This window comes from Microbacterium sp. CBA3102 (assembly GCF_007954505.1).
GTDB lineage: Bacteria > Actinomycetota > Actinomycetes > Actinomycetales > Microbacteriaceae > Microbacterium > Microbacterium aurugineum.
In genome coordinates this window covers 3,291,628-3,348,648 of sequence record NZ_CP042412.1, presented here as the reverse complement: position 1 = coordinate 3,348,648, position 57,021 = coordinate 3,291,628, and the positions used below count along the sequence as shown (strand labels likewise).

Genomic DNA, 57,021 nt, shown 5'->3' with positions numbered 1-57,021 from the left:
CGGGCTCACGGAGCACGCGTGGCGTGCGGTGCGCGGCGCCGGGATCGCCCTCGTCTCCCAGGATGCACTGGTCTCTCTCGATCCTCTGCGACGGATCGGGACCGAGATCGCCGAGCCGCTGCTCCTTCATCGGCTCGTCCGCGGACGCGCGGCGCGGGCGGCTCGGGTGCGGGATCTCCTGCGGAAGGTGTGGATGCCGGATCCCGACCGCCGTGCCCGCCAGCACCCGCACGAACTCTCCGGCGGGTTGCGGCAGCGCGCGCTCATCGCTTCCGCGCTCGCTGCGGTTCCGGCCGTGCTGGTGGCGGACGAGCCGACGACCGCTCTCGACGCGACCGTGCAGGCGCGGATCCTCGGGTTGCTGCGCGAGATCACGGATGCCGGAACAGCTCTCGTGTTCATCAGTCATGACTTCGCGGCCGTCCGCCGGATCGCCGACCGCGTCCTGGTGATGAGGGGCGGCGTCATCGTGGAGTCCGGGCCGGTGGCCGAGGTGCTCGAGAATCCACGGCACGAGTACACGAAGCAGCTCCTCACGGCCACGATCCACGAACCGCGAGCCTCGGTCCCCGCCGACTCGCCGCCGGTGCTGATCGCGGACGGGGTGTCACGGAGCTTCGGCACGGTGCCTGCGGTCATCGACGCCTCGTTCACGCTGAAAGACGGGCGGACGCTCGGCGTCGTCGGCGAATCGGGGTCGGGCAAGACGACGCTGGCCCGCATGATCGTCGGCGTCGACGCACCGGACTCCGGCTCTCTGCAGTGGACCACGGAGCGCAGGGTGCAGCTCGTGCACCAGAATCCGCTCGGGGCTTTCGACCCGCGCTGGACGATCGGCCGTTCGCTGCGTGAGGCGCTGGAAGCGGGGGGAGTGCCTCGCGCTCAGCGGCCGGCGCGCGTAGCCGGGCTCCTCGCCGAGGTCGATCTCGCACCGGAACTCGCCGAGCGGCGTCCGAGCGCGCTCTCCGGCGGGCAGCGGCAACGCGCGGCCATCGCGAGGGCGCTCGCCGCGGATCCGCAGGTGCTCGTGCTCGACGAACCCGTCTCGGCGCTCGATCCGTCGGTGCGGGAGCGGGTGCTGCGGGTGCTCGCACGGTTGCAGCAGGAACGGCAGCTGACGATGATCTTCGTCTCGCACGACCTCGACGTGGTCGGAGCGGTCGCAGACGAGGTGCTGGTGATGCAGGACGGGCGGATCGTCGAGCAGGGCACCACCGCGGAGGTGTTCGCGACGCCTCGGCACCCGTTCACTCGGGAGCTGCTCGATGCCGGCGGCGCTGCCGGTCGTTGATCGGCCGTCAGTCCTTGATCTGGATGCCGATGCCCGCCGCGATCACCGGCGCGAGCTGCTGCACCTGGAACGAGGTGAGGGTGGCCCCGCGGAGGCTGTTGGCATCGAGGAACGCGACGGCGTCGAGGCCGCGCAGATCGAGGTCTTTCGCCCGCATGCCTCGGGAATCGACCTCCTCGGTCGACGTGGCGGTGAATCGCACGCGGGTGAGCTCGGCCTGGGGCATGTCGATCGTGCGGATGGTGCACTCCGAGATCTCGAGGTCGGTGACCTTCGACGCGCCGAGGTTCAGGTAGTCGATGCGCACGTCGCGCAGGTCGAGTTCCGAGATACGCGCCTCGCTCAGGTCGAGTGTGCCGATGCGTCCTCCGCTGATCCGCATCCGCCGCACTCCGGCGTCACGCAGGCGGAGTGAGGCGATCCGCGCGCCCGACATGTCGACGTCGATGACGGTCGCTCCGGTGAGATCGACGGCGTCGGCATCGGCCCTCACGGCGCACTGTTCGAGCGTCGCGTAGGCGAGGTCGACGGTGCCGGTGAGGTCGAGGCTCGACCCCAGGATGTCGGCACTGCGCGCAGCGGCGGCCTGCTCGAGGACGGACGGGAGGTCGGGAGCGGTCACGCGGGGCGGGGCCGGTGATTCCGAGGTGCGGGCCATCCTTCGAGGGTAGGTGCTGCCACGGACAGCGTCGGAGGTCGGATGCCGCGTACACTGGAGGGACGAGCATCGATCCGGCCATCACCGGGGAGCTCTCGGAAGAACGGTGCGGCCCCCGGGCGGCGCTCAGTAGAACCGAGCGGGGCAGGCCCGTCACAGCCGCAGTGAGAGTGGTCGCGTCGTACGGCGTGGCACGCGAGGTGGTACCGCGGTCCGTGAGGGTCGTCCTCGCAGGAGCATCCGCCACGACGAACACTGCGAGACACGATGACCTACCCCCGTTCCTCCTTCGGCCCCGCCGCCGACTCCGTCGCGCCCAGCCCCCGTTTCCCGCAGATCGAGGAAGAGGTGCTCGCGTTCTGGAAGTCCGACGACACCTTCCGCGCCTCGATCGAGCAGCGTGAGGGCGCACCGGAATGGGTGTTCTACGACGGTCCGCCGTTCGCGAACGGCCTGCCGCACTACGGACACCTCCTGACCGGCTACGCCAAGGACGTCTTCCCGCGCTTCCAGACCATGACCGGCCACAAGGTCGATCGGGTCTTCGGATGGGACACCCACGGTCTGCCGGCCGAGCTCGAGGCCATGAAGCAGCTCGGCATCACCGAGAAGTCGGAGATCGAGGACATGGGCATCGACGTCTTCAACGCGAAGGCGAAGGACTCGGTGCTCACGTACACGCGCGAGTGGCAGGACTACGTCACCCGCCAGGCGCGCTGGGTCGACTTCGACCGCGGCTACAAGACGCTCGACCTCGGGTACATGGAGAGCGTGCTCTGGGCGTTCAAGACCCTGTACGACAAGGGCCTCGCGTACGAGGGATACCGCGTCCTGCCGTACTGCTGGCGAGACGAGACGCCGCTCAGCGCCCATGAGCTGCGCATGGACGACGACGTGTACCAGATGCGCCAGGACCCGTCCGTCACGGTGACCTTCCCGCTCACAGGAGCCAAGGCCGAGGCGCTCGGGCTCACGGGCGTCCGTGCCCTCGCCTGGACGACCACGCCCTGGACCCTGCCGACCAACCTCGCGCTCGCCGTCGGTCCCGACATCGAGTACGTGGTGCTCCCCGCGGGGCCGGCAGGAGCCGCCGACGTCCATCAGACGGCGGGGACCGAGGATGCCGCCATCGAGTCCTCCGCACATCGCTACCTCCTCGCCCGTGCCCTCCTCGGCGGCTATGCAAAGGACCTCGGCTACGAGAGCACCGAGGACGCGCTCGCCGCGGTGGACGCGACCGTGCGTGGCGCGCAGTTGCAGGACGTCACGTACGACCGCCTCTTCGACTACTACGCCGACGCCGAGACCTACGGCACCGAGAACGCCTGGCGGATCCTGGTCGACGACTACGTCACCGTGAGCGACGGCACGGGCATCGTCCACCAGGCTCCGGCCTACGGTGAAGACGACCAGCGGGTCGCGGGCGCTGCCGGCATCCCCACGATCCTCTCGCTGGACGACGGTGGCCGGTTCCTCCCGAACGTCACCGATGTCGCGGGTCAGTTGTGGATGGAGGCGAACACGCCGCTGGTGCGCCTGATCCGGGAGCACGGCCGCCTCATCCGGCTCCAGAGCTACGAGCACTCGTACCCGCACTGCTGGCGCTGCCGGAACCCCCTGATCTACAAGGCCGTGTCGAGCTGGTTCATCCGGGTGACCGACATCAAGGACGACCTGCTCGCGAACAACGAGCAGATCACCTGGGTGCCCGAGAACGTCAAGCACGGACAGTTCGGCAAGTGGCTCGAGGGCGCCCGCGACTGGTCGATCAGCCGCAACCGCTACTGGGGCTCTCCGATCCCGATCTGGAAGAGCGATGACCCGGAGTACCCGCGCGTCGACGCTTATGGATCCCTGGAAGATCTCGAACGGGACTTCGGGACGCTGCCGCGCAACCCCGAGGGCGAGATCGACCTGCACCGCCCCTACATCGACGACCTGACGCGTCCGAATCCGGACGACCCGACGGGCAAGAGCACGATGCGCCGTATCGAGGACGTCTTCGACGTGTGGTTCGACTCGGGATCGATGCCGTACGCGCAGGTGCACTATCCGTTCGAGAACCAGGAGTGGTTCGACTCGCACTCACCGGCGGACTTCATCGTGGAGTACATCGGCCAGACCCGCGGCTGGTTCTACGTCATGCACGTGCTCTCGACCGCGCTGTTCGACCGCCCGGCGTTCACGGGTGTCAGCTGCCACGGCATCGTGCTCGGCAGCGACGGCTACAAGATGTCGAAGTCGCTGCGCAACTACCCGGACGTGTCCGAGGTGCTCGACCGCGACGGCTCCGACGCGATGCGCTGGTTCCTGATGTCGAGCTCGGTGCTGCGAGGCGGAAACCTCGCGGTCACCGAGGAGGGCATCCGCTCGGGCGTCCGCGAGTTCCTGTTGCCGCTGTGGAACTCGTGGTACTTCTTCGCGACCTACGCCAACGCCTCCGGCGCCGACGGGTACGAGGCGTCCTGGCGCACGGACTCCTCGGATGTCCTCGACCGCTACATCCTCGCCAGGCTCGGCGATCTGGTCCGCGAGGTGCGTGCGGATCTGGAGGGTCTCGACTCGACCACGGCCTCTGCGCGTCTGCGTGACTTCGCCGAGGTGCTGACGAACTGGTACATCCGTCGCTCCCGTGATCGCTTCTGGACCGGCGTCACGGACGATCCGAAGAGCCGTGAGGCCTTCGACACGCTCTACACCGTGCTCGAGACGCTCACCCGCGTGGCGGCACCCCTCGTGCCGCTCGTCAGCGAGCGCGTGTGGCAGGGGCTCACCGGCGGACGCAGCGTGCACCTGACCGACTGGCCCGACGACGCGCAGTACCCGGCCGCGGACGAGATCCGCGACGCGATGGATGCGGTCCGCGAACTCTCCAGCGTCGGCAACGCCCTGCGCAAGAAGGAGAAGCTCCGCGTGCGTCTGCCGCTCGCGCGTCTCACCGTCGTGTCGCCGCTCGCGGGGGCGCTCGGGCAGTTCGAGGACATCCTCCGCGAGGAGCTCAACGTCAAGTCCGTCGAGGTCGTGCCGCTCACGGACACGACCGCGGTCGAGTACGGCATCGACCACCGACTGAGTGTGAACGCTCGCGCGGCCGGTCCGCGCCTCGGCAAGGACGTGCAGAAGGCGATCCAGGCCGCACGCTCGGGCGACTGGAACGAGGTGGACGGCGTGGTCATCGCCGGCGGCATCGCGCTGGAGCCGGCGGAGTACGAGCTCGTGCTCGAGACGACGGGTCGTCCCGACGGCGAAGCACTCGCGATCGTCCCGAGCGGAGGGTTCGTCCTGCTCGACACGCAGACGACGCCCGACCTCGAGGCCGAAGGACTGGCCCGCGACGTCATCCGCGCCGTGCAGGAGACCCGCAAGAACGCGGACTTCGACGTCAGCGACCGCATCCGACTGGAACTGCGTTTCGCGAGTGCCGAGGACGCGGATGCGGTGGCAGCCGCCTTCGAGGTCGCCGATGTCGCGGGGGAGACCCTCGCGTTGGAGCACGCGCTTCACCGTGACGACGCCGTGCTCCCCGCGGCCGAGTTCACGGCGGACATCCCGAGCGGGACCTACGCCAACCGTGGCGACTTCACGATCGCCGTCACCAGGATCGGAGCAGGCGCATGAGTGACAGGGAACGGGCGGATGCCGTCTACGACGCGCTGCTGAGCAGGGCGGGCGAGCGGTGGGTGCAGCCTCGCAAGGAGCGCACCGCGCGCATCCTCGCCTTCCTCGACGACCCGCAGCGCACCTATCGCGTGGTGCACCTCACCGGCACGAACGGCAAGACGTCGACGGCACGGATGATCGAGAGCCTCCTCCGCGCGCACGGCTTGCGGACGGGTCTGTTCACCAGCCCGCACCTCGAGCGCTTCACGGAGCGGATCATGATCGACGGAGAGCCGATCTCCGACGAGGCGGTGGCGGATGCGTGGGACGAGATCGAGCCGTTCGTCGACATCGTGGACGCCGAGTTCGAGGCCGCGGGAGACGCGCCGCTGACGTTCTTCGAGCTGCTCACGGTGCTGGCCTTCGTCGCGGTGGCGGATGCTCCCGTCGACGTGCTGGTGCTCGAGGTGGGCATGGGCGGTGAGTGGGATTCCACGAACACGGCAGACGGCGACGTCGCGGTGTTCGCGCCGATCGACATCGACCACGCGGACCGCCTGGGCGGGACGATCGCGGAGATCGCGCAGACCAAGGCCGGCATCATCAAGGAAGGTGCCGCGGTCGTATCCGCGCAGCAGCCCCCGGAGGCCGCCGAGGTCCTGCGCCGAGTGGCGGCCGAGCGCAACGCGACCATCGCGTTCGAGGGTGAGGAGTTCGGCCTCACCGAGCAGAAGCTCGCGGTCGGGGGACAGCTGCTCAGCGTCCGGGGACTGGCCGGGGAATACGCCGAGGAGTACCTCCCGCTGTACGGCGCTCACCAGGGTCACAACGCCGCACTCGCCGTCGCCGCCGTGGAATCGCTGATCGGCGGTGCGTCTCAGGCGATCGCCCCGGACATCATCTCTGACGGCCTGCAGGGCACGACGTCGCCCGGCCGGTTGCAGCTGCTCGGCATCGCGCCGACCGTGATCGTCGATGCCGCCCACAACCCGCACGGTGCCAAGGCGCTCGCGCAGGCTCTGGACGACAGCTTCGACTTCGATGAGTGGGGTCTGGTGCTCGGCGTACTCGCCGACAAGGACGCCGCGGGCATCGTCGCGGAGCTGGCACCACGGGCCGCGCACGTGTTCGCCACGGCTCCGGAGTCCGAACGCGCGAGCGACGCGGATGCGATCGCCGACCTCGTCGAGCAGACCGGACAGCGCGCGACCGTGCATGACTCGCTCGCCGATGCCGCCGACGCCGCCCGGGAGTGGGCCGCATCCTCCGATCGTCGTGCCGTGATCATCGCCGGTTCCGTCGTACTCGCCGGCGAGGCGATCGCCCTGGCCGAGGAAGAGGACTGGAAGTCGGGGTGGCGCGCATGACCGCCAATGCGCCTGCCGCGCGCTCGCCTCGGCCGCCGCGCACCCTCGTGCAGAAGCTCGCGCCCGTCGTGCTGGGGTTCGAGGCGATCGTGGTGTTCCTGGTCGGGCTCACGATCTTCGGGCTGCGACAGCTTCCCGAGGGCATCGAGCAGTGGTGGGGGATCGTCGGCGGGGCAGTCCTCGCGCTCGTGTGCATCCTCATCGCCGGCATGATCACGAAGCCGTGGGCACTCACCGCCGGATGGGTCGTCCAGGCCCTCGTCGCCCTGTCGGCGTTCTTCGTGCCGGCGATCCTGCTGGTCGTCCTGATTTTCGGCGGCATGTGGGCGTATGCGACCATCGGAGGGGCTCGATTGGACGCACGACGTTCCGCGGCTCCCACGACCGAGACTCAGACAGAGAGTGAATGACATGGCCACCGAAGAAACCCTCGTCCTCGTCAAGCCCGATGGCGTCGCCCGCGGCCTCACCGGCGCGATCCTCGCCCGCATCGAGGCGAAGGGGTACGCCCTCGTCGACATCCGCCTGGTGGAGCCCGACCGCGACCTTCTCGCCGAGCACTACGCCGAGCACGAGGGCAAGCCGTTCTACGAGCCGCTGCTCGAGTTCATGCTCTCCGGCCCGTCCGTCGCGATCCGCCTCGCGGGCAACCGGGTGATCGAAGGATTCCGCTCGCTCGCGGGAACCACCGACCCGACGACCGCCGCGCCCGGCACGATCCGCGGAGACTTCGGCCGCGACTGGGGACTCCCCGTGCAGCAGAACCTCGTGCACGGTTCGGACAGCCCCGAGTCGGCTGCACGCGAGCTCGGCATCTGGTTCGACTGAGTCCGTCCGCCCGCACGCCGACGAAAAGCCCGCCCGCCGAATCTCGGCGGGCGGGCTTCTCGTCTGCGGAGACCGCGGATCAGAAGAGGATCCTGCTCATCTCGCCCAGGAAGTCGAGCCCCTGGAGCTGTGCGAGGAGGATGATCAGCGCATAGGCGACGATCGTGGCGAGCGGCACCCACGGCATGAGCGTGTCGGCGCGGGCCATGACCTTCTCGTTCCGGGTGAACGTGCCGTTGCGGGTCAGATGGACCATCGTCGCGAAGAAGGTGGGGATCGTGACCGCCCACGTGACCATGCACCAAGGGCAGAGGACGAAAAGGTCGTAGAGGCTCTGGCCGATGAGCCAGCACACGAGGCCGAAGGCGAACGTGATGCCGAGTCCGAACGCCGCCCAGAACCAGCGGGGGAACCGTGCGCCGGCGAGGATCGCGACGCCCACCACCAGGGGCGCCATCCATCCGGTGAGGCCCATGATCGGGTTGGGGAAGCCGAAGACCGATCCCTGCCACGACTCCAGGTTCGTGCTGCACTGGATGAAGGGGCTCAGGTCGCAGGCGAGGGCTTCCTTCGGGTTCTCCAGAAGTGCGAACTTCTCGACGGTCAGCTCGAAAGCGGCGAACCACCCGATGACGCTCGCGATGATCAACCACACGGCATAGAAGACGGGGCGGGTGCGCTGCTCGCTCATACGGGCGATTATCTCAGCGGCGGCTATGGATAGGACGACAACAGGCCGGAGAAAACGCGCTGGTCACGACCTGATGCCATGAACGGGGCCACTTGGTGCGATAATGGCCTGTGACGCGATGAACGGCCCCGCCGCGACACGCGTCGACGCAGACTTCGGGGTCCTATGCCCCACGCGATCAGAGCCATGAGCCGGTCGCACACCGAGTGAGTTCGCGGAACCCGCGGGTACCGCATGAGATTTCATGGAGCACCGAGTGCTCCGTGCAGGGAGTAAGCCAGAGATGGCCGATGAGAACAATGACAACAACGTACCTGCCCTCGATCTCCCGGCTGACGCCGCGGATGCGCTGACGGAGCCCGCTGCTCCGGAGGCCGACGAGCTCACCGGGTCTTCGAGCGACGACGCCGCGGCAACGGAGGCCGCCGCAGACGCCGCCGATGCCGCCGCGGACGCTGCTGCGGACGATGTCGCCGCAGGGTACGCCGCCGCCGAGGACGCCGCAGCCGCCGCCGATGACGCGGCGGACGCGGTCGCACGCGACGCCGCCGATCACGACGAGGCACGTGACAGCGCTGACCCCGAGAGCACCGACTCCGAGAGCTCCTCCGACGCTGGTGAGAGTGCCGTGGCCGAGGCCGCTGCGGACGAGCAGGTTGCGAAGACGGAGCCGGCGGAGGAGAAGCCCTCGACGGACGAGCCCTCTGTCGAGGAAGCGCCCGCTGCTGCCACCGAGACTGCTGCTGCCGAGACTGCTGCTGCCGAGGCTGCTGCTCCCGAGGCACCGGCGCCGGTGACCGCTGTGTCGCTGGGCCTGCTTCCCGAGGTCTTCGTCTCGCAGGTCTCCACCCAGCTGCATTTCTACGCTCCCGAGATCGTGCCGCTGCCGGCGCGTCCCGGTCGCGAGCGCGTCTTCGACCGCATCGCTGACCGCGATCAGCCGCAAGACGAGTCCGCGCCGCGCGGTCGCGGACGTCGCCGTCGTGGCGGCTCGGACGGGGATGACCAGCGCGACGAGCCACGCCAGCGTCAGCGTGTCGTCGAGTACATCACGGAGCCGAAGGCCATCAAGGGTTCGACCCGTCTCGAGGCGAAGAAGCAGCGCCGCCGCGATGGGCGCGACGCCGGCCGTCGTCGTCCGGTCGTGACCGAGGCCGAATTCCTCGCGCGCCGCGAGTCCGTCGACCGCAAGATGGTCGTGCGCTCCAAGAACGGTCGCACGCAGATCGGTGTGCTGGAAGACGGCGTCCTCGTCGAGCACTACGTCGCCCGCAACCAGGATGCGTCGCTGATCGGCAATGTGTACCTGGGTCGTGTCCAGAACGTGCTCCCGAGCATGGAGGCCGCATTCGTCGACATCGGTCGTGGTCGCAACGCCGTGCTCTACTCGGGTGAGGTCGACTGGGACGGCGTCGAGACGGGCAATCAGCCGCGGCGCATCGAGCTCGCACTGAAGCCGGGCGACCGTGTGCTCGTGCAGGTCACGAAGGATCCGGTCGGGCACAAGGGCGCGCGCCTGACGAGCCAGATCTCCCTCCCCGGCCGCTACCTCGTGTACGTCCCCGGCGGGTCGATGAACGGCATCAGCCGGAAGCTCCCCGACAACGAGAGGGCGCGCCTCAAGCGCATCCTCAAGGAGGTCCTCCCCGAGTCCTCCGGCGTGATCGTCCGCACCGCGGCCGAGGGAGCGACCGAAGACCAGCTCACGCGCGACGTGCAGCGTCTCACCTCGCAGTGGGAGCACATCCAGAAGCAGGTCGAGAGCCAGCAGGCGCCTGCGCTCCTGCACGCCGAGCCGGACCTGCTCGTCAAAATCGTGCGTGACGTCTTCAACGAGGACTTCACGAAGATGCTGATCCAGGGGGAGGACGCGCAGCAGACGATCCGCGCCTACCTGGAGAGCGTCGCTCCCGACCTGCTCGAGCGGGTCGAGGCGTACGAAGACGAGACGGACCCGTTCGATGCCTTCCGCATCACGGAGCAGATCGAGAAGGCGCTCGACCGCAAGGTCTGGCTGCCCTCGGGTGGGTCGCTCGTGATCGACCGGACAGAGGCCATGACGGTCGTCGACGTCAACACCGGCAAGTTCGTCGGCTCGGGGGGAAACCTCGAGGAGACGGTCACCAAGAACAACCTCGAGGCGGCCGAGGAGATCGTCCGCCAGCTGCGGCTGCGCGACATCGGCGGCATCATCGTGGTCGACTTCATCGACATGGTGCTGGAATCCAACCGTGACCTCGTGCTCCGTCGTCTGATCGAGTGCCTGAGCCGTGACCGGACGAAGCACCAGGTCGCCGAGGTGACCTCGCTCGGTCTGGTGCAGATGACCCGCAAGAAGCTCGGTCTGGGCCTGCTCGAGACCTTCAGCGAGGCGTGCGAGGTCTGCGCCGGCCGCGGCGTCATCGTGCATCATGATCCGGTCGTGAAGCACCGCTCGGGCAACAGCAACGGCGGCAGCAACGGAAACGGTCAGGGCGGTCGTCGCCAGCGCGGCGGCAACGGCGGGAACGGTCAGAGCCAGAGTGCTCCCGCGGCCCCGCACGTCACCCACAGCATCACCGAGGGCGCGAAGTCCGCGCTGGCTCAGATCGCGGCGTCGACCATCGCTCCCGCCGCGGATGGGACGGCGGAGACGCCGGCGCCGGTCGCAGCGGACGAGGCACCCGTGGCGGCGGAGCGCCCCAAGAAGGCACGCAAGAAGCGCGGCGGGGATCGCAAGGGGCCCAAGAGCCCTGCGGAAGAGCTTCTCGATTCGGTGCTCGACGCGCTTCCCGAGCCGAAGGCTCCGGGGCAGGGTCGAGGACGCCGTCGGGTGAGCACGGCGGCGCTGACCGGCACCCCGGTGTCGGTGAACTCCGAGCCGTCAGCGCCGGTCGCGGGCGCGGACTCGGAGTCCTGACGCGATCAGCCGGCGCACCAGCTCCTTGCCCTGCACCTGCTGGGCGCCGGCGGCGACGAGTCGGGGGATCATCTCCTGCGGCACGTCGTAGTGATCGAGGTCGAAGGCGCGCGCGGGGACGTCGTGCGCCCTCGCGAAGTCGTGCAGCTCATCGAGGCTCTCATCGCTCACCAGATGCGCCCACAGGCGTCCGTGAGCGGGCCAGAGGGGGGCGTCGACGAGCACGGTCACCTGGTCAGCCTACGACCGTGCCGTCGGGTCGGGACGCTGAACGCGAGCGAGAACCGCCGGAGTCGGCGTGGCTTTGCGACACCGACCCGCATCCGGTAAAGTAGTCCCTTGGTGCGTATGCCGCGTCTTCCTCGTCGGTTGAGGCGGAGAGCCTTGCGTTCGCGCCCGTCGTCCTGCGACGCATGCAAGCAACAGTCTTCCCGTGACATTCTCGGAGCCGACGTGCTCCCCAACGAAACAAGGTATGAAGTGGTTTACGCAGTAGTGCGCGCCGGTGGGCGGCAGGAGAAGGTCGAGGTCGGCACGATCGTTCAGCTCGACCGTGTCAAGGCTGCCCAGGGCGAGAAGATCGAGCTGGCCGCTGTGCTGCTCGTCGACGGCGCCACGGTGACCACCGACGCTGACTCGCTGGCGAAGGTCAAGGTCACGGCTGAGGTCATCGGCAACCTCCGCGGCCCGAAGATCATCATCCAGAAGTACAAGAACAAGACCGGCTACAAGAAGCGTCAGGGCCACCGCCAGGAGCTCACGCGCGTCAAGATCACCGGCATCAAGTAAGCCCGAGGGGACTAGGACATGGCACATAAAAAGGGCGCAAGCTCAACCCGTAACGGTCGTGACTCCAACGCTCAGCGCCTCGGCGTGAAGCGCTTCGGCGGTCAGCAGGTTCTCGCCGGCGAGATCATCGTCCGTCAGCGCGGCACGCACTTCCACCCCGGCGTCAACGTCGGCCGTGGTGGCGACGACACGCTGTTCGCTCTGGCCGCAGGCGCGGTCGAGTTCGGCGCGAAGGGCGGCCGCAAGGTCGTCAACATCGTCGCTGCAGCTGAGTGATCTCAGCGCGACACTAGTCATCCGGTTCGGGGCGGGCTTCGGCTCGCCCCGTCCGTGTATCTGCACACCGAAACAACACAGGAACTCAGGGGAACCAGGACATGGTCACGTTCGTCGATACCGTCACACTGCACCTTCGTGCGGGTAAGGGCGGCAACGGCTGCGTCTCCGTGCACCGCGAGAAGTTCAAGCCGCTGGGCGGCCCGGATGGCGGCAACGGCGGTGACGGCGGCGACGTCGTCCTCGTGGCCGACCCGCAGACCGGCACGCTGCTCTCCTACCACCACTCGCCGCACCGCTCCTCCGGCAACGGCGGCCCCGGTATGGGCGATCACCGATCCGGATTCCTGGGCGAGACGCTCGAGCTCCCCGTCCCGGTCGGCACCGTGGTGAAGAACACCGCGGGTGACGTCCTGATCGACATGATCATCCCCGGCGAGCGTTTCGTGGTCGCCAAGGGGGGAATGGGCGGACTCGGCAACGCTGCGCTGGCCACCCCGAAGCGCAAGGCTCCCGGTTTCGCCCTGCTCGGCACTCCCGGCTATGAGGGCGACGTCGTCCTCGAGCTGAAGACGGTCGCCGACATCGCTCTCGTCGGGTACCCGTCCGCGGGCAAGTCGAGCCTGATCGGTGCCATCTCCGCGGCCCGCCCGAAGATCGCCGAATACCCGTTTACGACGCTCCACCCGAACCTCGGAGTCGTCCAGGTCGGCGACTTCCGCTACACGGTCGCCGACGTGCCCGGTCTCATCGAGGGCGCGAGCGAGGGGCGCGGACTCGGTCTCGAGTTCCTCCGTCACGTCGAGCGGTGCTCCGCACTGCTGCACGTGCTCGACTGCGCCACGCTGGAGCCTGGACGCGACCCGATCTCGGATCTCGACGTCATCCTCGCCGAGCTCGGCGCCTACGAGGTTCCCGAAGGGCAGACCCCTCTGCTCGAGCGGCCGCAGTTCGTCGCGCTGAACAAGGTCGACGTCCCCGAAGCCCGCGATCTCGCTGAGCTGGTGCGTCCCGACCTCGAGGCCCGCGGGTTCCGGGTGTTCGAGATCTCCACGGTCTCGCACGAGGGACTGCGCCCGCTCACCTTCGCACTGGGTGAGCTCGTCGAGAAGCACCGCGCGGAAGCGGCGATCGAGACGCCGCCGGAGCGCGTGGTCATCCGCCCGCGCGGCTCCAAGAAGGACTTCTCCATCCGTGTCGAGGGCGGCACGTACGGCAACGTGTACCGCATCCTGGGGGAGAAGCCGGTGCGGTGGGTGCAGCAGACCGACTTCCAGAACGAGGAGGCCGTGGGATACCTCGCCGACCGTCTGGAGAAGCTCGGTGTCGAGGATGAGCTCTTCCGCCTCGGCGCGGTCCAGGGCTCGACCGTGGTGATCGGCGAGGGCGACAGCATCGTCTTCGACTGGGAGCCCACCATGTCCTCTGCCGCGGAACTGATGAGTGCTCCCCGTGGAACAGACCCTCGCCTCGCCCCCAACGCTCGTCGCACGACGTCGGAGCGCCGCGAGCAGTACTACGAGCGCATGGACGCCAAGGCGGAAGCGCGTGCCGAGGTGGAAGCGCAGCGTCTCGCCGCATACCGCGAGGACGGCGAGTGACCGCACGAACCCGCGCGGATCTCGCGACCGCGTCCCGCATCGTCGTCAAAGTCGGCTCATCGTCGATCAGCGGTGACTCGTCGTGGCGGATCCCCGTCATCGTCGAGGCCTTGGCCGCTGCCCATGCGCGCGGTGCTGAGGTCGTGCTGGTGTCGTCCGGGGCGATCGCGTCCGGGATCCCGTTCCTCCGGCTGGATGCGCGTCCGACCGACCTTGCGACGCAGCAGGCTGCGGCGGCCGTGGGGCAGAACATCCTCCTGTATCGGTATCAGGAATCGCTGCGCCCGTTCGACATCATCGCGGGACAAGTGCTCCTGACGACCGGTGACCTCGAGAACCCCACCTCGCGCTCCAATGCGCGACGTGCGATGGAGCGCCTGCTCGGACTGCGCACCCTCCCGATCGTGAACGAGAACGACACGGTCGCCACGCAGGAGATCCGGTTCGGAGACAACGACCGCCTCGGCGCCCTGGTCGCCCAGTTGATCGAGGCGGACGCGCTCATCCTGCTCAGCGACATCGAGTCGCTGTACACGAAGCCTCCGACGGACCCCGACGCCGAGCCGATCGACATCGTCGCGCCTGACGCCGACCTCACTGGACTGGAGTTCGGATCGACCGTGGTCAACAGCGTCGGCACCGGCGGCGCGGCCACCAAGGTCTCGGCAGCGCGCCTCGCCGCGGCCTCGGGTATCGGCGTCCTCGTCACCAGCGCCGACCTGGTGGATCAGGCACTCTCCGGTGCGGAAATAGGAACCTGGTTCGAACCCGCCACCTCCTAAACTGGGCGGATGACCGACCAGACCCCGCAGGTGCGCCTCGAGCGCGCCAAAGAGGCCTCCCGAGCCACCGCAGCCCTCACGAGCGACGACAAGGCCCGGGTGCTCGAAGCGATCGCCGTCGCGCTCCAGGAAGCTGCGCCGCGCATCATCGAAGCGAACGGTCGCGATATCGAACGTGGCCGTGCGGACGGTATCGGGGAGTCGTTGATCGATCGTCTGCGCCTCGACGAGAAGCGCGTCGCCGCGCTGGCCGCGGCCGTGCGCGAGGTCGCCGCGCTGCCCGACCCGGTCGGCCGTGTGGTGGGCGGACACCGGATGCCCAACGGGGTGGCACTCGAACAGGTGCGGGTGCCGTTCGGGGTGGTCGGCGCGATCTACGAGGCGCGTCCCAACGTGACCGTCGACATCGCCGCGCTCGCACTCCGCTCCGGAAACGCCGTGGTGCTGCGAGGTGGCAGTGCCGCGCGCGAGTCCAACACGGTGCTCGTCGAGGTCATGCGCGGAGCGATCGAGCGGGGAGGACTTACGGCGGAGGCGATCCAGACCGTCGACGACTTCGGGCGCGACGGAGCGAAGGCCCTCATGCACGGTCGTGGGTTCATCGACGTCCTGATCCCACGGGGGAGCGCCGGCCTGATTGAGGCGGTCGTGACGGAGTCCACCGTGCCGGTCATCGAGACGGGAGCGGGGAACGTGCACATCGTGCTCGACGAGACCGCCCCCGACGAGTGGGCGCGCGACATCGTCGTGAACGCCAAGGTGCAGCGGCCGAGCGTGTGCAACGCGGTGGAGACGGTGCTCGTGCATCGACAGGCGGCACCGCGGCTCGTGCCGCTGGTGGCCAGCGCCCTGCAGAGTGAGGGGGTCGCGATCCACGGTGACGACGTGGTGGCGGGTCTCATGTCGAACGTGATCCCCGCCACGGAGGAGGACTGGGCCACCGAGTACCTGAGCCTCGATATCGCGATGAAGGTGGTGGACTCGCTCGACGAGGCACTCGACCACATCCGTCGGTACAGCACGGGTCACACCGAGTCCATCATCACGACGGACTCACGCAACGCGGAGCGCTTCCTCGCGGAGGTGGACTCGGCTGTCGTGATGGTGAATGCCTCCACCCGTTTCACCGATGGCGGCGAGTTCGGCTTCGGCGCGGAAGTCGGCATCTCGACCCAGAAGCTGCATGCGCGGGGACCGATGGGCCTCGCCGAACTGACCAGCACGAAATGGCTTGCGCGTGGATCGGGGCAGACCCGCGGCTGAGCGCTAGACTGGGAGACGCTGTACCTCACAGGATCCCGAACAGCACGCCACGAAACGGAGTCAGGATGAACCTCGTCGCACAGATCGCGATGGCCGCTGCCGAAACCGAGCACCACGGCAACGTCGCGCTCGAAACGGTGATCTTCGGAGTCATCGCCGCGATCGTGTTCGCCTTCCTCGCGCTGGTGACCCTGTCTTACAAGAACGTCGCCAACCGGCACTCGGCGAAGGCGGAGGCCTGGGCGGCGAAGCACGGCAAGGACGGCCACGAGGCGGGACACGGCCACTAGGCCCCCATGAGCGACGCTGCGACCCCGCGCACCCCGCGCATCGGCGTGATGGGCGGTACGTTCGACCCCATCCATCACGGTCACCTGGTCGCAGCGAGCGAGGTTGCGAACTCCTTCGGCCTCGATGAGGTCGTCTTCGTCCCCACCGGGCACCCGTGGCAGAAGTCGGGCGTCTCGCCGAGCGAACACCGCTACCTGATGACCGTGATCGCCACCGCTTCGAACCCGCAGTTCACCGTGAGCAGGGTCGATGTCGACCGCGAGGGTCCGACCTACACGATCGACACGCTGCGTGACCTGAAGAAGGATCGGCCGGATGCGGAGCTCTTCTTCATCACCGGCGCGGATGCCGTGGCGCAAATTCTCAGTTGGAGGGACCATGATGAGTTGTGGGAGTTGGCCCACTTCGTCGCGGTCTCTCGGCCAGGACATGTCCTGAGCACAGACGGCCTCCCGAGCGACAACGTCAGCCAACTGGAAGTGCCGGCGCTGTCGATCTCGTCGACGGACTGCCGTGAACGCGTTCGCGACGATCAGCCGGTCTGGTATCTGGTCCCTGATGGGGTCGTACAGTACATCGCGAAGCATCATCTGTATCGGAGCAAGGCATGAGTACATCGGATCAGCAGGGGCAGGGTCCGCTGACGCGCAAGCAGTTGCGAGAGATCCGGTTGACGGGTTCCACCCCGGTGATCTCCTCGGAGGAAGCCGCTGCGGCGGCCGAAGCGGCACCGCCCGCGCCGCCGCTGCCGCCTGTCGTCGCACCCGCAGAGGTCGAAGAGTCCGCCGCGGCGGAACCGGACGCGGCACCGCGGTCGGCCTCCGACGCCGACGAAGGCGGCAGCGTCGAGCCGAAGCGCGGTGAAGCCCCGCTGACCCGGCGCCAAGCGCGTGAGCTCGAGAAGGTCCGGACCGCGTCGGTACCCGTCGTCGAGGCGGAGGTCACCGAAGAGGCCGACGTCGAAGAGCCGTCTGAGACGGCGGCCGGCGCGGACGAGCCGGCGGAGATCGTCTCGGGCATCCCGACCTTCATCTCCGTGAACGAAGAGCCCGGCGACGCCGACGACGATGATGTGGACGACGAGGTCGCCGTGGCGCCGGTCAGTGCGTCCGTCGCGGCGGATGCCGTGGGCGAGGTCCCCCTCGAAGCCGAAACCGAAGCCGAAGCCACGGAAGAACCGGCCGAACAGCCCGTGACCGACGACGTCGAAGCCGTTCTCGGTCTCACGACCGACGGCGACGACCAGGCGGCCGATGAGGATGTCTTGGCCGATGTGGGTGCTGACGACGAACCCATCGAGGAGCGTCCCACGGTCAACTCCGCGTTCGGCGAGGGAATCCTTGCGGATGCCTCCGATGCACATGCGCCGTTCCGTCCGTCGTTCGACGAACTGCTCGCCGTCGGCGACTCCACCGGTTCGCAGCACTCCGCTCCGAACGCTCTGATCTTCACCCCGTCGCCGGGGGAGGGGTCGCTCTCGGGGCCCGTCGCGTCCACGGGCGAGATCCTGGTCACCGGGTCTTATGAGCTCCCGCAGGGCATGGGCTCGCAAGGACATGCACTCGGAACGACCGATGGCAAGGACATCGACGCGGTCCTCATCGACGGGGAGCTCCCGCCGGCGTCCTCGCCCACACCGATCGCCGCGAGTTCGGCGATCAGCACCATCAAGCCCGCGGGTGAGGTCATCCGACCTCCTGCCCCCGAGAAGGGGAACCGACTGATGGTGACCCTCGCCATCATCGCCGGCGGCCTCGCCCTCGCGATCGGCGTCGTTCTCGTCATCGCCTTCACCACGAAATTGATTTGATGCAATCACCTGAAACTGCCGAAGAGATGCTGCGCCTCGCCGCACAAGCCGCCGTCGACAAGGGCGGTGAGGACCTCGTCGCGCTCAACGTCTCCGAGCCCCTCCCGCTCGTCGACATCTTCCTTCTCGTCACCGGGAACAGTGAGCGGAACGTCGCCGCTATCGCCGATGAGATCGAAGACCGACTGATCGAGTCGGGGCACAAGCGTGTCCGTCGCGAGGGTCGTGCGGAGGCCCGGTGGGTCCTGCTGGACTTCGGAGACCTGATCGTGCACGTCTTCCACCAGGAAGAGCGCGTGTATTACGGCCTCGAGCGTCTCTGGAAGGATTGCCCCGTCGTTCCGATCGACGTGGTCGAGCCCGCCGCAGACGCCAGCTGACATGCCCACGCACCTCATCACCGGTGCAGGGTCCGGCATCGGAGCGGTCCTCGCCCGTCGTCTTCGAGATCGCGGGGATGACGTGGTCGCCGTCGTGCGCGACGCCGGGCGTGCCCGGGAGGTCGCGGAGGCGCTACCGGGTGTTCGTGTGCTCGTCGGCGACCTCGCGCAACCGGGCCGTCTGTCGTGGGCGCTCTCGAAGCAGCAGCTCCCGGATCGCATCGACTCACTGATCCATGTCGCCGGAGTCGTCGATCTCGGCGCGGTGGCCGACCTGCCGCCCGCGCTCTGGGAGCAGCAGCTCGCGGTGAACCTCGTCGCGCCCGCCGAGCTCACACGTCTCCTGCTTCCGGTCCTCCGTGTGTCGCAGGGGCAGATCGTGTTCGTGAACTCCGGTGCGGGCCTCCGCGCCCACGCCGGCTGGTCCGCCTATGCGGCGTCGAAGCATGGGCTCCGCGCTCTCGCTGATGCGCTGCGGGCCGAAGAGGCGCAGCACGGCGTTCGCGTCACGTCGATCTACCCGGGGCGCACGGCCACCCCGATGCAGGAGCGCGTGCATCAGCAGGAGGGGCAGGACTACGATGCCGAGCGTTTCATCACGCCGGAGTCCGTCGCCACGACGATCCTGACCGCACTCGACCTCCCGCGCGACGCGGAGATCACCGACCTCACGGTGCGACCGAGCCGCTGACCCGGCGCTGGGTCGGGGTCAGGCCGTCAGTCGTGTGCGGCGGGCGAGCATGCCGCGATCGGCGCGCGTCTGCGGGGGGATCGCCGAAAGGAGCGACCGCGTGTACGGGTGCTCGGGACGACGGTAGACCTCTTCTGTGTCTCCGATCTCGACCAGGTTGCCCAGGTACATCACCGCGACGCGATCGGCGATGTGACGCACGAGCGAGAGGTCGTGTGCGATGAAGACGATCGACATGCCCAGCCGTTCACGCAGGTCGCACAGCAGGTCGATGATCTGCGCGCGGATCGAGACATCCAGTGCAGACACCGGTTCGTCGCACACCAGGACGTCGGGGTCGAGGGCGAGCGCCCTCGCGATACCGATCCGCTGACGTTGACCGCCCGAGAACTGGTGGGGGAATCGCGAGCCCATCTCCGGAGTCAGGCCCACGAGTTCGAGCAGCTCTGCGACTCGCGCACGTCGGGTCGCCGGTGTTCCGGCATGAGTGGCGGCGAGTGGTTCTGCGATGATCTGCTGCACGGTCATCCGCGGATTCAGCGACAGGTACGGGTCTTGGAACACCATCTGCACTCCGCGTCGCAGGATCTTCCGGTCGCGCAGTCGTCCCTTGGTCACGTCCTGATCGCGGTAGCGCAGGGTGCCCGCGTCCGGGGAATCCAGCCCCACGAGCATGCGCGCCAGTGTGGACTTGCCACTGCCTGATTCGCCGACGACCGCCAGGATCTCGCCCTGTCGGAGCTCGAGATCGACACCGGCGACCGCGGCGACGCGATGCGCGCGGCGACCACTGCCCGAGCGGAACGTGCGCTCCAGGCCACGTCCTTCGAGGATGGGGGCGCCACCGTCGTCATCTGCGGCGGCGCTCACATCCCGCGGCATCGAGTTCAGCAACTGCGCCGTGTACGGGTGCTGAGGTTTCGTCAGCACCTCATCGGCGGACCCTGACTCCACGATGCGTCCCGTGCGCATGACCGCGACCTGATCGGCGACCTCCATCACCACACCGAGATCGTGCGTGATGAGCAGGATGCCCATCCCCAGCCGCTCGCGCAAGGAGAGCAGCAGGTCGAGGATCTGCGCCTGCACCGTCACATCGAGCGCGGTCGTCGGTTCATCCGCGATGATGAGATCAGGATCCAGTGCGATCGCCATGGCGATCAGGATGCGCTGGCGCTGACCGCCGGAGAACTGGTGCGGATAGTCGTGCACGCGCTTGTCGGGGGTGGGGATACCGACGAGGGTCAGCAGCTCGACCGCGCGTGCTTCGGCAGCGCGGCGGCCGATGCTGCGATGAGCGCGGATGAGGTCGATGATCTGGTCGCCGATGCTGAGGACCGGGTTCAAAGCGGAAAGGGCATCCTGCATGACCAGGCTGACGCGCACGCCACGCAGGCGTCGATGCTGCTCGGCGGAGAGGGAGAGGAGGTCGGTTCCGCTCAGCGACATGGTCGATGCCTCGACGTCTCCGTCGTCGAGGAGTCCCATGATCGCGCGTGCGGTCATCGACTTGCCCGAGCCCGACTCGCCGAGCAGCGCGAACACCTCGCCGCGTCGCACGACGAGATCGATGTCGTCGACCACGCGGTGGCGGCGTCCCTCGCCGGTGAGGGTGACGGTGAGTCCCTTCACGTCCAGGACCACGGCGTTCTGGGGGGCGGATGTGTTCTCCATGGATGCCATCATGCCAGCATCCTGGCTCTGAAATGTTTCGAACAGGAAACATTTCAGCCGAAGATAATCACCAGGGTTGACTTCTATGCCGAATTCCTCCAGATTCGAGGAATCTCCCGCTCGTCGATCGGGAGTGGCACCCGCATCATCGAACCGAAGGAGCGCATTCGTGCTCGAACAAGCTGGCCGGTATACCGGCTACACCGCGTACGACTATCTCGAAGCCGGCAAGGACTACCGCGAGTTCCGCTACGCCCCGCAGATCGGCCGCGTGCCGGCGTATGACCTCGGGCTGAGCGACGCCCAGCAGGAACGCACCGAGCGTCTGCTCCGCGAGGAGACCGTGATCTCCCTGCACGAGCATGTGCAGGTGTTCCCCGAGGACATGGGCGAGCTGCGCGACCACATCCGCCAGGGCCGCGAACCCACCGCCTACCAGGGCCTGGCCCGCTCGGGTCTCACGGCCGTGTTCGACAACGGCATGGACGGCACCTGCTGCATCTCCAGTGACGCCGGATGGAAGTACCAGGACGTGCTGTTCGACCTCGGTGTGCGCATGGCCGACCTCGCGCACCAGGACTTCGTGATCAAGGCCGAGTCGATCAAGGACATCCGCCACGCCGCTGAGACCGGCCGTGTCGCACACATCTTCGCTCTCGAGGCCTCGACGATGATCGAGAACGAGGTCGACCGCCTCGACGTCCTCTACGGCTTCGGCGTGCGTCAGATGGGCATCGCCTATTCCGAGGCGAACATGCTCGGCGGTGGGCTCAAGGAGCGCGGCGACGGCGGTCTGACGTACTTCGGCGAGCGCGCCGTCGAGCGGATGAACAAGCTCGGCATCGCGATCGACATCTCCCACTCCGGAGACCAGACGTGCCTCGACGTGATCGCCCACTCCACCAAGCCGGTGTTCATCACACATGCCGGTGCGCGCGGGCTGTGGCCGACGAACCGCATGAAGACCGATGAGACGATCATCGAGTGCGCGAAGCGCGGCGGCGTGATCGGTATCGAGGCGGCCCCGCACACGACGATCTCGCCCCAGCACCCGCGGCACTCGCTGGAGTCGGTCATGGATCACTTCCAGTACTGCGTCGACCTGGTGGGCCTCGAGCACGTCAGCTTCGGTCCCGACACGCTGTTCGGCGATCACGTGGGCCTGCACGACGCGTTCTCGTCGAACCTGTCGCTCGGACAGGCGCACGCCAACGTCGACTACGAGAAGCAGCCGTACGTCGACGGCATCGAGAACCCGGCCGAGGCCTTCTACAACATCATCGGCTGGCTCGTGAAGCACGACTACTCCGACGACGAGATTCGCGCCGTCGTCGGAGGGAACACCCTGCGCGTACTCGAGGAGGTCTGGGTCTGATGAAGTACAGCAAGTTCCTCGCCCTCGGTGCGGCCGCGGCTCTCGCCGTCGGTCTCGCCGCGTGCGCCCCGTCTGCGCCGGAACCGGGGGAGTCGTCCGGCTCCTCCGGCCCCAGCGAGGAGACGATCAGCATCGGCACGACGACGGACGTCGTGAACTTCAATCCGGTCCTCGGCAACAGCCGCACGGACTCGTGGATCACGAACCTGATGTATCCGCATCTGCTGAGCATCAGTGACGACGGCACCAAGGAAGCGCATGTCGCCACCGACTGGGGCTACGTGGATGACACCACCGGCTTCTACGAGATCCGCGACGACCTGACCTGGAGCGACGGCGAGCCCCTGACCGCCGAGGATGTCGCGTGGACGCTCAACGCCGTCAAGCGCGACCAGGCACCCGGCACGTTCTACGGACAGCTGGGCAACCTCGACACCGCGACCGCCGTATCGGACACGAGGGTCGAGCTCTCGCTCACCCAGCCGGACTCGTCGATCATCGAGGAGATCGGGTTCTGGGGTGTCGTCGTTCCGCAGCACGTGTTCGAGCCGCAGGGGTCGATCGCGGAGTTCGCGAACGACGGCAGCGACGGCGGCTGGGTCGGCATGGGGCCCTTCATCATGAGCGACTTCCAGGTCGGCCAGCACTACACCCTGGAGCGCGTGGAGGACTATCCGCTCGTCGAGGGCGGAGTGCCCGGACCCGCAGAGGTCGTGTACCGCGTGTATCCCGACGTGAACACCGAGATCCTGGCGCTGCAGAGCGGCGAGATCGACGTGATCGCGAACGCGTTGCCGCCGGCGCAGGTCGAACAGCTCAGCAGCACCGACGGCCTGCAGGTCATCGAGGCGCCGGGACTCGGGTACGCCCACCTGGTCTACAACATGGACAAGCCCGATCTCGCGAAGACCGAGGTGCGCCAGGCGCTCGCCCACGCGGTCGACTACGACGCGATCCGCACCGTGGTGCTCCAGGGGCAGGCCGTCTCGACGGGTTCGAGTGCGCTGATGCCGGTGCTCGCGAAGTACTACGACGACTCGGTGAAGGAGTACGAGTTCGATCCCGAGAAGTCACGCTCCCTCATGGAGAAGGCCGGCTACACGGCGGACGCGAGCGGCAAGTTCCCCCTCTCGTTCCGGCTGATCTACTCGCTGCAGGACAGCGTGACCAGCCAGTGGGCGCAGATGGTGAAGGACAGCGCGGCGGAAGCCGGCATCACGATCGAGCTGCAGGGCACGGAGCGCAACACCTACCTCTCGATGACCAATGAGGGGGACTACGACATCTATGCGGGCAACTTCGCCATCATGGACGACCCGGTGACGAACTTCGCGCTCTCGTATCTCCCCGGCGGAGCGATCAACTACACCCACGTGGACGACCCCGACCTCAACGCGCTGATCGAGGAGGGCATGGTCACCTTCGATGAAGACGAGAAGATCTCGATCATGCGCGAGGCGAACAAGATCGTGCACGAGCAGGTCTACGACAACATCATGTACACGCAGAATCTGTTCTTCGCGGCCAGCGATGAATGGGCCGGCTTCATCTCGAAGCCGAGCGAACTGCTCTCGATCGTGAACCCGCTCTCGCTCGCGAGCGCGTACCCGGTCGAGTAACCACCACTGCACTCTCGAGGAAGGTCGCCCGGGTGTCCCGAGCATCGTTCATTCTCCGTCGCGCAGGTCGAGGTCTGCTCACGATCTGGTTCGCCGTGACCGTGACGTTCCTGCTCCTGCGTCTGCTCCCCGGCGACCCGGCGCTGGCGCTGGCGAGCCCGAACATGACGGACGACATCCGGGCGACCATCCTCGAGCAGTACGGGCTGGACCAGCCCCTGATCGTGCAGTACGGGCTCTACATGTGGCAGCTGTTGCAGGGCAACCTCGGAATCTCGTTCACGCAGTCGATCCCGGTGACCGACGTGCTCCTGCAACGGCTGCCGTGGACGCTGCTCCTGACCGTCACAGCCTTGGTGCTCACCATCGTCATCGGCGTGCCGCTCGGTGTCGCCGCCGCCTCCCACAAGGGACGGTTCATCGACAGGGCCGTGCAGGTCGTCGGGGTCACGGGACAGTCGCTGTTCGTCCCCAGTGTCGCGATCCTCCTGCTGTTCGTGTTCGGGCTGAACCTCGGCTGGTTCCCGATCGGCGGTGCCTACACCAACAACACCTACGGGTTCGATTGGTACCTCAGCGTCGCGCAGCACCTCGTCCTCCCCGCTGTGTCACTCATGCTCATCCAAGTCGGCTCCTACGTGCTCACCATGCGGTCGACGCTCATCGAGACCCTCGGGGAGGACTACATCCTCCTGGCCAAGGCGAACGGCATCCGCGGCAGCCGCATTCTCTGGAAGCACGCGCTGCGCAATGCGCTGCTTCCCACGACCACGCTGATCGGCCTGCAGCTCGGATTCCTGGTCGGGGGCGCGGTGCTCACCGAGACCGTCTTCGCCTACCCCGGTATCGGCCGTGGCATCTACGAGGCGGTCACCCAGCTCGACTTCCCCGTGCTGCAAGGGGCCTTCCTCATGCTCGCCATCACCGTCGTGGTCGCGAACACGATCACCGACATCATCTACGGCTACCTGGACCCGAGAGTGAAGACCTCATGACCGCTCCGATGCCCTCCTCCGAGACCCTCGCACCGAGTGAACCGACCGCCACGGGCAGCGAACGGGCGAGCGCGCACACCTGGCGCGCGTTCCGCCGTGACCCGCTCGGGATGATCTCGCTCGGCCTTCTGATCCTGCTCGTCATCGTCGCGCTCGCTGCTCCGCTGATCGCGCCCTATCCGGCCAGCTACGGCCCCGACGTGCTGCGGCCGCCGAGCGGCGACCATTGGTTCGGCACCGACGCCCTCGGGCGCGACGTGTTCTCCGAAGTGATCTGGGGCACGCAGCAGAGCGTGCTCGTCGCGGTCGCCGCCTCACTGATCGCCATCGTCTTCGGCACGATCATCGCGGTGCTCGGCGCCTACTTCCGCAAGCTCGACAGTGTCATCAGCGTGATCGTCGACATGACGCTCTCGCTGCCCGTGCTGCCGCTCATGATCCTCATCGCCGCGCTCGTGGGGCCGAGCACGTCGACGATCATCTTCGTCGTCGCGGCGTTCTCGTGGCCGGAAGTGACCCGACTCGTGCGTTCACAGGCGCTGACCGTCGTCGGGCTGCCCTACGTCGATGCCTCGCGCCTGATGACCACCTCGCCGGTCTGGATCATCACGAAGCACATCCTCCCCGCCGTGACACCGGTGGTGGTGGTCTCGGTGGTCGTGACGGCGTCGCGGGCGGTGCTCTCGGCGGCGGGACTCGCCTTCCTGGGCCTCGGGGATCCGACCACCTGGTCCTGGGGGCGCATCCTCTACGAAGCACAGCAGGCCGGTGCCATGGTGAGCGCCTGGTGGCTGACGCTCTTCCCCTCGATCGCGATCCTGATCCTGGTGCTCTCGGCCACGCTGCTCTCGATCGCCTACAACGACGCGCGCAACCCGCGCCACCTCGCCCGATAGGAGCCTGTGATGACCGAGTTCGACCAGCGACTCGCACCCGAGTTCTTCGACCGTGTGCAGACACGCGTGCGCGAGCGCATGGCCGAGGAAGGCTTCGACGCGTTCCTCACCGACAGCCCGGAGGACATCGCGTACCTCACCGGCTTCTTCCACCACCCGTCCGAGCGCCCCGTGGCGGTCTGGCTCGAAGCGACGGGCAGGGTCGTCATGCTGCTGCCGGAGCTCGAGCGCGAGTACGCCCAGTCCCAGTCCTCCCGGGCGGAGCTGGTCTCGTTCTTCGAGTTCCCCGGAGTCGTCGCACCGTTCGAGGTGCTGGCCCGTGCGGTCACACCGCGGGGCATGGTGGGATTCACCTCCACCATGCCGTATTCACGACTCGTGGCTGCACGGGAAGCGATGCCCGGTGCAGACCTCGTCGGGTCGGACCTGGTCACCCGCACCCGCTTCGTGAAGTTCCCCGAAGAAGTCGTGCTGCACCGCGAGGCCGCTCGCATCACCGATCGGATGCTCGACGCCGGTGTGGCGCTGGTGACGGAGGCCATCGGCGCCGGGGGAGACCTGCCGACCGAGGCTGAGCTCGAACGTCACGTCACCGCGGCAGGCACGGGCATCATGTACGCCGAGCATCACAACGTGGTGGTGGCCTCGCTGCTCGCCGGTGGGCTCGTCTATTCGGGCGCGAACTCCGCGTTCCCCCACGGTCTTCCGTCGGTCAACCGCCTCAAAGCCGGCGACACCTTCATGCTGTCGCTGGGATGCGCAGTCGGTGGTCGCTTCATCGAAGGCGAGCGCACCTTCGTGCTGGGCGAGCCCACAGCGGAGCAACGCCGCTATCACGACACGATCCATGCGGCCCAGTTGCGTGGACGCGAGACCATCCGCGCCGGGCTCGAATGCAGTGAGGCGAACCGGCTGTGCCTCGACGTGATCCGCGATGCGGGTCTGGGCGAGTTCATCCGCCACCGCCAGGGACACGGAATCGGCCTCGGCATGCACGAGGCTCCGTGGTTGGAGGACGGCGATCCCACGCTGTTGGAAGCGGGCATGGTCGTCTCGAATGAGCCCGGCATCTACGTTCCGGGGCATGCCGGGTACCGCATCAGCGACAGCATGCTCGTGACCGACACCGGTGCCGAGCCGTTGACTTCCTTCCCCCGCAGCCTCGACGACTGCACCATCGCGCTCTGACGCCCGGATTTCGAAAAGAGAGACAGAGAACCATGACGACCACCCCGCCGGTGTCCCCGGAGTTCGCCGCAGCCACCAGTGACCACGAATGGGTCGAGATCAACGGAAACCACCTGGCCGTCGAGGTACTCGGCCCAGAGGGTGCGCCGGTCATCATCACCCATCACGGCGCACCGGGGCTCGGATCGCGCGCCGAACCGCGCGCCAGCTTCGGCCGCCTCGCCGACGAGTACCGCGTCGTGGTGTTCGATGCACGCGGCAGCGGGGTGAGCGAGGGCGAGGGGATCTACAGCCATGAACAGTGGGCTGCGGACATCGACGGGCTGCGGGAGTGGATCGGTGCCGAGAAGATCGTGATGGCGGGTGGCTCCTACGGTGGGTTCATGGCGATGGAATACGCCCTGCGGTATCCGGAGCGCGTGGCCGCGATCGTGCTGCGCGACACGTCGCCCGACAACTCCAACGCGCACCTCGCGCGCGAGAACGCCTTGGCCTCTGACCGCGTCACGATCGACATGGAGAAGTTCGACCGCATCGACGTCGGGCAGGTGTACGACGACGAGGACCTGAAGGACTGCTGGCGCGAGATCCTCCCGTTGTACGACTTCGTCTACGACCCGGAGGCCACCGAACGCAAAGTGCGGGCTACGCCGTATCGCTATCGCGCGCACAACTACGCCTTCTCGGTGAACCTCCCGAACTACGATATCAAGCCGCGGCTGCCGGAGATCGGTGTGCCGACACTCATCACGGTGGGGCGGACGGACTGGATCACGCCAGTATCGTGTAGCCAGACGATCGCCGATCTCATCCCGGACTCCGAGATGGTGGTGTTCGAGAAATCGGGGCACTCCCCGCAGATCGAGGAGGCAGAGGCGTGGACGAAGACCGTGCGCTCGTTCCTGCACCGGGTGTACCCGCCGACCCGATGAGCAGCGTTCACCTGACGAGAGAAGTGAGCGATCTCGATCGACGGATCGTCGTCGCTCTGCAGCAGGACGGCCGGGCGAGTTGGACGTCGATCGCGGAGTTCGCGGGTGCCCCCGTCTCCACCGTGACCCGTCGCGGACAGCAACTGCTCGCCGAAGGGCTGGTCCGGGTGGGCATCGTGCCGACGCTGGGCAGCGAAGGGCACGTCGAGACCTTCTTCGTGCGCATCAATTGCACGCCCGGATCGCAGCTGACCGTCGCGCAGGCGCTGATCGGCTCGCCGTACGTGCGGTTCGTGACCCTGGTCACCGGAAAGTTCGACGTCTTCGCGGAGGTCGTCATCCCCGGCGACTCGGCGACCTATGCACACGTGCTCACGGATCTGCAGGCCATTCCGGGAGTCGAACGCTGGCGCAGCGACCTGGTCGTGCACACCTACAAGGTGAGCTTCGACTGGGGGCGACAGCTCTACGACGCCCATGCCGAAGCCGCGAGCGACCCGCAGTCGTACATGCCGGCGCCGAACACGTGTGATCCCACGCACTTCGACGATGCCGATCGTGCCATCGTGGAGGAGCTTCGCCACAACGGACGCGCGTCGTTCCAGTCGATCGGCGACACGCTCGACATGAACGAGAGCAGTGTGCGCCGTCGCTATGAGCGCATGCGCAACGCCGGGTGCCTGACCACGGTGACCATGGTGCCGGCGTCGGCGTTGGGCATGAGCGCGGAGACCCTGCTGATCCTGCGGGTCGAGCCGTCGCGGATCGCTTCCGTGGCGCAGACTCTGGCGCAGCACGTGTCCGTGCGATTCCTCGCGGCCGCGCTCGAGGAGAACTCGCTCTACTGCGAGATCATCCTGCCGAGCACCGAGACGCTGCACGACTTCCTCACCGGGACCATCGCGCACCTCAAGGGCGTCAGAGGCTGGAACGCGGCGATGGAGCTGGTCTTCATGAAGCGCGGTTTCATCGAGACGCCGTGGTGGCGGGCTCAGGTCGCCTCGGCGGGGTCTGCCGAGCCCGGGTCGTAGGCCGACGGCACCCTCGGCGTGTGGTGTCAAGGGGCTTCCGCGCCACGCAAGCGTGGCGCACTCTCTTCAGAGAGGAAGTCCTGGAGGGCCTACATGTCTGAACTGCCGGATCCGCGTTTCATGCTCAACCGCATCACGGCGTCGGAGTGGGTGATCAACGACCTTCGCTACTCGCCGAACGATCCGCGTCACGTGGTGGCGTGCGTGTACGAACTCGCCGAGACCGAAGTCGAGGTCACGTGGTTGCGCGATCTGCCGCTCGCGACACGCTACGGGACGGTGTTCGAGGTGCTCGAGGACGTCGAACGGTTGGGCGACTCGAATCGAGCGACACGGCCGATCTCCATCCCCCGTCAGCCGCCGCTGTTGGCGACCTAAAGACCCTGCCGGCGACGTTCCGGGTCAGAGCAGCTGCAGGTCGGTGATGCAGGTGGGGTCATCCGGCGACGTGGTGGAGATCGGTACCGCTCCGGTGAAGCCCGCGCTCTCGACGCTCAGCGTCGCCTCGATGCCCCGAGGCACCCAGAGACCCGTGAAGCCGTTGTCCTGAGTGCGCCGTGTCTCGTCGACGAGCACTGTTCCGTCAGCAGCGGTCAAGGTTATCCGCACCTCGGTGTCGGAGAGTTCGCCGATGCACGTCGTGAGGCTGTGGAAGTGGCACTCATGGGTCTGATCACGGAACGGCGCGACGGAGATATACACCGCGTCGCGGGGCAACGGCAGTCGGCCTTCACGGCCGTTCGCATCGCGAAGGACGAGTGCGTCCGGTTCGACGGACGCAAGGAGATCGGCCGGCCGGTCCGCGACGGGCATCGCATCCAGTCGCTCGACGACGTCGCCGACCTCGAGCCCGGTGAGGCCGTGCGCGGCGAGTATCTCCTGCGCCGCTGAGTCGACATCGGTGGGGGAAGGGGAAGCCGCGCATCCGGCAAGCGCGATCGCAGCGACGGCCAGCGCGGCGAATGCCGTGGATGGCTTCCATCTCCGTCGGCGCGAGGCGGAGAGAACAGGCGTGGTCGTGCGGAGAGGCTGATTCACGATGAAGTCCTTCGTACGAGGTGGGGCCGGTGTCAGCGGAGCACGCCGACACCGGCCCCTGAGCGGGATCAGAGAGCGGCCAGGAGGTCGTTCATCTCCTGGATCTCGTCGGTCTGGGCCTCGATGATCGCCTCGGCGAGTGCGATCGCCTCCGGGTCGTCTCCGTCCTCGACCTGCACCTGCGCCATCTCGACGGCGCCCTCATGGTGCACGATCATCTGTTCGAGGAAGAGGCGGGATGCTTCGAGGCCGTCGGCGGCGCGCAGCTGAGCGAGGTCGTCCTCGCTCATCATCCCGTCCCCGTGGTCCATCCCGCTCATGTCGCGATCGTCCGAGCGGATACCCCACTCGCCCAACCACCCTTGGAGTTGGTCGATCTCCGGCCCCTGAGCGGCCTTGATTCGCACGGCGAGGTCGGTCACCGCGGGGTCTACGCCCTCCGCATCGAGCACGAGGTCGCTCATCTCGATCGCCTGCTCGTGGTGGACGACCATCATCGATGCGAACATGACGTCGGCATCGTTGACGCCGGTCGAGGGCGACGCGGATCCGTGATCCATGCCGGGCATGGAAACGTCGTCGGTGCCGGTTCCGCAACCGGACAGAAGCAGGGCAGCGGACACGGTGAGCGCGGCTGTTGCCGCAGCACGAATCTTCATGGGATATCTCCAATATGCATGGTCGTTGCGCGCGCGCCGGACGGCGCCGCGCGAGGTGAGAAGCCGGGAGCCGGCGGAGGAGTGCGGGCTCGACAACTGCTCAGGTGCGACTGATGCAGAGAACGTGAAGAGAGGGAGCGCGGGGCAAGGCCTGTGCGCGGAAGGAAGGAAGGAATCGTGACTGGAGGAGTGGCTGGAGCCAGCCTCGGATCAGGCTCGGCACGAGGAGGAGCACGAGGGCGAGGAGGAGCCCGAGGACGCACATCATCGCCATGCTGACGTGATCGTCGGTTCCGCACGCCGGGCACGACATCTGGGTCGTGTCGGTGGGGCTCCCGGCCGGGGGTGCTTGCATGATGCCGTGTTGCACCGACGCGGGGTGTTCCCCCGAGATCGACGCGGGGTGGCCCCCCGAGATCGCCGCCGCTGCGGGGGCGTCCGCCGCCGCGGTTCCGTGCAGATTCAGGGTGTGCATGCCGATGAGCCCGACGATGATCGCAGCGACGAGCAGCACGCCCGACAGCACGCCTCGGAAGACGCTCGATGAGCTCCTTCCGGACCACGTCGCCGCCACCGGTGCCATGAATGTAAGTCTACGGGCCCAGGTGTAAGTGATCGCCCGGGAGGGAGGCGGTCGCGGGGTCAGACCTCGGTGTCGTCGGCGTCGTCGTCGGCTCCGGCGGCGACGCGGTCGGCCTCGGCGCTGTCGATGAGCGCGTCGTCCACGTCCGGGTCGAGGATGCGCTCACCGTCGACTTCCTGGGTGGGTGCTCCCTCGCGGTCCTCGTCGTCGGGGATCGGCGGAATCGGGGGAATGATCGGGTTCGACATGATCGCATCCTTTCGTCGAGATGTGTCGACGATACGACGGACCGTGCGCGGGCTGAACCGGGTTGACGGTCGTGAGGACGCGCGCTAGGACGGCTCCGCGAACGGAAGAAGCCCCCGGAGAACCGGGGGCTTTTCGGTGGACCTGAGGGGACTCGAACCCCTGACCCCCTGCATGCCATGCAGGTGCGCTACCAGCTGCGCCACAGGCCCAGACGCTGTTCCGAACCAGCCGGAGCAACTTGAAAAGAGTACTACACGAATCGACGCGAGCACCAATCCGGGTGAGCATCCCGGGCGCGTCCTCGTGCGCGGCAGGAGTATGCCGGAACAAGCGCACCGACCGAGACGTTGAAGTCGGCGTGAGCATCCTCGACAGTCTGGTGATCGGCGCAGGGCAGGCCGGTCTCTCGGCATCGTTCCACCTCTCGCGCCTCGGGATCTCGCACGTGGTCCTCGACGCCGACGAGCGGCCCGGCGGCGCGTGGCAGCACCGATGGGACGCGCTGACGATGCGTGACGTCCACGGTGTCGCGGAGCTTCCGGGCGACACTCCGCCGCCGCGTGACGGTGCACGCGCCAACGAGGCCGTGCCCGCCTCCTTCGCCCGATACGAGAAGACCCATGCGCTTCCCGTGCTCCGCCCGGTGCACGTCGAGCGCGTGGAAGACCAGGATGGAGTGCTCGTCGTGCGAGCCCGGGAGGGGGAGTGGACGAGCCGCACGCTCGTGAATGCGACCGGTACCTGGTCGCACCCGTTCCTGCCGCACTTCCCCGGCATGGAGACGTTCGTCGGAGAGCAGCTGCACACCGTGGGCTATCCGGGGCCGGAGCACTTCATCGGCAGACGCGTGCTCGTGGTGGGGGGAGGAGCGTCCGCTGTGCAGTTCCTCGGAGCGCTCGCGCCGATCACCGAGACCCTGTGGGTCACCCGCCGGGAGCCGGTCTGGCGGGACGACGACTTCACCCCTGAGGCGGGGGCCGCAGCGGTCGCCCTCGTCGAGCAGCGCGTCGCGGCCGGGCTTCCTCCGCAGAGTGTGGTCAGCGTCACCGGGCTCATGCTGCGCCCGCAGGAGCGCGAGGCCGAGCGTCTCGGAGCGTATGCCGACCGACGCCCCCTGTTTGAGCGGATCGAGCCCGACGGTGTGCGCTGGGCGGACGGGAGTTTCGAGCGGGTCGATGTCATCCTGTGGGCCACGGGGTTCCGCCCCGCGATCACTCATCTGGCTCCTCTCCACCCGCGCAGCGCGGCCGGAGGTATCCAGCTCGACCGGAACGGGCGAGGCACGACCGCTGTCGTCGATCCCCGCGTGCAGCTGGTCGGTTACGGCCCCTCGGCGAGCACGATCGGTGCGAACCGTGCCGGTCGCTCGGCCGCGAAGGGTGTCCAGCGAGCACTGCGATCGTCGGACGACCGCGTCACCACCGGTTGAGCACCTCCTCGGCGAAGCCTTCGATGCCGTCGACGCGCACCCGCGTTCCCCTATCGTCCAGCGCCCACCCCGTCCAGACTCCGAACAACTGGTCTGTTCTGCTGGCGATGACGACCGCGTTGGTGCGGGAACGCTTGTCGTAGAACGGGGAGAACGTCAGATCGGCGGTTTCGCCGTGTACTCGCCACGGACGCAGGAAGTTCTCGGAGTCGTAGTCCCACACCAGCTCTTCGCTGATCTTCGACAGGTGGCTATCGACCACGAGGGCGTTCTCCGTCGCCCCCGAGCCGTCCGTCCATTTCGAGCCGAGCTGCAACCCGACGACCCGCCCGTCGACGATGCCACTTCCGGCCGCCCAGTTCCAGTGCACGCGATACGGCCAGCGACCACGACCGTGGTCCAGCACCGCCCAACTACCGGTGGGCACCTCGTGTGCGATGTCATCGACCGTGACAGTTCCCGTCGTGGGCCGACCCACGTCTTTCACCGTGTACTGAAACCGCGCGGTGCGCTCTGACCGTCGCCACGGCACGACGACGCCGAGCGATTCGTGACCCACCGGACGCGCCGCGAACAGGTCGAACGACAGCCTCGGGGCGCTGCCCCGCAGACGCGTCCCGTCGACGGCGTCATCGATCTCGAGGGTGAGCCGACGGGTGCGCGCACTGGCAGGCCCCTCTCCGAGCGAGGAAGGCAGCGTCGCGCTGCGTCCGCCGGCGGAGATCACGGTGGATCCGACATCCTGGCCCGTCGCTCGATCCAGGACCCAGATTTCATGCAACGCCAAGTAGTCGACGCACGAGACCGTGAACGCGATGATGTGCGAGGGCGACATCACGTTCCAGTACTCCCAGCGCTTGTTGCGCCCCCAGTGTCGGCGGCCGGGGATGCCGGATGTGTCGTGCAACGGTGTGCGCGACCAACCGAGGGCTTCCGGATTCAGTGCTCCGTGTGGATTGGTGAGGGAGACGCGTCGCGTGATCTCACGCTCGATCAGCGGTGTGGGCATCGTCGTCCTGGTGTCCGGGAAGATGCCATTCGGGTCGGCACCTTTGCCCCGAGTGTAGAGGAACGGAAACTCGCGGACGGCGATTCCGGTCCGAGCCGACGTCAGCTCAGGCGCGTAGGGTGAGGGCATGTCACGCATCCTCGTGTTCGGCGGCCACGGCCGTATCGCCCTCCTGCTCGCTCCCTTGCTCGTCGAGCGAGGCGATGAGGTGACGGGGGTGATCCGCAACCCGGCCCATGCCGCCGACGTCGAAGCCGTCGGGGCGAAAGCGCTGGTCGCCGATGTCGAGAGTATGGACGTCGAGGCACTCGCCGAGATCATCCGCGGTCACGACGCGGTCGTCTGGTCCGCCGGTGCCGGGGGCGGATCCCCGGAGCGCACCTACGCGGTCGATCGCGATGCCGCGAAGCGCTCCATGAACGCGGCGGAGCGGGCCGGCGTGCGGCGCTATGTGATGGTCTCGTGGCTCGGGTCAACGGCGGACCACGGCGTTCCCGAGGACGACTCCTTCTTCCCCTACGCCGATGCCAAGTGGGCTGCGGACGAACACCTGCGCGCGAGCGGGCTCGAGGGCACGATCCTCGCACCGGGCGCGCTCACCTTCGACGAACCGACCTCACGGATCCAGATCGACCCCACGGGGCGGGGTGCGGTGTCTCGAGCCGATGTGGCCGCCGTCATCGCCGCGTCGCTGCACGGGCCGTGCACGATCGGGCGCACGATCCGCTTCGGCAATGGCGACCCGGCGTCGGCGGTGCCCATCGCCGACGCGCTCGGCTGCTGACACGGCGGCGCCGCGGAGAAGTCACCATGTCCCGACCCCGCCGATGGGCCGCAGGTGCCCTCGTCATCGTCGCGACCACGGTTCTCTGCGTCTCACCGGCGGCTGCGGCGTCGAGCGCTGTGCCGACGACGACTCCGACCGTCGCCGCAACCGCTGCCGAGCCCGGTGACTCGACCGCCCACGCGACCGCGCTCGTGCGAGGGATGTCGGTGGCGGAGCAGGCATCCACCGTGGTCATGGGGCATGTGGCAGGGACTGATCCGGCGATGCTCCGTTCGTACATGGAGTCCGGCCTCGGCGGGTTCATCCTCATGGGTGCCAACATTCCGGCGACCGAGGGCGAACTGCAGAGTCTGACCACCGCCCTGACGGTGGATCCCGAGCTGCCTCCGCTGATCGCGGTCGACCAGGAAGGTGGCATCGTGTCGCGCCTGCACGGTGATGACTACCCGGCGTCCTCGTCGTTGAAGCACCTCCCGGTCGCCGAGACGACCTCGGCGTTCACCGCCCGCGGTTCGCTGGTCGGGCGCGCGGGGATCACGGTGAACTTCGGAACTGTCGCCGACGTCACCGCAGATCCCGGGACCTTCATCTACGGACGTGCCCTCGGCACCGACCCGGCGAGCGCCGCCGACCGGGTATCCGCCGCGACCACCGCCCAGGAGCAGTTCGTCGCCTCCACCCTCAAACACTTCCCCGGACACGGTGCAGCGCCCGGCGACTCGCATCATGTGATCCCGAGCACGACGATGGGACTCGACCAGTGGCGCGAGACCGAGGCGGTGCCCTTCGCGGCGGGGATCGACGCCGGGGCATCCCTCCTGATGTACGGCCACCTCGCCTACACGGCCGTCGACGCATCGCCGGCGTCTCTTTCCGCAAAGTGGCATGAGATCGCCAGGGAGGAGCTCGGCTTCGACGGGGTCGCGGTGACGGATGATCTCGGAATGCTGTTGTCATCCGGCGATCCCGCCTATGCGGATCCGGTGGCGAACGGAGTGTCCGCGATCGCGGCGGGAAACGACCTCGTGCTGATGATCGCCGGTTCCGATGCGAGTACGGCGGGCGCGATGGCGGCGGGCATCGCCACGGCGGTGGAGAAGGGCACCCTGCCGGCGGAGCGGCTCGAAGAGGCAGCGACGCGCGTCGTCGCACTCCGACTGGAGCTCGCTGCGGCCGCGGCGCGGTGGGCGGTCTGCGACGATTGCACGCCGGTGGGCTGACCGGTGCTCAGGCGGCCTCGCGCGCTCCGTCGCCGAGCCAGGCGTTCAGCAGCGCGGTGCGGAGGGCGGCGCCACGCTCGGCGAAGACTCGCTGCCTGCGCACATACTCTGCTTTTCCCTCGGGTGTCTCGATGGGCACGGGAACCACATCCCACGCGGAGAGATCGTACGGTGCCGCTTGCATGTCGAGGAGTCGGATGTCGCGCGCGAGTTCGAACGAATCCAGGAGCAGTTCGCCGGGGATCAGGGGACCGAGCTTCGTCGCCCACTTGTACAGGTCCATGCCCGCGTGCAGACAGCCGGGCTGCTCGAACAGAGGCTGCTCGTCGCGGCTCAACGAGATTCGATTTCGGGGGATCGCTTCGGGAGTGAAGAAGCGGAAGGCGTCGAAATGGGTGCAGCGGAGGTCGTGATTCTCGACCACGGCATCCGTCCCGGCCTGCCCCAGCCGCAGCGGAACCGCGTGGCGGTGCTCCTCGGCGCGATACACCATCGCCCACTCGTGCAGACCGAAGCAGCCGAACTGCCCGGGACGCGATGCCGTGCGGCGGAGCATCTTCTCGACGAGAGCCGCCAGCTCCGCTTTCTCCTTGCCGAAAGTGGCGGCATCGGGCACGGCGCTCCCCGCAGACCGTCCGGGGGAGTACCAGCGCCAGTTGAGGCGTTCGACGGCGTCGGCCAGCTCGACACCCGCTCCGGGATGCCAGCGACGCAGCTGTGCGGGCTTGTAGGAGTAGTACGTGAACAGGAAGTCCCAGACCGGGTGCTTCTCGGCCCTGGTCGCACGATCCCGGTGGGCAGCGGTGAGGGCATCCGCGCGGTCGCGATGCGCCTCTTCACGGAGCAGCCAGTCCTGACGGGCGAGAGACATGTCAGTGCAGGATGCCGGCCTCGCCGAGCAGATCGCGCAGCCCGGCGCCGTCTTCGGCGCTCACCCAGGGGGCGACGTCTTCGGAGTGGGGCTCGCGGCCGGCGCGGCCGCCGGCCAGGACCGCCTCGGCGGGAAGAAGGCGACGGATGGCCACCCCGGCGACGGAATCGGGATGCTCGTCCATGAACTGCGAGTAGATGGCCTCGTCGTGCTGTCCGTCGTCTCCGATCAGGAGCCATTTGACATCGGGGAACTCCGTGGCGAGACGTCGCAGGTTGGTGAGCTTGTGCTCGCGCCCGCTGCGGAACCATCGCTCGTGCGTCGGTCCCCAGTCGGTGAGGAGCATGGAACCCGCGGGGAAGAGATGGCGTCCGAGGAAGCGCCACAGCGTCGGGGCGACGTTCCACGCGCCGGTCGAGAGGTACACCATCGGGGCACCCGGATGCTGTCGCAGCAGCTGGTCGAGCAGCACGGCCATCCCCGGCACGGGGAGGCGCGCGTGTTCGTCGAGCACGAAGGAGTTCCAGAAAGCGATGAAGGGACGAGGCAGGGCCGTCACCATCACGGTGTCGTCGACATCGGACACGACGCCGAACCTGGTGCCCTCGGCGACGACGAAAGCTCGTGCCTCCACGGGCTCCTGTCCCTCCACGGAGAACGTGAACGTCTGCCAACCCGGTTCCAGGTCGACGTGGATCGTCGAGTCGACCACCCCGCCACGATCGGCGACGACCTGGTGCGTGGAGTCGCCGATCTGCACGGTCACCGCGGCGAAACCCACCGGGATGCCGACGAAGCTGCGCCAGCCGCGGACACTCGCAGGCTCCCCGTCGCGTGTGCGGCGCTGCGGGGGGACGATCAGCACACGGCCCACGACACGCACCCAGCCGGGACCCCCGTATCCGGGGAACGGGAGGATCGTCGCGACGCGGCCACGACGGCGCGCGCGACCTTCACGCCAGACATGCAGGCGGTGTTCGAGTCGGGCGAACCAGTGGATCCGGGGCGCCGGGGGAGCGGATGCCATTGCCTCAGTCTTTCACGTCGGCGTCGGCCTCTGTCTCCGGAGCCTTCAGGTGACGGGCCTCAGCCCGCTGCAGCAGCTTCTTGCCGAGGTAGATCAGCAGCAGGAACACGGCGATCACACCGACGAAGATGTACCCCGCGAAGTGCACGCGGTCGACGAGTTCCCGGAAGCTGCCCGCCGCGAGGGAGGTGACGCTCACGTAGGCGGTCGCCCAGAGGACGCACGCGGGGGCCGTCCAGGCGAGGAACTTGCGGTACGGGTATTCGCTCATGCCGACGGTCAGGGGCACCAGGGAATGCAGAACGGGCAGGAAGCGCGAGAGGAAGATCGCGATGCCGCCGCGGCGTTCGAGGTAGTTCTCGGCGCGGACCCAGTTGTGCTCGCCGATCCGTCGTCCCAGCCAGGACACACGGATGTGGGGTCCCAGCCAGCGCCCGAGCCAGAATCCGATGCTCTCGCCGATCAAGGCGCCGATCACGACCGCGACGCCCATCGCGATGCCCTCCAGGGGAGTCGCCACCCCCATCGAGGCGATGATCACGATCGTGTCACCGGGAACGATGAGCCCGATCAGGATGCTCGTCTCGAGCATGACAGCGAGTCCGGCGATCAGGGTGCGAGCGACCGGATCGACCGACTGCACGGTGTCGAGGAGCCAGATCAGGAGGTCGTCCACCCCATGAGGATACGGGAGCAGCCCGGTCCTAGGCTGGAAAGGTGCCCGAACCGCTGAGTGCTCATCCGCTTCCCACCTGGGTGGAGCCGTCTTCGGTGTTTCGGATGATCGAGGCGCGGGGCCTCGACGTCTTCTGGCTGGATGCGGGCGCGCGGGCGACGGAAGGCTGGAGCTTCATCGGGACGGGGAAGCGTTCGAGCCTCCCGCGTGACGTGCCTCTCGACGCCCCCTCGACCGACCCGTCGCGGCCGCCGTTCACCGGGGGGTGGGTGGGCTGGCTCGACTACGAGAGCGGAGCATCGGCGTCCGGCGCACCGGTCGCACAGTCGGAGGAGACGCCAGGAGGGTCCTGGTTGCTCGTCACGCATGTCGTCGCCTTCGATCATGCACGCCGTCGCACTTGGGTGCTCTCCTCCACAGATGACCTCGAGGTCTGGACGGACGAGGTCCACGCAGCGACGGAAGCCGCTGAGCGTCCCGGCCGTGAGGAATCCTTTGCGGGCGCGGCGGCCGCCCCACGTGTTGCGGAGCCCAGGCACACCCCACACGAATACCTCGCACTCATCGAACGCTGCCGGGACCTCATCCGCGCAGGCATCGCCTACCAGTTGTGCCTGACCACACGCTTCACCGTTCCCGGCATCCATGACCCGGTCGCCGTGTACGACCGCCTCCGAGGAGCGACTCCCGCCCACCACGGCGGTTTCGTCCGCATCGGAAACCACACGCTGCTGAGCGCCAGTCCGGAACAGTTCCTCCACGCCGAAGGGGGAGTGATCCGGACGCGCCCCATCAAGGGAACGAGGCCCCGGAGCGCCGATCCCCTCGAAGACGCCGCGCTCGCCGCAGAACTCGCCGGCGACCGCAAGGAGCGTGCGGAGAACGTCATGATCGTCGACCTCATGCGCAACGACCTGTCGCGGGTGTGCGTGCCGGGGACGATCCGCGTGGAAGGGCTCTGGGTGGTCGAGAGCTATCCCGCCGTGCACCAGCTGGTGAGCACCGTGAGCGGAAAGGCAGAGCCGGGGGCCACGGTCGGCGCCCTTCTCGACGCGACCTTCCCCGCCGGCAGTATGACGGGAGCGCCCAAGCTCTCGGCGATGACCAGGCTGCACGAACTCGAAGGCGGCGCGCGGGGAGTGTACGCGGGGTGCTTCGGCTACATCGGCGCGGACGGGATGCTCGACCTCGCCATGGTCATCCGCAGCATCCTCCTCGACGGGGAGAAGGCGGTGGTCGGTGCGGGCGGCGGAATCACCTGGGGTTCGGTCGCCGCCGCCGAGGTCGCCGAGGTGGCGATCAAGGCGCGGGCGCCGCTCGCCGCCCTCGGTGCGGAAACGCCTGCGTCCTGGCGTTCCGATATCCTGAACTGATCCCGCTTTTCCCTTCAGATTGGTCGTGCGTTCGTTGTCTGAGAACCTGTCCACCGCCCCTGCCGACGACGAGGCCCCGTCGGCGCACGCCATCCAGAACAAGTGGCAGAAGTACTGGGCGGAGAACGGCACGTTCCTCACGGGCGGCGACGACGACACCCGGCCGCGCCGGTACGTGCTCGCGATGTTCCCGTACCCGTCCGGCGACCTGCACATGGGCCACGCGGAGAACTACCTCTACTCCGACATCGTGGCGCGCTTCTGGCGCCACCGCGGGCACAACGTCCTGAATCCGATCGGCTGGGACTCGTTCGGGCTGCCCGCGGAGAACGCCGCGATCCGTCAGGGAGCCGACCCTCGGGACTGGACCTATCAGAACATCGCGCAGCAGAAGGTGGGCTTCGAGGCGTACGGCGTCTCGTTCGACTGGAGCCGCGTGCTGCACACCTCCGACCCCGAGTACTACCGCTGGAACCAGTGGCTGTTCTTGAAGCTGTACGAGCGCGGGCTGGCGTATCGCAAGAAGAGTCCGGTCAACTGGTGCCCGAACGACCAGACGGTGCTGGCGAACGAGCAGGTCGTCGACGGACGCTGTGATCGCTGTGGCGCCGAGGTGGTCAAGAAGAAGCTCACGCAGTGGTACTTCCGGATCACCGACTACGCCGACCGTCTGCTCGACGACCTGAACCAGCTCGAGGGATTCTGGCCGCACAAGGTGCTGCAGATGCAGCGCAACTGGATCGGTCGCTCGGTGGGTGCCGACGTCGACTTCCTGATCGAGGGTCGCGAGGAGCCGGTCACGGTGTTCTCGACGCGCCCCGACACGCTGCACGGCGCGACGTTCTTCGTGGTCGCACCCGACTCCGACCTGGCATCCGAACTCGCCGCCGGTGCCTCCGAGGATGTGCGTGAGCGCTTCCAGACGTACCTGGAGCAGGTGCAGAAGGAGACCGACATCGATCGGCAGTCCACGGACCGCCCGAAGACCGGTGTGTTCCTCGAGCGCTACGCGATCAACCCGGTCAACGGCGAGAAGCTGCCGGTGTGGGCAGCGGACTACGTGCTGGCCGACTACGGACACGGGGCGGTCATGGCTGTCCCGGCGCACGATCAGCGCGACCTGGACTTCGCCCGCGCGTTCGACCTGCCCGTCAAGGTCGTCGTCGACACGACCGCTCCCGTCACGGGGGCGATGCCCGTGATCGAGGTCGACGAAGACGGCGTGCCGATCGACACCGGTGCCGCGCTCGAGGAGCAGAGCCCCGCGGCCACCGGCATCGCTCTCACGGGCGAGGGCCGCATGATCAACTCGGGCGCTCTGAACGGTCTGTCCAAGCGCAACGCCATCGCGCGCGCGATCGAGCAGCTGGAGGCATCGGGCACCGGCCGTGCCGCCAGGAACTACCGTCTGCGTGACTGGCTGATCTCGCGTCAGCGGTTCTGGGGCACACCGATCCCGATGCTGCATGCCGAGGACGGGAGCATCATCCCGGTTTCCGAGGACAAGCTCCCTGTGAAGCTGCCGAGCGTCGAGGGGCTCGACCTCAAGCCCAAGGGGACGTCGCCGCTGGGCGGTGCCGAGAGCTGGGTCCGTACGACGGACCCGCAGACGGGCGACCCGGTGCTGCGCGACCCCGACACGATGGACACGTTCGTGGACAGCTCGTGGTACTTCCTGCGCTTCCTCTCGCCGAACAGCGACACCGTGGCGTTCGATCCCGCGCAGGCGGCCCGCTGGGCGCCGGTCGACTCCTACATCGGCGGCGTCGAGCACGCGATCCTGCACCTGCTGTACGCGCGCTTCATCACGAAGGTGCTCTTCGACATGGGGCTGATCGACTTCACCGAGCCCTTCTCGAACCTGATCAACCAGGGCATGGTGCTGCTCGACGGGCAGAAGATGTCCAAGAGCAAGGGCAACCTGGTGCTCTTCCAGGAGGAGCTCGACGCCCACGGCGCCGACGCCCTGCGTGTCGGGCTGGCGTTCGCCGGGCCCGTGGAAGACGACAAGGACTGGGCCGACGTCTCGACGACCGGCGCTCAGAAGTTCCTGGCACGCGCGATGCGCGTCGCCGGCGAGGTGTCGAGCCCCGTCGACGTGGTCTTCGACGGCGGTGACGCCGCTCTCCGCCGCGCGACGCACAAGTTGCTCTCGGAGGCACCGGCACTCGTCGAGCAGACGAAGTTCAACGTCCTGGTCGCGCGCCTCATGGAGCTCGTGAACATCACCCGCAAGACGATCGATGGCGCCGCCGGTGCAGGGGACCCCGCCGTGCGCGAGGCGGCGGAGACGATCGCCGTGATGCTCGACCTCATCGCGCCGCACACTGCGGAGGAGATGTGGGAGATGCTCGGTCACGAGCCTTCCGTCGGCCTCGTGACGTGGCGCTCCGCCGACCCGGCGCTTCTGGTCGAGGACACGGTCACGGCCGTCGTGCAGGTCGGGGGCAAGGTGCGTGCGCAGCTCGAGGTTCCGGCGCGGATCGGCGAGTCCGAGCTCGAGGCGCTGGCCCGTGCGGACGAGCGTGTGATCCGTTCCATCGGAGACCGCGAGATCGTGAAGGTCGTCGTGAGGGCGCCCAAGATCGTCAGCTTCGTCGTCAAGGGCTGATCGCCTCTTCTCCACGGTGGACGCCCGGGACGGGTTGTCCACCGTGGATGTTTCGGGACGCTCGGGGGATCCGCGCCCTCGCCTAGCTTGGCCGGATGGCATCCCCGCAGGCACCGTCTCCGCCGCCGCTCCGGCATCGGCTGCGGCTGAGCATCGGCGCGGCCGTGGTGCTGGGACTCGTGGTCCTGTCGGCGGCCGTCGGATTGGGTATCCTCCGCGGGCAGACGCCGCCCACCGAGTCCGTGTCGCTCACGGACGATGAGGCGAGGGCGGGGTCCACCGGAGAGCTCTACGTCCACGTGCTCGGCGCGGTGGCGGCTCCCGGTCTCTACGTGCTCGATCCGGACGCGCGACTCGTCGACGCCCTGGCGGCCGCGGGCGGGACCACGGACGTCGCCGACCTCGCGGCGGTCAATCTTGCGCGGCTGCTCGAAGACGGCGAGCAGATCATCGTGCCGACGGTCGGCGCCGCTGCTGAGGAGTCGGGAGCCGCCCAGCCCGGGGACGACCGTATCGATCTCAACACCGCCGACCAGGCGGCGCTGGAGACTCTCCCGCGCATCGGTCCGGCACTCGCGGCGCGGATCATCGCTTGGCGGGAAGAGAACGGTCGCTTCCGTTCCGTGGACGACCTGCTCGCCGTCCCCGGCATCGGGGAGAAGCTTCTCGCCGGCATTCGCGATGGCGCACGGGTGTGAGGCGTCGTGACCTGCGGCTGCTGCCTCTCGCCGTCGCGGTCTGGGCGGTGGCGCTGCTGTGCGTGCTGCTCCCTGCGGCGGCGTGGGGGTGCGCGGCCGTGTGCGGAGCCGGAGCGGTGGCTGTCGTGGCGCATCTTCTCCACCGCCGCGGCTCGCTCGCGCGGCCGTCCGCGTGCGGTGGGGTTCTCGTCGTCGTGCTCTCCGCGGCCGCAGGCGCCGCTCTGGCAGTGGGTTTCGCGCAACCTGTGCGCGAGCGGGTGTCGGAAGAGGGAGGCCGTGTCGTCGAGGTCATCGCCGACGTCACGTCCTCCGCATCGATCGGACAGGACGGACGTCTGTGGTTCGATGCAGCCACCGCTGCCGTCGGACCCCCGGGCCAGACGGAGGCTGCGGCTGCACCGGTACGCATCGGCATCGAACCGCGCGACGGGTTCGAACTCGGTGCACGGATCCGCGTCGTGGGGGAGGCGTCCACGACGGACGCGGGGGAGCGCGCCGCCCTGGTCGTCTTCGCGAGCGAGGCGGAGGTGGTCGAGCCAGCGGGTGGCGTGTTCGCTGCTGCGGCGACCCTCAAGCACGCCTTCGTCGAGCGGTCGTTGCGTCTGCCCGAACCCGGTGCCGGTCTGCTGCCGGGGCTCGCGGTGGGCGACACCAGGGCGGTCACCCCGGAGCTGAACGACGACATGCGCACGAGTGGACTCAGCCACTTGACGGCGGTGAGCGGGGACACTGTACACAAAAGGGGTGGGTCATTCATGCGTTCAGACCGACTGAATGCTCGCCTCACGACGGTGCCGAGCGGGGAGCGAAACGTTCGTAGAAGAGGTCGAGAGCTCCTTCGAGGATCCTGGACACCAGGGCCGCCGTGAGGGCGAGATCATCAACGTTCGCTCGTGTGACACGAGAGTGAGCAATCGGGGGATCATCAATCATGCGATGCTCGGTGGCAGCGATAGTTCCATGAACGAGTTCACTGAGTTGATTCCACAGACGTGTGATGCCACCGTCAACCCCGTCATGAAGAGGGTGACGTTCAGCCGCCGCGATGAAATCGCTGGCTCTCAGCACCTGTGGTGAGGGTAGGCGGTGCAGAACGTCCGCGAAGTACTGATCCAGATCCTTCAGGTACGACTTGGCGTTCAACGCCGCGGCTCTCATCTCGTCCGCGCTGGGGCGCGCGTAGTCCTCTCTGAGTGATGCGGTGATACGGCGTTTCGTTCGCGATGGTGCGTCTCTGGCGAGCAACCACGCTCGTACAAGACGGTCATCGCTAACGCTTGGCTCCAGAAGCCAGATCACTCGGATGGCGTTGTCTAGCATCGATCGAAGAAGGACATAGTCGGAGGGTACGTGGAATAGTTGCTCATGCCAGAGACGGTGGAGCACATCAGCCGAGTCGAAGGCATAGTTGAGCATCGCGGCCGCTTGTGGAAGTGTGCTGACGCGGTTATGAGCGCGACTCAAGTCCTCGTCGAGATCGGCTCCCGCAGGAGGAAGCCCTGCCTCGATCACCGCCCGAAAGCTGTCGCGGGCACGGATCCAGTAGTCAGCCGCTTCGACCAACTTGCTAGCAGCGTCGCTCATGCTTGAATCCTGGCAGTGGTCAGCGCATGACGCTACATTCGACAGATCGTGGTGCACCACAGAGCACTTGGCTGCGTCTTCACCAGCTGACTGGCGCAACTGTGACGACACGCACCGCCGGCCCGAACGCCTGAGAGACATGGCTGCGCGGGCCGCGGCCCCTACAGGCGAGAGCAACACAGAACACGTTGCTGGCGTCGAACGGCGCCAAGAAGCGGTCGGCGTAGTCGGTGTTCCGACTGGCCTCCGATTCCGTCAGTTGAGATTCATCCCATGCCGGCGGCTGTCGAGCGCAAGTTTCCAGAACGACTCCCGCTGCAGGATCGTCTCAGCCTTTGTCTTCGGGTCAAAGATCTCCAGGATCGAGTATTGGAAGTTCTCGACGATGTGAGTGTCGCCGAGCTCGTCGCGCATTCGGTTGAGCTCCTTGTTGCCACCGGTCAGGTTTTTCAGATGGGCGTAGCCCGACCAGCGTTGCCACAGACCGTTCGCTTCCCCAGAGGCCGAGCCGACGTATTGGCGACCATCGCTGAGGTCGGTGATGACGTAGACGCCCTTGACACTGGAGAGAGCGTCTTTCCAGCTCGGCTCATCGTTCGAGATGATCCGCTGCATCTCCGCATGCCTGAGTCGGACGTTCTGGTATCCAGGGAAGGTACCCAGTTTTGTGTCGGGGGCGAGCTCGTAAACCTCCGGATTCAGCTTGCTGTCCTGTATGCGGTCGTAGCGGCGGAGGTAGAGGTCTCTCCCCACCGGCTGCTCCAGCCTGATGATGAGGCGCTTGATGTACTCGGAGAACTCATCGAGCAGCTCCAGGTCATAGCCTTTGCCGCCAATGACCTCCGGCACGCTCGGCGTCACACGGAAGAAGCCGCCAAAGATGAAGTACTGAGGTCCATAAGGGTAGTACTGGGCGAAAGCGAGTACGTACTCGGCATCGCCCATGTTGTTGTTCTGGTGCGCCTCTCGATGGCGGGTCATATCGAGCCACTCTTCGGGGTCCTCCGCGAGCAGAAGGTCCCAGGCGGCGGCACCGCCGACGCCCGCACGGATGTTGAGCTTGATCTTGGTAAGACTCGGCTCCGGTACTCGCATGAAGTCCGTGAATCGGATCATTTCCACCCCTCAAATGGTTGGGTCGTAGCTGTCAACGGGGAGGGCCCCTCGTCGACGACCTTCTGCAGGACGGTGAGCGGTCGAACCGAAGGGCGTGCGGGAACTACACTACGGTTACTCGCTATCGATGGTTCGCATCCGCTCGAGTATGTCAACGGGAGCTTTCGGAAGCTCAATTGCAACTCGATGCGTGGCGTAGGGTGACTCCTTGTCGTTCACTATAGGTTTGGCTCATGCCCAGCCTGGTTCCTCTCGCTCAGATCTTCGCTGTTCGTTCAGCAACCCGCACCGAGGCCGATGTGCAGCAGAATCTCGGCGCGTTCCTCACGCTCGCTCCGCTTGGCTTGGCCGACAACCAAGTGTCGAAGGTGGAGGTCCCGACGGGCGATGGCACGCGGCGGCGTATCGACGTCGAGTACGGCCGACTCATCGTCGAAGTAAAGAAAGACCTCACGGTCGCAAATGCGGTGGCCAAGGCTGAACCACAACTCCAGGGCTATCTGAAGGTCAAGCGCGACGCGACCGGCGATGAGTACGCCGGCATCGTCACAGACGGCGTTGAGTGGTTGCTCTACACGCTCGCCGGCGACGAGCTTAAACAGGTTCAGGCGTTCAAGATGAAGCGCGCGGATGCTGACAGCGTCGAGCGACTGACCAACTGGCTGGACGGAATCCTGCTCACGGGGCCGAAGCTTAGGCCGACGCCTGACCGCATTGAGGAGCGGCTTGGGGCGAACTCGCCGCGGTTCCGTCTTGACCGAGCACGCCTTGAGGCGCTGTACAACGACCGCGGCAACGATGCTGAGACGACGCTGAAGCGTGAACTCTGGGCCCGGTTGCTCCGCACGGCGCTCGGCACGAACTTCGAGGATGACGCTGCACTATTCCTCGACCACACGCTCCTAGTCATCGAAGCCGAGATCATCGCGCATCTCGTCGTCGGTATCGACCCCTCGACGCTCGAATCTGATGCAGTGCTCGCGGGAGCAGCTTTCAAATCTGCCGGCATCATCGGCGTTGTCGAAGCCGACTTCTTCGACTGGCCCGCGAAGGTCGATGGCGGGCCCGCAATTATCGCCGACCTGGTGCGTGAGCTCGGACAGTTCACATGGAAGGACGTCGAGCACGACGTACTCAAGCACCTGTACGAGGCGATCATCTCACCCGAGACGCGCAAGGGGCTCGGCGAGTACTACACGGCCGACTGGCTCGCTAAGGCGATTGTCGACGAGCGAGTCACGGACCCGCTGAATCAACGGGTGATGGACCCGGCGTGCGGTTCGGGAACATTCGTTTTCCACGCCGTGCGACGATTTCTGGACGCGGCGGATGCGGCTGGGTTCGCGAACCGTGATGCGCTGACATTGTTGCAGGAGACGGTGTTCGGCATGGATATCCACCCGGTATCGGTGGTGCTAGCCCGGGTGACGTATCTGCTCGCCATCGGACCGGAACGTTTGCAAGACCGAGGCACGCTCAGTATTCCAGTGTTCCTTGGAGACTCGGTGCAGTGGGGTCGCGGGGCCGGTGCGCTCAGCAGCGACGTCTTCACGATGGAAGTAGACGCAGAAGACCTCGCTGGAAGTGAGGCGGAGGACGAACAGCTGGGCGGGTTCGCTGAGTCGCTGACCTTCCCGCTCGGCTCCGACCCCACCGAGCTCGATATGCTCATCGCCGATCTCGCCGATCTCGCATCGCAGTACACGGATTCGACGAAGCCGATCCCCGCCATCGCGCACGTATTGAAGGCACGCGGGGTGAAAGACTCGCAGGCCGACGTGGTCAAGGCTTCATTCACGACACTCTGTGAACTTAACGCCGCCGGTCGCAACCACATTTGGGGTTACGTCGTCCGCAATCAGATCCGGCCGCTGTGGCTCGCGCGGAACCCGGTGGACGTGCTTGTCGGAAACCCGCCATGGGTGGCCTACCGCTATATGACGCGCACGATGCAGTCGCAGTTCAAGGCGATGCTCGAGTCGCGAAAGCTGTGGACCGGTGGGGCGGTGGCAACCAACCAAGACCTCGCGGCACTGTTCATCGCCCGTTCGGTCGAGGTCTTCCTCAAGCCCGGCGGCAGCTTCGGGTTTGTGACGCCCTACGCGGTGCTGTCGCGCTTGCAGTATGAGCTGTTCCGCAAGGGCGACTGGCTAGACGCCGATCCGCTACACATCAACGTTGCGTTCGAGACGCCATGGGATTTGGCGGACGTGCGTCCAGGCCTCTTTCCGGTGCCATCGGCGGTCATCTTCGGCACTCGATCGGACGAAGCTGTCGCGCTGCCGGGGGAGGTCATCGCCTTCCGTGGTCGCATTGGCCACCTTGTGCGTGAAGACGACACGGTTATCCAGCTGTCCGCCGAAGACGCCTATCTGTCGCCATACGCATCGAGGCCGGTCCAAGGCGCGACGGTCGTGCCTCGCGTGCTGACCTTTGTCAATGAGGTACCCGCCGGCATGCTCGGACGTCCCGCAGGAACCACTACGGTGACATCGGCGCGCAGCACGCAGGAGAAGACGCCATGGAAACTGCTCGATTCGGTCGAGACACCTGTGGAGGAGTCCTTCGTTCGAGAGGTGCTGCTCGGATCGAGCATGGTGCCATATCGGGTCGTTTGGCCGCACAAGGCGGTGCTCCCTATCACTGATAGTGGCGTACTTCAGCCTGCCCAGATGTTGCGCTACCCGCTGCTCAGCGCCCGCTGGGCGATGGTCGATGGCCTGTTCAACGCGAACAAGTCGGCCAAGACGAAGATGAATCTCACGGACCGTCTCAACTTCCAGAGTGGTCTCGCGCGTCAGTTACCTGCACCACCTCATCGGGTTCTCTACACGGCTTCCGGCAATCGCATAGCCGCGGCATACACCGCGAACACCGACTACGTCATCGAACACAAGCTCTACTGGTTGAACGTTGACTCGGAGGCCGAGGGGCAGTATCTCGCGGCCATCCTAAACTCGGATGCGGTCGCAGTCGCGGTCGCGAAACGGCAGTCGCGGGGCCTGTTCGGCACGCGAGACATCGATACGCTCCCGTGGCGACTCCCGATTCCGGCCTTCGATGCGGACAACGAAGCGCACCTGGCTCTGTCTGACCTGGGCATCGCCGCGACCGAGACTGCGATGACCATCGACTTCGCGGATGTGTCGGACTTCAAGGACGCACGTCGCCTCGTGCGGGACGCCCTGGCAGCGGATGGCACGACCGCAGCCGTCGACGAAATCGTCATCGATATGCTCGGCGTCAACCCGTCGGGCTCGGCGATTCTGCTCGGGGACGCCGAAGTCGCAGATTTTTTTGACGACGAGGATGCGTAGCTCGCGCCGCATGACGAAGCCGCCGGAGGCGATCAGTGGTTCCTCAGGAACTCCTGCGAAGGCTTCGACATCTGCCGCAGATGAGCCATCGTCAATCAGGGGGACCCCGCCTGCCTTGCTTGCAGACGAACGGCGTCCAGGCCCTGGTCCTCCGTCATCTGCTGCGGCCTGCTGCCGGAGATCAGTTGAACTGCACGTGCCCTTGATGCAACCGCTGAACCATTTGTTCGCGTAGCGCCTCCGCGAACCATTTCGGAACGGGCGATTGGTCGTTCTCGGTGCGAATCCAGTACCTCCCCGACGGATTTCCGTAGTCGTTGAAGTCCAGCTGCGCAGACCACGTGGTCAGGCCGCTGTTGGAGCGCACGGTGATCTCGACCACCAGGCCACTCACCGTTGCGCGGATGACGCGGGGGTTCCGTGATGACACGTAGTCGACCATGGCTGAGAAGTCTTCCTGCGTCAGCCAAGCGATGAACCGTGGGGGTGAGTCTCTGCGGCGTTGCTCCTCTTTGGCCGCGGTAGCGAGCTCGCGGCTGCCTTTGACTGCGAGTGTCCCGACCACCGCCACCGCGCCACCGATGAGCAGCTTTTCAAGGAATCCCATCGTCACCCTCTCGGCGAAACTCGCACGGGCGTCTGCGGCGTCGATTGCTGATCGCACGGACTGCGCTCCGCCGTCGACAACGCCGCCGAAGCTGAAACACCTCTCGCGATTGCGCGACTGATTGTCCCCATGTTCTCTCCCGGCCTCAACGCTCGACGCGGAACCTCGGTCGACTCGAGATCACTCTAGCGAGAGGAGCCTTTTCCGGCGAAGCATAGTTACTAGCTGGGCGAGAGAGCGTTTGAGAACTCAGCGAGGAGCGAAACAACGAGTGAATTCGCCCGGTTTGCGTTCGACATGACCTATGGTCCCGCGCGGAGGTTCGTCATAGAAGGAAAAAGCTTCTCGCATGGTTCCGCAGTCGCTGAGCTAGTGGTGCTCGCGTTACGCAATCGACTGTCTCCTGATCGACAGAGCGATGTTTCGGCGCCGGATGGCCTCCACGCAATGAGGGAGAGTTCCAAGGTTGAAAGCCTTTCATCTATGAGTCCGACGAAAGCCCTTCTCGGTGCCGGAGGGTCTCCGCGCTCCGCCTTACTGGCGCTGAGGTGGGGCCCGGCCGGAAGGGCGCAACGAAAGCCGTTCGCAGGACCCGTGCCTTCTGACTTTTACTCTGCGCAGCGTTGGAGGCGTTCCACCAACCGGTTGCTAAGGTCCAATGGCTCTTTCGCTGAGTTGTCGACCTGTCCTGATCGCCGAGCGGCCTCGCCGCCACTTCTGGGGCCCCTCGCCTTGAGAGTTCCGCCGCGCACGCGCCCCCGGGAGAGTCTGGAGCGCTGCTCACCTCGAAAGGACTAACCCTGGGATAGTCCGGATAACTGAAGTTATCGGGGCCTATGGGGCAAGACCTTGAAGTGAGACGAGGGCCGAGCCATCGAGGGCATAGAAGCCGTCTCTTGGAGTGATGACGCGGGGCGGCGCCGTCGCGGCGCAGGGCCTTTTCAGGGCGGAGGACGCCGCTCTATAGACCGATTACTCGTGCCTTCATCGCCGTCGCCTGTTCCGCCGTGATTGCGCCTGAACGTTCTAGGGCCACAATGCGCTCAATCTGACTGGTGAGGTCGGCATCGTCGCTCAGCGATGGCGTCACCGGGGGCGACGAAGAGATCTGCGACGAGCGAGCGTCTCGCTCCATCCCGTCCGCGATCGCATTGATCCGCTGTGCGATCGATCGAGCAGATCCAACGCTCTGGACCGGGATGTTCATTGAGAAAGTCCAATCGCGCGAGCCGACGTGGAACTCGGCTTGTCGAGTGTCCGTCTTCTCCTTCTTCCCGAACGCCAACGCGGGAAGGAGGGCGGTGCCCGGGAGCACCGACCCGATGAGACCTGCTGTCATCGATGGGCGCGACGTGACTTGGACCTGCCCGTCGAGGAACACCTGCGCCTGCGTGAACGCGTCGATCGGGCGCGCCTCCGCACCCCGATGAACGCGGTCATCGAACACCGTCAGATTCGGGGAGAAGTTCGCGGAGACGACGATCCCGACCACTGTGGGGACGTGTGCTCCCAGCGATCGGCGCAGTTTGTCGAGCTGACTAGTCGCCAACTCGACGCCACCCTTGATCTTCTGGGCCTTGGACCACACCAATAGCGCATGCGACATCGCGACTTCTGCGGAGTGATCGCCGCTCTCAATGACTGTTCCGATCGCTTCTACCTTGCGAGACAGTGCCCTTCGGAATATGTCCTCTACGGCTGCCGTCTTTTCGGCGCGCGTCACCTTGCCTGTCGAGAGGGTCCGGCCTGTGGCTGTCTCGAACGCCCGCGCGAGGCGTTCTACAACGAGGGGGGATTGGGCAGTCAACTTGGAGGGCACACCGATTAGCATCGCTTTGCGACCCTCGCGGATGCGGATTCCGGTGGTCATGACTTCGAGCGTCGAGATGTCATCCCACGGCACAACCCGCGGCTTATCGCCGACGAGCCCGCGGCCAAGCCATGTGGTCCCCTCGAGGTGTATACCCTCGGGTCGAATATCGATGATTACGCCGGATGCAGCGAACGGGAAGAGTTCGGCCTCTGGTTGAGGTTGCGGTTCTACGAGCGCCTCCATCGACTGCGTAGTTGCCGTTGCCGTCGCCATTATCGTCGTCGTCGGCTGGTGGATGGGACCTGTGTCGATCCTGTCTGGAGATGCGACCTGTCGGTGCTGATCAAGCCACTGCGTGCCGTCCCAGTACGTTTCCCACGCCGGCCCGTTCGCATACCAGCCCGCTGCAGCTCCACCCACGATGCTCCCCTTCGAGACCGCCCCAGTGACGGCATCCCACAGCGAGAACTTACTACTTCAGCGGTCCCCTGCGCTCAAGATGGCCACCCGGATTGTCGTGTTAAAGAGGGTCGTCGACCGATCTGGAACAGCAGACAGATAGAGACCCAGTGGCGCGAGGTAGCGGATGGACGGCAGATGGGCACTGTCCAACCGAGGCGGAACCTTCGTAGCACGGACAGACGATGACGGGAGGCGTGATGTGATGCGATAGAACTGAACGATGCAGACTGCGTCCGACTGGAAGCGACACTTCGCTCGACGGTTTAAGAGCCGTGACGGCCATCTCATGCTCGGGAGCGGCGTCGGTTCGATGCCGGGCACCATCCACTCGCTAGTCGGTTTTCTCGCCGAGGTCTGTCCGCGAGGATCGCTCGAGCGAATTGAGATGGTCTTGGAAGGGACCTCCATGAGCGTGATGGATACCCGCGCGACCCCCGGAAGGTCGTCGGCAGGGTCACGCGAGATTCCTACGGACCCCGTAGCGGTGCACGCCACCGTTCAACGAGCGAACGAGTGGCTCAGTCGTGTTCGAGAAGGAAAGCCCGCGGGAGAGGGCACTCGCATTGTGCCATCCGAGGACACGGGATCGATGATGAGGGCCGGCAACCTCGTTGCGGGTGGACTCATTTGGATGGCACCCGCAGCGGCCATCGAGGGGCTGCAGCTCGCGCTCCGACCAGTGCCGTTTCAGACGCTGTTTCGATCGGAGAGAGTCAATCAGCTCAGTTTCGCAATGCAGCTCGCCACGAACGATGCGAGGGCATTGGAACCGCTATTCCGGTACGTCTGACTCGACCGGCGGCATACCTGGGATGCTGATGGCATGGAACTCAGTCAGCTCGAAACCCTCGATCACTCTGATCAATGGACTGTGGTGAGAGGTCGCATTGCCGAGGGGTCGATTGAACTTGATGCAGCCCTGAGGGGCCTTCACGCGCAGCTTCGCGGGCTCGATACGCGAGAGGCGCTCCTTGCTGCTCCCCAGAATTGGGCGAACCTTGCCGGGCAGTGCCGCACGATGTCAGCCTGTGCACCCGTCGCGGATCGAAGAATTCATGCCGCGATCGGGGCGGCGATCGATAGCGCATCAGCGGCGTACGACGAGCGCAACCGCTTCATGCACGATCTGCTCGTCGCGGACATCGACGATGAGCTGCTTCCCGACGCCGAACGCATCAAGCAGGAGGGTGACCGCTATTTGTTGCGCCTGGTCTCGAAGGCCGGTGTGCCCGGGGTATCGGTCGTGACTCTGGACGAGGCCATCGGGGTCGTGCTCACGCTCTCGGCCGAAACGTGGCGTCTCCGCGCAGCCCGCGGCTATTTGGCGGGCCGCACCACTTGGCGGTCGTTGCTCCTCGGAGCTGTGGAGGGTGAGTGGGACGGTACGGCGAACTGGACGTACGACGGCCCCGAGTCTGACGACTGAAACTCACGCAGCCGTCCGGGAGGCTCGCACTCGAACCGGAGGCGTGGCTTAGGTAGCTAGCGAGGCGCTCGGCAGCTCCAGCGCCGCGAAGCTTGGAATCGCGGTAGGCGAGAATCGTGCGGGTGGTGTTCAAGCCCATCGTGCTCGCCTGCGAGCACGCACTGGTCGCGACTGCTGATCGAGCGCAGCGCCGAGAACGCAGTCGCCTTGTCGTTGAGCGGGGTCGGCGTCAACGCCAGGTGTGTGCTTGGCGGGCAACGATCTCAACGAGGGCGGCGGTGGGTGCGTATCCTGTCCTCTCCAGGAGGAACGCCCGAGCTGTCGCCTCGCGTTCTTTGGCCGTACGTGACTTCCGCCAGTCATCCGTATCTCGAAGCTCATTCGCAACCACCTCTACCGACTCAGACACGGAGAGGTAGGCGGTCGCCGCGTTCTCACGTACAGACTTACTTGCGCGCTCCAGCGCCCATTTCACAGTCGTGGCGTCATCGTCGGCGTGGCGAAGCTCATCCATGACAATGCGTCCGATGACGGTGCGTTGATTCTGTCCAGCCGCGCGGTATCGCGGGTCGAGTTCGATTCGGTCGGCAAGAGAGGCGATCCGAACCGCACGCGCGTCTCGCTCTTCCGCCCACGCGGACTGCTGACCTTCCGCCCAGCTCTCTTTGAAAGTCGCGAGATCTTGAGCCCACTCTGCGTCGGCGAGGTAAAGGCCGGTTGCGCCGAGGCCAAACCACCGCAGTGCCACACCTTGTGGCTGGTCGTTGCGTTCGCGAGCGAGGCGCGCGATCTCGGGCGTGACCTCGCCGTCGAACTCGTCCAAGAACTCTTCCGCGTTGAAGAGATCGACGGTGATGCTGACGAAGGGAGAGAGCATCCGCTGGGCGAGATCCAGCGCCTCATCGGGAGACGTCGTGTCGACATGAAGGGCGAAGGTCGGCTCTTGCAGAAACGCGGCATCGACGACCGGCAAGCCGCGGCTCTCCGCCCCTTGATACAGGGTGCTCAGGAGATTGTCGAGGTCTGTCACTCTCGCACCCTATCTGTTTGGCGGTGGTGGCCGCGTGTCCTGCGACCCGGTCACCCGGCGTTTTATTGCGTGGAATACATGGATACCCCAAACATCGTCTCTGTTGGCGCCGTGCCGGATAATGGGCCTGCGATGGGCGCAAGCTGTCGGCCTCGCCCTGGCGCTCCCCACAGCCTCATATAGGCCGCTCTGATGCAGTCCGGCATCGTCGATAGTTACGGGAGGTGACTGCCGCCGAGCGGTCGGCGCTTCGTCGGCCCGCTCTCGCGCGCAGCGCACCCTCGTCCGTCAGAGCCGATCCCAAAGCAGAAGAACGGCCGGTGCCGCAGTGGGTGCGAGTTGCAGTGGGCGCAGAACTACGTCAGCTCCTCGCCGATCCAGATCTCGTCGCAGTGGCGAAACACCACAGCCGCGGGAAGGCGCACGACGTTGCCGATGGTCGTTAAAGCTCTGATCCGCCTCCACCACAAGGCTGCGTCTTCGGGTGTCAGTTCGCCAATATCGTGGCTTCTCATGCGGGAGCGAATCGAGACCTGAACGCTGCACGGTTGGCCGTCCTCGCCGTCAAGGGGCGTCAGGTTCGCGACGACACGACGTCGTCTCGCGAGCCGGCGGAGGATATGGTGCTGACGGTGATCGTAGACAATCGCGACGTCGCGGATGCCCAGAGTGAAGACGTGCATCCCGAGAGGGTACGAGCGCGCCGCGCCACGGAGGGGGTTATCCACAGTCGCATCGGGAGATCATCGGTATATCGACGAGAATGGCGACGTGTCCGAGAGCCCCCGCCTGGTCCTGAACCGCACGAGTGAGTCACGCCATGTCCTACATCGCGAGGACTGTCCGTCGATCCAGCACCAGGTGCGCGGCGACGTTAGGGAAGAGCACGCCGGTGGATACGAGATCTTCGAGACCTACGAGGACGGACTCTCATTGATCGGTCCCGCCCGAGACGTTGTTCAGAGCCACTACGAGGCCGTCTACGTAACAGTCGACGAGCTCGCGAGTGTGGGTCGGTATCGACGGTGCCGGATGTGCTCTCCGGACGCCCCCGATGGCCCGCCACGGGAACTCGTCTACCGCAAGAAGGCGGAGTCGCTCGGCGCCGCTGACATCGGTCGGGTGACTGTCGACGGGGCGATCGAACGCATCGAGCACTCGGCTTCGGGGACGGTGGTGACGCTGTCCACTGGAGACGCGCGGAGACTCGCTGCGGGCGAGACGGTGTCGTTCCCGAAGAAGTCACGCGCGGAGAGCTGAGGCCGGCTCACTGAGCGCCGACCCGCACGTCATCGAGACTGAGCAACCGTCTCTTCGGTCGTAAAAGTCTTGCCATCTCGCTCTGTGAGCGCGTCCGCATGCAGGGCCTCCATGCCGGCGCGGACCTCCTGCAAGCGCGCGAGACGGGCGTTCTGGTCGTGGTCGATCATGGCGGTCCTTCGGTCAGGCGACTGGCTCGAACATCGCCAGTGTCTCGCTTTTCCGGTCGCGGTGGCACAAGAGCACCCCGTTTGCACCGGCATGGCTAGAACACCGACCGCTGTGCCGAGGTCGACCTCGCCGCGAGCGCCGTGGAGATTGTGAGCACAACCGCCTCCGGATCGTAGTTGGGCCGCACCTCTATGAGCGTGCATCCGTGTTTCTCGCACAACTCTCTCTTGATGGCGTCTCGGCGTTGCTGTTGAGCGAAACCACCAGCGCCTCCGAAGCGCTCTACGGGCCGGTCGTGCTGCTCTCCTTGATACTCCACGGCGAGGTGCCTCTGCGGGAAGTAGATATCGAGACTTTGGCGTCCCAGCCATTCAGGGCGGCCTTGATGAACAATCTCTTCAGCGGGGAATGCTTGCCGCACGAGGGACAGCAACGCCACCTCGGATACCCATGCTTCACCGACCCGCGGCAGTCCGTGCGCTAGCCGGACGCGGTTTTCGGCCTCCCGATATCTCTTCCGCAGGAGCGGTTTGAGATCGATCGCGGGAACTCTGGGAACCTCGACCAGTATCTGAGGATGGGGGTTAAGCCAGCTGAAGAGTTGCTCGGATTCGATCCGCAGCCCCTTTACGTTGATGCTGCTCGTCACGAGATCACGTATCTCGCTCGACTGATGCGTGTTGTGGTATTCATCGAAGTGCCGCAGAAGTGCAACTTCGATCTCGTCGCGGAAGAGCATCCCGGTGCTAGTCAGGCCGTGAAGGTTCCCCACCCATGAGCGGATAAACGGCAGTCGGACGCGGAGCTCCGGATGACGCACGCTCCATGACGTGAACCAGACGTCGTGCGCTTCCAGCATTTCGTCGAACGCGTCCTGCACGTCGCCTTCATGGAGGAGGCGGTGCGCGCGATGCAACCGACCGAAGTGTTGAGCTATCGGGTCGGGGAAGACTTCCACGATCCGCTCGTGCACACGGATTGATTCGACGGAGAGAGGGTTGTCGATGCTCTCGTCTCGCAATGCGTCGGTCAGATATCGCTCGTTTTCGCCAAACGGAAGCGGCTCGGTTGTCCAGAG

The 57,021-nt window shown here is 66.6% G+C and carries 54 protein-coding genes and 1 tRNA gene (2 of these 55 cut by a window edge); 34 read left to right on the top strand and 21 right to left on the bottom strand.

The window, feature by feature from the left end; all coding sequences use genetic code 11:
- On the top strand, positions 1-1,291 hold the 3' portion of the coding sequence (locus FGL91_RS16125) for a dipeptide ABC transporter ATP-binding protein (protein WP_153244338.1). Its footprint begins 218 nt before the window's first position; the window shows 1,291 of its 1,509 coding nt (coding positions 219-1,509); its start codon lies beyond the left edge, outside the window; its stop codon occupies positions 1,289-1,291.
- A 7-nt stretch (positions 1,292-1,298) separates the two neighbouring features.
- Here the strand turns inward: FGL91_RS16125 and FGL91_RS16120 are convergent, their stop codons facing one another.
- A complete protein-coding gene (locus tag FGL91_RS16120) occupies positions 1,299-1,949 on the bottom strand; it encodes a pentapeptide repeat-containing protein (RefSeq protein WP_153244337.1) in 651 nt (216 codons plus the stop codon).
- A gap of 267 nt (positions 1,950-2,216) precedes the next feature.
- Here FGL91_RS16120 and ileS point away from each other — a divergent pair, with 267 nt between their 5' ends.
- From ileS to ndk, 4 genes are read left to right on the top strand one after another with little or no spacing between them, the layout of a single operon-like run.
- A complete protein-coding gene (gene ileS, locus FGL91_RS16115) occupies positions 2,217-5,567 on the top strand; it encodes an isoleucine--tRNA ligase (RefSeq protein WP_153244336.1) in 3,351 nt (1,116 codons plus the stop codon).
- Positions 5,564-6,916 carry a bifunctional folylpolyglutamate synthase/dihydrofolate synthase gene (locus tag FGL91_RS16110; protein ID WP_131491231.1) on the top strand — a complete coding sequence of 451 codons (1,353 nt, stop codon included), beginning with the start codon at positions 5,564-5,566 and terminating at the stop codon, positions 6,914-6,916. The genes ileS and FGL91_RS16110 overlap by 4 nt, the downstream gene beginning before the upstream one ends.
- Positions 6,913-7,326 carry a DUF4233 domain-containing protein gene (locus FGL91_RS16105; protein ID WP_227991679.1) on the top strand — a complete coding sequence of 138 codons (414 nt, stop codon included), beginning with the start codon at positions 6,913-6,915 and terminating at the stop codon, positions 7,324-7,326. The genes FGL91_RS16110 and FGL91_RS16105 overlap by 4 nt, the downstream gene beginning before the upstream one ends.
- Position 7,327: 1 nt before the next feature.
- On the top strand, positions 7,328-7,744 hold the full coding sequence (ndk, locus tag FGL91_RS16100; RefSeq protein WP_047524000.1) for a nucleoside-diphosphate kinase: 417 nt from the start codon (positions 7,328-7,330) through the stop codon (positions 7,742-7,744).
- A 79-nt stretch (positions 7,745-7,823) separates the two neighbouring features.
- On the opposite strand, the gene FGL91_RS16095 is transcribed toward ndk, so the two are convergent.
- Positions 7,824-8,435 (bottom strand): vitamin K epoxide reductase family protein, encoded by a 612-nt coding sequence (locus FGL91_RS16095; RefSeq protein WP_131491229.1) that lies wholly within the window; start codon positions 8,433-8,435, stop codon positions 7,824-7,826.
- A gap of 283 nt (positions 8,436-8,718) precedes the next feature.
- Here FGL91_RS16095 and FGL91_RS16090 point away from each other — a divergent pair, with 283 nt between their 5' ends.
- A complete protein-coding gene (locus tag FGL91_RS16090) occupies positions 8,719-11,334 on the top strand; it encodes an Rne/Rng family ribonuclease (protein ID WP_194239257.1) in 2,616 nt (871 codons plus the stop codon).
- On the opposite strand, the gene FGL91_RS16085 is transcribed toward FGL91_RS16090, so the two are convergent.
- Positions 11,299-11,565: a DUF4031 domain-containing protein gene (locus FGL91_RS16085; protein WP_047519866.1), complete on the bottom strand. Its 267-nt coding sequence runs from the start codon at positions 11,563-11,565 to the stop codon at positions 11,299-11,301. The genes FGL91_RS16090 and FGL91_RS16085 overlap by 36 nt on opposite strands.
- A 249-nt stretch (positions 11,566-11,814) precedes the next feature.
- Between FGL91_RS16085 and rplU the strand changes: the two genes are divergently transcribed.
- The 10 genes from rplU (at position 11,815) to FGL91_RS16035 (ending at position 19,217) form a co-directional block, all read left to right on the top strand.
- On the top strand, positions 11,815-12,123 hold the full coding sequence (gene rplU / locus FGL91_RS16080) for a 50S ribosomal protein L21 (protein WP_028501602.1): 309 nt from the start codon (positions 11,815-11,817) through the stop codon (positions 12,121-12,123).
- Positions 12,124-12,141: 18 nt separating this feature from the next.
- Positions 12,142-12,399, top strand: a complete 258-nt coding sequence (gene rpmA / locus FGL91_RS16075) for a 50S ribosomal protein L27 (protein WP_017202370.1) — start codon at positions 12,142-12,144, stop codon at positions 12,397-12,399.
- A 101-nt stretch (positions 12,400-12,500) separates the two neighbouring features.
- Entirely contained in the window at positions 12,501-14,000 is a 1,500-nt protein-coding gene (obgE, locus tag FGL91_RS16070; RefSeq protein ID WP_153244334.1) for a GTPase ObgE, read from the top strand.
- A complete protein-coding gene (gene proB, locus FGL91_RS16065; RefSeq protein WP_153244333.1) occupies positions 13,997-14,782 on the top strand; it encodes a glutamate 5-kinase in 786 nt (261 codons plus the stop codon). Before obgE ends, proB begins: the two co-directional genes overlap by 4 nt.
- A 9-nt stretch (positions 14,783-14,791) precedes the next feature.
- The gene (locus FGL91_RS16060) at positions 14,792-16,045 is read left to right on the top strand and encodes a glutamate-5-semialdehyde dehydrogenase (RefSeq protein WP_153244332.1); all 1,254 of its coding nucleotides are present in this window, start codon (positions 14,792-14,794) and stop codon (positions 16,043-16,045) included.
- A gap of 65 nt (positions 16,046-16,110) precedes the next feature.
- Complete coding sequence (locus tag FGL91_RS16055) at positions 16,111-16,335, top strand: hypothetical protein (protein WP_047519875.1); 225 nt, start codon at positions 16,111-16,113, stop codon at positions 16,333-16,335.
- Between the two features lie 6 nt (positions 16,336-16,341).
- Complete coding sequence (nadD, locus tag FGL91_RS16050; RefSeq protein WP_047519877.1) at positions 16,342-16,947, top strand: nicotinate-nucleotide adenylyltransferase; 606 nt, start codon at positions 16,342-16,344, stop codon at positions 16,945-16,947.
- Positions 16,944-18,146 (top strand): hypothetical protein, encoded by a 1,203-nt coding sequence (locus tag FGL91_RS16045; protein ID WP_153244331.1) that lies wholly within the window; start codon positions 16,944-16,946, stop codon positions 18,144-18,146. Before nadD ends, FGL91_RS16045 begins: the two co-directional genes overlap by 4 nt.
- Positions 18,146-18,526, top strand: coding sequence for a ribosome silencing factor (gene rsfS / locus FGL91_RS16040; protein ID WP_047519881.1), 381 nt, complete (start codon positions 18,146-18,148; stop codon positions 18,524-18,526). Before FGL91_RS16045 ends, rsfS begins: the two co-directional genes overlap by 1 nt.
- 1 nt (position 18,527) lies before the next feature.
- Positions 18,528-19,217 (top strand): SDR family oxidoreductase, encoded by a 690-nt coding sequence (locus FGL91_RS16035; protein WP_131491224.1) that lies wholly within the window; start codon positions 18,528-18,530, stop codon positions 19,215-19,217.
- A gap of 18 nt (positions 19,218-19,235) precedes the next feature.
- Here FGL91_RS16035 and FGL91_RS16030 read toward each other — a convergent pair whose 3' ends face one another.
- Positions 19,236-20,891, bottom strand: coding sequence for a dipeptide ABC transporter ATP-binding protein (locus tag FGL91_RS16030; protein WP_194239256.1), 1,656 nt, complete (start codon positions 20,889-20,891; stop codon positions 19,236-19,238).
- Between the two features lie 169 nt (positions 20,892-21,060).
- On the opposite strand from FGL91_RS16030, the gene FGL91_RS16025 reads away from it, so the two are divergent.
- From FGL91_RS16025 to FGL91_RS15990, 8 genes are all read left to right on the top strand, one after another.
- The gene (locus FGL91_RS16025) at positions 21,061-22,266 is read left to right on the top strand and encodes a dipeptidase (protein ID WP_131491222.1); all 1,206 of its coding nucleotides are present in this window, start codon (positions 21,061-21,063) and stop codon (positions 22,264-22,266) included.
- On the top strand, positions 22,266-23,885 hold the full coding sequence (locus tag FGL91_RS16020; protein ID WP_047519886.1) for an ABC transporter substrate-binding protein: 1,620 nt from the start codon (positions 22,266-22,268) through the stop codon (positions 23,883-23,885). The genes FGL91_RS16025 and FGL91_RS16020 overlap by 1 nt, the downstream gene beginning before the upstream one ends.
- Positions 23,886-23,917: 32 nt before the next feature.
- Positions 23,918-24,880, top strand: coding sequence for an ABC transporter permease (locus tag FGL91_RS16015; protein ID WP_131491221.1), 963 nt, complete (start codon positions 23,918-23,920; stop codon positions 24,878-24,880).
- On the top strand, positions 24,877-25,776 hold the full coding sequence (locus FGL91_RS16010) for an ABC transporter permease (protein WP_194239255.1): 900 nt from the start codon (positions 24,877-24,879) through the stop codon (positions 25,774-25,776). Before FGL91_RS16015 ends, FGL91_RS16010 begins: the two co-directional genes overlap by 4 nt.
- Before the next feature lie 9 nt (positions 25,777-25,785).
- A complete protein-coding gene (locus FGL91_RS16005; RefSeq protein WP_131491220.1) occupies positions 25,786-26,964 on the top strand; it encodes a M24 family metallopeptidase in 1,179 nt (392 codons plus the stop codon).
- Between the two features lie 32 nt (positions 26,965-26,996).
- Positions 26,997-27,896 carry an alpha/beta fold hydrolase gene (locus FGL91_RS16000; protein ID WP_131491219.1) on the top strand — a complete coding sequence of 300 codons (900 nt, stop codon included), beginning with the start codon at positions 26,997-26,999 and terminating at the stop codon, positions 27,894-27,896.
- A gap of 23 nt (positions 27,897-27,919) precedes the next feature.
- Positions 27,920-28,927, top strand: a complete 1,008-nt coding sequence (locus FGL91_RS15995; protein ID WP_227991675.1) for an Lrp/AsnC family transcriptional regulator — start codon at positions 27,920-27,922, stop codon at positions 28,925-28,927.
- Positions 28,928-29,020: 93 nt separating this feature from the next.
- The gene (locus tag FGL91_RS15990; protein WP_131491217.1) at positions 29,021-29,305 is read left to right on the top strand and encodes a hypothetical protein; all 285 of its coding nucleotides are present in this window, start codon (positions 29,021-29,023) and stop codon (positions 29,303-29,305) included.
- A gap of 24 nt (positions 29,306-29,329) precedes the next feature.
- On the opposite strand, the gene FGL91_RS15985 is transcribed toward FGL91_RS15990, so the two are convergent.
- The 5 genes from FGL91_RS15985 to FGL91_RS15965 form a co-directional block, all read right to left on the bottom strand.
- A complete protein-coding gene (locus FGL91_RS15985; protein ID WP_194239254.1) occupies positions 29,330-29,965 on the bottom strand; it encodes a CueP family metal-binding protein in 636 nt (211 codons plus the stop codon).
- Between the two features lie 68 nt (positions 29,966-30,033).
- Complete coding sequence (locus tag FGL91_RS15980) at positions 30,034-30,624, bottom strand: DUF305 domain-containing protein (protein WP_131491216.1); 591 nt, start codon at positions 30,622-30,624, stop codon at positions 30,034-30,036.
- A gap of 100 nt (positions 30,625-30,724) precedes the next feature.
- Positions 30,725-31,207, bottom strand: a complete 483-nt coding sequence (locus FGL91_RS15975) for a DUF6153 family protein (protein WP_153244329.1) — start codon at positions 31,205-31,207, stop codon at positions 30,725-30,727.
- 59 nt (positions 31,208-31,266) lie between these two features.
- Entirely contained in the window at positions 31,267-31,455 is a 189-nt protein-coding gene (locus FGL91_RS15970; RefSeq protein WP_131491214.1) for a hypothetical protein, read from the bottom strand.
- Positions 31,456-31,592: 137 nt separating this feature from the next.
- A tRNA-Ala gene (locus FGL91_RS15965) sits at positions 31,593-31,665 on the bottom strand.
- A gap of 149 nt (positions 31,666-31,814) precedes the next feature.
- On the opposite strand from FGL91_RS15965, the gene FGL91_RS15960 reads away from it, so the two are divergent.
- Entirely contained in the window at positions 31,815-32,885 is a 1,071-nt protein-coding gene (locus tag FGL91_RS15960; protein ID WP_153244328.1) for an NAD(P)-binding domain-containing protein, read from the top strand.
- On the opposite strand, the gene FGL91_RS15955 is transcribed toward FGL91_RS15960, so the two are convergent.
- Complete coding sequence (locus FGL91_RS15955; protein ID WP_227991674.1) at positions 32,872-34,023, bottom strand: DUF2804 domain-containing protein; 1,152 nt, start codon at positions 34,021-34,023, stop codon at positions 32,872-32,874. The two genes, FGL91_RS15960 and FGL91_RS15955, sit on opposite strands and share 14 nt — an antisense overlap.
- Here FGL91_RS15955 and FGL91_RS15950 point away from each other — a divergent pair.
- Complete coding sequence (locus FGL91_RS15950; RefSeq protein ID WP_153244327.1) at positions 34,022-34,678, top strand: SDR family oxidoreductase; 657 nt, start codon at positions 34,022-34,024, stop codon at positions 34,676-34,678. The genes FGL91_RS15955 and FGL91_RS15950 overlap by 2 nt on opposite strands.
- Before the next feature lie 26 nt (positions 34,679-34,704).
- On the top strand, positions 34,705-35,901 hold the full coding sequence (locus FGL91_RS15945) for a glycoside hydrolase family 3 N-terminal domain-containing protein (protein WP_227991673.1): 1,197 nt from the start codon (positions 34,705-34,707) through the stop codon (positions 35,899-35,901).
- A gap of 7 nt (positions 35,902-35,908) precedes the next feature.
- Here the strand turns inward: FGL91_RS15945 and FGL91_RS15940 are convergent, their stop codons facing one another.
- From FGL91_RS15940 to FGL91_RS15930, 3 genes are read right to left on the bottom strand one after another with little or no spacing between them, the layout of a single operon-like run.
- Positions 35,909-36,772 carry a 3-methyladenine DNA glycosylase gene (locus FGL91_RS15940; protein WP_153244326.1) on the bottom strand — a complete coding sequence of 288 codons (864 nt, stop codon included), beginning with the start codon at positions 36,770-36,772 and terminating at the stop codon, positions 35,909-35,911.
- Position 36,773: 1 nt separating this feature from the next.
- A complete protein-coding gene (locus tag FGL91_RS15935) occupies positions 36,774-37,799 on the bottom strand; it encodes an App1 family protein (RefSeq protein WP_134351417.1) in 1,026 nt (341 codons plus the stop codon).
- Positions 37,800-37,803: 4 nt separating this feature from the next.
- Positions 37,804-38,475, bottom strand: a complete 672-nt coding sequence (locus FGL91_RS15930; RefSeq protein WP_047519906.1) for a DedA family protein — start codon at positions 38,473-38,475, stop codon at positions 37,804-37,806.
- 41 nt (positions 38,476-38,516) lie between these two features.
- On the opposite strand from FGL91_RS15930, the gene FGL91_RS15925 reads away from it, so the two are divergent.
- The 4 genes from FGL91_RS15925 to FGL91_RS15910 all read left to right on the top strand — a co-directional run bounded on the left by FGL91_RS15925 (position 38,517) and on the right by FGL91_RS15910 (position 44,026).
- Complete coding sequence (locus FGL91_RS15925) at positions 38,517-39,848, top strand: anthranilate synthase component I family protein (protein WP_227991672.1); 1,332 nt, start codon at positions 38,517-38,519, stop codon at positions 39,846-39,848.
- A 34-nt stretch (positions 39,849-39,882) separates the two neighbouring features.
- Positions 39,883-42,459: a leucine--tRNA ligase gene (gene leuS, locus FGL91_RS15920; RefSeq protein ID WP_153244767.1), complete on the top strand. Its 2,577-nt coding sequence runs from the start codon at positions 39,883-39,885 to the stop codon at positions 42,457-42,459.
- Positions 42,460-42,554: 95 nt separating this feature from the next.
- Positions 42,555-43,157, top strand: coding sequence for a helix-hairpin-helix domain-containing protein (locus tag FGL91_RS15915; protein ID WP_153244325.1), 603 nt, complete (start codon positions 42,555-42,557; stop codon positions 43,155-43,157).
- Entirely contained in the window at positions 43,154-44,026 is an 873-nt protein-coding gene (locus tag FGL91_RS15910; protein ID WP_153244324.1) for a hypothetical protein, read from the top strand. The genes FGL91_RS15915 and FGL91_RS15910 overlap by 4 nt, the downstream gene beginning before the upstream one ends.
- On the opposite strand, the gene FGL91_RS15905 is transcribed toward FGL91_RS15910, so the two are convergent.
- Together FGL91_RS15905 and FGL91_RS15900 are read right to left on the bottom strand one after the other, a co-directional pair.
- Entirely contained in the window at positions 43,941-44,741 is an 801-nt protein-coding gene (locus FGL91_RS15905) for a hypothetical protein (RefSeq protein ID WP_153244323.1), read from the bottom strand. The genes FGL91_RS15910 and FGL91_RS15905 overlap by 86 nt on opposite strands.
- Positions 44,742-44,996: 255 nt before the next feature.
- The gene (locus FGL91_RS15900) at positions 44,997-45,857 is read right to left on the bottom strand and encodes a GIY-YIG nuclease family protein (protein ID WP_153244322.1); all 861 of its coding nucleotides are present in this window, start codon (positions 45,855-45,857) and stop codon (positions 44,997-44,999) included.
- A gap of 233 nt (positions 45,858-46,090) precedes the next feature.
- Here FGL91_RS15900 and FGL91_RS15895 point away from each other — a divergent pair, with 233 nt between their 5' ends.
- Positions 46,091-49,174: an N-6 DNA methylase gene (locus FGL91_RS15895; RefSeq protein ID WP_153244321.1), complete on the top strand. Its 3,084-nt coding sequence runs from the start codon at positions 46,091-46,093 to the stop codon at positions 49,172-49,174.
- A gap of 181 nt (positions 49,175-49,355) precedes the next feature.
- Here the strand turns inward: FGL91_RS15895 and FGL91_RS15890 are convergent, their stop codons facing one another.
- Positions 49,356-49,781, bottom strand: a complete 426-nt coding sequence (locus FGL91_RS15890; RefSeq protein ID WP_153244320.1) for a hypothetical protein — start codon at positions 49,779-49,781, stop codon at positions 49,356-49,358.
- 961 nt (positions 49,782-50,742) lie between these two features.
- Positions 50,743-52,014: a DUF2510 domain-containing protein gene (locus tag FGL91_RS15885; RefSeq protein WP_153244319.1), complete on the bottom strand. Its 1,272-nt coding sequence runs from the start codon at positions 52,012-52,014 to the stop codon at positions 50,743-50,745.
- An 865-nt stretch (positions 52,015-52,879) separates the two neighbouring features.
- Between FGL91_RS15885 and FGL91_RS15880 the strand changes: the two genes are divergently transcribed.
- Positions 52,880-53,482 carry a hypothetical protein gene (locus FGL91_RS15880; protein WP_153244318.1) on the top strand — a complete coding sequence of 201 codons (603 nt, stop codon included), beginning with the start codon at positions 52,880-52,882 and terminating at the stop codon, positions 53,480-53,482.
- Between the two features lie 229 nt (positions 53,483-53,711).
- On the opposite strand, the gene FGL91_RS15875 is transcribed toward FGL91_RS15880, so the two are convergent.
- Positions 53,712-54,512: a hypothetical protein gene (locus FGL91_RS15875; protein WP_153244317.1), complete on the bottom strand. Its 801-nt coding sequence runs from the start codon at positions 54,510-54,512 to the stop codon at positions 53,712-53,714.
- A gap of 356 nt (positions 54,513-54,868) precedes the next feature.
- A complete protein-coding gene (locus tag FGL91_RS15870; RefSeq protein ID WP_153244316.1) occupies positions 54,869-55,195 on the bottom strand; it encodes a hypothetical protein in 327 nt (108 codons plus the stop codon).
- Between the two features lie 88 nt (positions 55,196-55,283).
- On the opposite strand from FGL91_RS15870, the gene FGL91_RS15865 reads away from it, so the two are divergent.
- Positions 55,284-55,772 (top strand): hypothetical protein, encoded by a 489-nt coding sequence (locus FGL91_RS15865; RefSeq protein WP_153244315.1) that lies wholly within the window; start codon positions 55,284-55,286, stop codon positions 55,770-55,772.
- A gap of 29 nt (positions 55,773-55,801) precedes the next feature.
- On the opposite strand, the gene FGL91_RS15860 is transcribed toward FGL91_RS15865, so the two are convergent.
- Both FGL91_RS15860 and FGL91_RS15855 read right to left on the bottom strand, forming a co-directional pair.
- Positions 55,802-55,942, bottom strand: a complete 141-nt coding sequence (locus FGL91_RS15860) for a hypothetical protein (protein ID WP_153244314.1) — start codon at positions 55,940-55,942, stop codon at positions 55,802-55,804.
- A 95-nt stretch (positions 55,943-56,037) separates the two neighbouring features.
- Positions 56,038-57,021 carry the 3' portion of a hypothetical protein gene (locus tag FGL91_RS15855; protein WP_153244313.1) on the bottom strand. Its footprint extends 456 nt past the window's final position, so only the last 984 of its 1,440 coding nucleotides appear in the window; the start codon falls outside the window, past its right edge; it ends in the stop codon at positions 56,038-56,040.

Bases quoted from the DNA above. Each gene is read 5' to 3' on its own strand.
- FGL91_RS16120 (WP_153244337.1), bottom strand. From the start codon at position 1,949: ATGGCCCGCACCTCGGAATCACCGGCCCCGCCCCGCGTGACCGCTCCC.
- ileS (WP_153244336.1), top strand. From the start codon at position 2,217: ATGACCTACCCCCGTTCCTCCTTCGGCCCCGCCGCCGACTCCGTCGCG.
- FGL91_RS16110 (WP_131491231.1), top strand. From the start codon at position 5,564: ATGAGTGACAGGGAACGGGCGGATGCCGTCTACGACGCGCTGCTGAGC.
- FGL91_RS16105 (WP_227991679.1), top strand. From the start codon at position 6,913: ATGACCGCCAATGCGCCTGCCGCGCGCTCGCCTCGGCCGCCGCGCACC.
- ndk (WP_047524000.1), top strand. From the start codon at position 7,328: ATGGCCACCGAAGAAACCCTCGTCCTCGTCAAGCCCGATGGCGTCGCC.
- FGL91_RS16095 (WP_131491229.1), bottom strand. From the start codon at position 8,435: ATGAGCGAGCAGCGCACCCGCCCCGTCTTCTATGCCGTGTGGTTGATC.
- FGL91_RS16090 (WP_194239257.1), top strand. From the start codon at position 8,719: ATGGCCGATGAGAACAATGACAACAACGTACCTGCCCTCGATCTCCCG.
- rpmA (WP_017202370.1), top strand. From the start codon at position 12,142: ATGGCACATAAAAAGGGCGCAAGCTCAACCCGTAACGGTCGTGACTCC.
- obgE (WP_153244334.1), top strand. From the start codon at position 12,501: ATGGTCACGTTCGTCGATACCGTCACACTGCACCTTCGTGCGGGTAAG.
- FGL91_RS16060 (WP_153244332.1), top strand. From the start codon at position 14,792: ATGACCGACCAGACCCCGCAGGTGCGCCTCGAGCGCGCCAAAGAGGCC.
- FGL91_RS16055 (WP_047519875.1), top strand. From the start codon at position 16,111: ATGAACCTCGTCGCACAGATCGCGATGGCCGCTGCCGAAACCGAGCAC.
- nadD (WP_047519877.1), top strand. From the start codon at position 16,342: ATGAGCGACGCTGCGACCCCGCGCACCCCGCGCATCGGCGTGATGGGC.
- FGL91_RS16045 (WP_153244331.1), top strand. From the start codon at position 16,944: ATGAGTACATCGGATCAGCAGGGGCAGGGTCCGCTGACGCGCAAGCAG.
- rsfS (WP_047519881.1), top strand. From the start codon at position 18,146: ATGCAATCACCTGAAACTGCCGAAGAGATGCTGCGCCTCGCCGCACAA.
- FGL91_RS16035 (WP_131491224.1), top strand. From the start codon at position 18,528: ATGCCCACGCACCTCATCACCGGTGCAGGGTCCGGCATCGGAGCGGTC.
- FGL91_RS16030 (WP_194239256.1), bottom strand. From the start codon at position 20,891: ATGGAGAACACATCCGCCCCCCAGAACGCCGTGGTCCTGGACGTGAAG.
- FGL91_RS16020 (WP_047519886.1), top strand. From the start codon at position 22,266: ATGAAGTACAGCAAGTTCCTCGCCCTCGGTGCGGCCGCGGCTCTCGCC.
- FGL91_RS16010 (WP_194239255.1), top strand. From the start codon at position 24,877: ATGACCGCTCCGATGCCCTCCTCCGAGACCCTCGCACCGAGTGAACCG.
- FGL91_RS16005 (WP_131491220.1), top strand. From the start codon at position 25,786: ATGACCGAGTTCGACCAGCGACTCGCACCCGAGTTCTTCGACCGTGTG.
- FGL91_RS16000 (WP_131491219.1), top strand. From the start codon at position 26,997: ATGACGACCACCCCGCCGGTGTCCCCGGAGTTCGCCGCAGCCACCAGT.
- FGL91_RS15990 (WP_131491217.1), top strand. From the start codon at position 29,021: ATGTCTGAACTGCCGGATCCGCGTTTCATGCTCAACCGCATCACGGCG.
- FGL91_RS15980 (WP_131491216.1), bottom strand. From the start codon at position 30,624: ATGAAGATTCGTGCTGCGGCAACAGCCGCGCTCACCGTGTCCGCTGCC.
- FGL91_RS15975 (WP_153244329.1), bottom strand. From the start codon at position 31,207: ATGGCACCGGTGGCGGCGACGTGGTCCGGAAGGAGCTCATCGAGCGTC.
- FGL91_RS15970 (WP_131491214.1), bottom strand. From the start codon at position 31,455: ATGTCGAACCCGATCATTCCCCCGATTCCGCCGATCCCCGACGACGAG.
- FGL91_RS15950 (WP_153244327.1), top strand. From the start codon at position 34,022: ATGTCACGCATCCTCGTGTTCGGCGGCCACGGCCGTATCGCCCTCCTG.
- FGL91_RS15955 (WP_227991674.1), bottom strand. From the start codon at position 34,023: ATGCCCTCACCCTACGCGCCTGAGCTGACGTCGGCTCGGACCGGAATC.
- FGL91_RS15945 (WP_227991673.1), top strand. From the start codon at position 34,705: ATGTCCCGACCCCGCCGATGGGCCGCAGGTGCCCTCGTCATCGTCGCG.
- FGL91_RS15940 (WP_153244326.1), bottom strand. From the start codon at position 36,772: ATGTCTCTCGCCCGTCAGGACTGGCTGCTCCGTGAAGAGGCGCATCGC.
- FGL91_RS15935 (WP_134351417.1), bottom strand. From the start codon at position 37,799: ATGGCATCCGCTCCCCCGGCGCCCCGGATCCACTGGTTCGCCCGACTC.
- FGL91_RS15915 (WP_153244325.1), top strand. From the start codon at position 42,555: ATGGCATCCCCGCAGGCACCGTCTCCGCCGCCGCTCCGGCATCGGCTG.
- FGL91_RS15905 (WP_153244323.1), bottom strand. From the start codon at position 44,741: ATGAGCGACGCTGCTAGCAAGTTGGTCGAAGCGGCTGACTACTGGATC.
- FGL91_RS15900 (WP_153244322.1), bottom strand. From the start codon at position 45,857: ATGATCCGATTCACGGACTTCATGCGAGTACCGGAGCCGAGTCTTACC.
- FGL91_RS15895 (WP_153244321.1), top strand. From the start codon at position 46,091: ATGCCCAGCCTGGTTCCTCTCGCTCAGATCTTCGCTGTTCGTTCAGCA.
- FGL91_RS15890 (WP_153244320.1), bottom strand. From the start codon at position 49,781: ATGGGATTCCTTGAAAAGCTGCTCATCGGTGGCGCGGTGGCGGTGGTC.
- FGL91_RS15880 (WP_153244318.1), top strand. From the start codon at position 52,880: ATGGAACTCAGTCAGCTCGAAACCCTCGATCACTCTGATCAATGGACT.
- FGL91_RS15870 (WP_153244316.1), bottom strand. From the start codon at position 55,195: ATGCACGTCTTCACTCTGGGCATCCGCGACGTCGCGATTGTCTACGAT.
- FGL91_RS15860 (WP_153244314.1), bottom strand. From the start codon at position 55,942: ATGATCGACCACGACCAGAACGCCCGTCTCGCGCGCTTGCAGGAGGTC.